Origin of the sequence: Rhodococcus oxybenzonivorans (assembly GCF_003130705.1) — a bacterium.
In the GTDB taxonomy this organism is placed as follows: domain Bacteria; phylum Actinomycetota; class Actinomycetes; order Mycobacteriales; family Mycobacteriaceae; genus Rhodococcus_F; species Rhodococcus_F oxybenzonivorans.
Genome location: NZ_CP021354.1, coordinates 855,658 through 910,721, shown reverse-complemented (window position 1 = coordinate 910,721; position 55,064 = coordinate 855,658). Strand labels below are relative to the sequence as shown.

General features: G+C 65.5%; 60 protein-coding genes (2 of these 60 only partly in view). 23 read left to right on the top strand and 37 right to left on the bottom strand.

All coding sequences use genetic code 11. The features are described from left to right. The 4 genes from CBI38_RS04425 to treS form a co-directional block, all read left to right on the top strand. A protein-coding gene (locus tag CBI38_RS04425) for a URC4/urg3 family protein (RefSeq protein WP_109326733.1) crosses the window boundary here: on the top strand, positions 1-651 show its 3' portion. Its footprint begins 615 nt before the window's first position; only the last 651 of its 1,266 coding nucleotides appear in the window; its start codon lies off the left edge, out of view; it ends in the stop codon at positions 649-651. A gap of 20 nt (positions 652-671) precedes the next feature. Beyond that, positions 672-1,301 carry a uracil phosphoribosyltransferase gene (gene upp, locus CBI38_RS04420; protein WP_109326726.1) on the top strand — a complete coding sequence of 210 codons (630 nt, stop codon included), beginning with the start codon at positions 672-674 and terminating at the stop codon, positions 1,299-1,301. 239 nt (positions 1,302-1,540) lie between these two features. Further along, complete coding sequence (locus CBI38_RS04415) at positions 1,541-1,852, top strand: hypothetical protein (protein WP_109326725.1); 312 nt, start codon at positions 1,541-1,543, stop codon at positions 1,850-1,852. Positions 1,853-1,966: 114 nt separating this feature from the next. Beyond that, positions 1,967-4,171, top strand: coding sequence for a maltose alpha-D-glucosyltransferase (treS, locus tag CBI38_RS04410; RefSeq protein ID WP_109326724.1), 2,205 nt, complete (start codon positions 1,967-1,969; stop codon positions 4,169-4,171). Positions 4,172-4,190: 19 nt separating this feature from the next. Here treS and CBI38_RS04405 read toward each other — a convergent pair whose 3' ends face one another. The 15 genes from CBI38_RS04405 to CBI38_RS04340 form a co-directional block, all read right to left on the bottom strand. Then, complete coding sequence (locus CBI38_RS04405) at positions 4,191-4,451, bottom strand: HypC/HybG/HupF family hydrogenase formation chaperone (RefSeq protein ID WP_109326721.1); 261 nt, start codon at positions 4,449-4,451, stop codon at positions 4,191-4,193. Positions 4,452-4,454: 3 nt separating this feature from the next. Continuing rightward, the gene (locus CBI38_RS04400) at positions 4,455-4,961 is read right to left on the bottom strand and encodes a hydrogenase maturation protease (protein WP_109326720.1); all 507 of its coding nucleotides are present in this window, start codon (positions 4,959-4,961) and stop codon (positions 4,455-4,457) included. Positions 4,962-4,968: 7 nt separating this feature from the next. Continuing rightward, complete coding sequence (locus CBI38_RS40525) at positions 4,969-5,088, bottom strand: DUF6893 family small protein (protein WP_397517656.1); 120 nt, start codon at positions 5,086-5,088, stop codon at positions 4,969-4,971. Beyond that, a complete protein-coding gene (locus CBI38_RS04395; protein WP_109326716.1) occupies positions 5,085-6,464 on the bottom strand; it encodes a hypothetical protein in 1,380 nt (459 codons plus the stop codon). Before CBI38_RS04395 ends, CBI38_RS40525 begins: the two co-directional genes overlap by 4 nt. Further along, complete coding sequence (locus CBI38_RS04390) at positions 6,461-7,108, bottom strand: DUF6084 family protein (protein ID WP_109326715.1); 648 nt, start codon at positions 7,106-7,108, stop codon at positions 6,461-6,463. The genes CBI38_RS04395 and CBI38_RS04390 overlap by 4 nt, the downstream gene beginning before the upstream one ends. Beyond that, positions 7,105-7,746, bottom strand: a complete 642-nt coding sequence (locus tag CBI38_RS04385; protein WP_109326714.1) for a DUF5947 family protein — start codon at positions 7,744-7,746, stop codon at positions 7,105-7,107. The genes CBI38_RS04390 and CBI38_RS04385 overlap by 4 nt, the downstream gene beginning before the upstream one ends. Further along, complete coding sequence (locus CBI38_RS04380; protein WP_109326712.1) at positions 7,746-8,663, bottom strand: NifU family protein; 918 nt, start codon at positions 8,661-8,663, stop codon at positions 7,746-7,748. Before CBI38_RS04380 ends, CBI38_RS04385 begins: the two co-directional genes overlap by 1 nt. Before the next feature lie 10 nt (positions 8,664-8,673). Next, complete coding sequence (locus CBI38_RS04375; protein WP_109326710.1) at positions 8,674-10,467, bottom strand: nickel-dependent hydrogenase large subunit; 1,794 nt, start codon at positions 10,465-10,467, stop codon at positions 8,674-8,676. Between the two features lie 29 nt (positions 10,468-10,496). After that, positions 10,497-11,552, bottom strand: coding sequence for an NADH-quinone oxidoreductase subunit B family protein (locus tag CBI38_RS04370; protein WP_109326709.1), 1,056 nt, complete (start codon positions 11,550-11,552; stop codon positions 10,497-10,499). A 150-nt stretch (positions 11,553-11,702) separates the two neighbouring features. Beyond that, positions 11,703-12,500 carry a hydrogenase nickel incorporation protein HypB gene (gene hypB, locus CBI38_RS04365; RefSeq protein WP_109326708.1) on the bottom strand — a complete coding sequence of 266 codons (798 nt, stop codon included), beginning with the start codon at positions 12,498-12,500 and terminating at the stop codon, positions 11,703-11,705. 5 nt (positions 12,501-12,505) lie between these two features. After that, the gene (gene hypA / locus CBI38_RS04360; RefSeq protein ID WP_109326702.1) at positions 12,506-12,835 is read right to left on the bottom strand and encodes a hydrogenase maturation nickel metallochaperone HypA; all 330 of its coding nucleotides are present in this window, start codon (positions 12,833-12,835) and stop codon (positions 12,506-12,508) included. Positions 12,836-12,926: 91 nt separating this feature from the next. Beyond that, complete coding sequence (locus CBI38_RS04355; protein ID WP_109326701.1) at positions 12,927-14,075, bottom strand: acetyl-CoA C-acetyltransferase; 1,149 nt, start codon at positions 14,073-14,075, stop codon at positions 12,927-12,929. A 13-nt stretch (positions 14,076-14,088) separates the two neighbouring features. Continuing rightward, on the bottom strand, positions 14,089-14,703 hold the full coding sequence (locus tag CBI38_RS04350) for a TetR/AcrR family transcriptional regulator (RefSeq protein ID WP_109326700.1): 615 nt from the start codon (positions 14,701-14,703) through the stop codon (positions 14,089-14,091). Positions 14,704-14,802: 99 nt separating this feature from the next. Next, the gene (locus CBI38_RS04345) at positions 14,803-15,603 is read right to left on the bottom strand and encodes an SDR family oxidoreductase (protein WP_109326699.1); all 801 of its coding nucleotides are present in this window, start codon (positions 15,601-15,603) and stop codon (positions 14,803-14,805) included. Further along, entirely contained in the window at positions 15,600-16,820 is a 1,221-nt protein-coding gene (locus CBI38_RS04340; protein ID WP_109326698.1) for an acyl-CoA dehydrogenase family protein, read from the bottom strand. Before CBI38_RS04340 ends, CBI38_RS04345 begins: the two co-directional genes overlap by 4 nt. A 48-nt stretch (positions 16,821-16,868) precedes the next feature. Here CBI38_RS04340 and fadD3 point away from each other — a divergent pair, with 48 nt between their 5' ends. Genes fadD3 through CBI38_RS04315 form a run of 5 tightly spaced genes read left to right on the top strand, consistent with a single transcriptional unit; the run spans position 16,869 to position 22,460 of the window. Then, positions 16,869-18,419 (top strand): 3-[(3aS,4S,7aS)-7a-methyl-1,5-dioxo-octahydro-1H-inden-4-yl]propanoyl:CoA ligase, encoded by a 1,551-nt coding sequence (gene fadD3, locus CBI38_RS04335; protein WP_109326697.1) that lies wholly within the window; start codon positions 16,869-16,871, stop codon positions 18,417-18,419. Further along, entirely contained in the window at positions 18,416-19,288 is an 873-nt protein-coding gene (locus tag CBI38_RS04330; protein ID WP_109326696.1) for an enoyl-CoA hydratase, read from the top strand. Before fadD3 ends, CBI38_RS04330 begins: the two co-directional genes overlap by 4 nt. Further along, a complete protein-coding gene (locus tag CBI38_RS04325; RefSeq protein ID WP_109326695.1) occupies positions 19,289-20,449 on the top strand; it encodes an acyl-CoA dehydrogenase family protein in 1,161 nt (386 codons plus the stop codon). After that, complete coding sequence (locus CBI38_RS04320; protein ID WP_109326694.1) at positions 20,446-21,414, top strand: acyl-CoA dehydrogenase family protein; 969 nt, start codon at positions 20,446-20,448, stop codon at positions 21,412-21,414. The genes CBI38_RS04325 and CBI38_RS04320 overlap by 4 nt, the downstream gene beginning before the upstream one ends. Further along, on the top strand, positions 21,411-22,460 hold the full coding sequence (locus CBI38_RS04315; protein ID WP_109326693.1) for an acyl-CoA dehydrogenase family protein: 1,050 nt from the start codon (positions 21,411-21,413) through the stop codon (positions 22,458-22,460). Before CBI38_RS04320 ends, CBI38_RS04315 begins: the two co-directional genes overlap by 4 nt. An 18-nt stretch (positions 22,461-22,478) precedes the next feature. Here the strand turns inward: CBI38_RS04315 and CBI38_RS04310 are convergent, their stop codons facing one another. Continuing rightward, on the bottom strand, positions 22,479-22,664 hold the full coding sequence (locus CBI38_RS04310) for a cold-shock protein (RefSeq protein WP_109326692.1): 186 nt from the start codon (positions 22,662-22,664) through the stop codon (positions 22,479-22,481). A 126-nt stretch (positions 22,665-22,790) separates the two neighbouring features. Here CBI38_RS04310 and CBI38_RS04305 point away from each other — a divergent pair, with 126 nt between their 5' ends. Then, positions 22,791-24,107 carry an HNH endonuclease signature motif containing protein gene (locus CBI38_RS04305; protein ID WP_109326691.1) on the top strand — a complete coding sequence of 439 codons (1,317 nt, stop codon included), beginning with the start codon at positions 22,791-22,793 and terminating at the stop codon, positions 24,105-24,107. Positions 24,108-24,435: 328 nt separating this feature from the next. Here the strand turns inward: CBI38_RS04305 and CBI38_RS04300 are convergent, their stop codons facing one another. Next, positions 24,436-25,260 carry an HAD family hydrolase gene (locus CBI38_RS04300; RefSeq protein WP_109326690.1) on the bottom strand — a complete coding sequence of 275 codons (825 nt, stop codon included), beginning with the start codon at positions 25,258-25,260 and terminating at the stop codon, positions 24,436-24,438. Positions 25,261-25,326: 66 nt separating this feature from the next. On the opposite strand from CBI38_RS04300, the gene CBI38_RS04295 reads away from it, so the two are divergent. Next, positions 25,327-26,208 carry an aldo/keto reductase gene (locus CBI38_RS04295; protein ID WP_109326687.1) on the top strand — a complete coding sequence of 294 codons (882 nt, stop codon included), beginning with the start codon at positions 25,327-25,329 and terminating at the stop codon, positions 26,206-26,208. 69 nt (positions 26,209-26,277) lie between these two features. Here the strand turns inward: CBI38_RS04295 and CBI38_RS04290 are convergent, their stop codons facing one another. Then, positions 26,278-27,453: a cytochrome P450 gene (locus CBI38_RS04290; protein ID WP_109326686.1), complete on the bottom strand. Its 1,176-nt coding sequence runs from the start codon at positions 27,451-27,453 to the stop codon at positions 26,278-26,280. Between the two features lie 179 nt (positions 27,454-27,632). On the opposite strand from CBI38_RS04290, the gene CBI38_RS04285 reads away from it, so the two are divergent. From CBI38_RS04285 to CBI38_RS04275, 3 genes are all read left to right on the top strand, one after another. Beyond that, on the top strand, positions 27,633-28,448 hold the full coding sequence (locus tag CBI38_RS04285; RefSeq protein ID WP_230990202.1) for an SDR family oxidoreductase: 816 nt from the start codon (positions 27,633-27,635) through the stop codon (positions 28,446-28,448). After that, positions 28,445-29,173 (top strand): acetoacetate decarboxylase family protein, encoded by a 729-nt coding sequence (locus CBI38_RS04280; protein WP_109326684.1) that lies wholly within the window; start codon positions 28,445-28,447, stop codon positions 29,171-29,173. Before CBI38_RS04285 ends, CBI38_RS04280 begins: the two co-directional genes overlap by 4 nt. A gap of 148 nt (positions 29,174-29,321) precedes the next feature. Beyond that, positions 29,322-30,164: an amino acid-binding protein gene (locus tag CBI38_RS04275; protein ID WP_109326682.1), complete on the top strand. Its 843-nt coding sequence runs from the start codon at positions 29,322-29,324 to the stop codon at positions 30,162-30,164. A 13-nt stretch (positions 30,165-30,177) separates the two neighbouring features. On the opposite strand, the gene CBI38_RS04270 is transcribed toward CBI38_RS04275, so the two are convergent. Beyond that, on the bottom strand, positions 30,178-31,371 hold the full coding sequence (locus CBI38_RS04270) for an MFS transporter (protein ID WP_109326681.1): 1,194 nt from the start codon (positions 31,369-31,371) through the stop codon (positions 30,178-30,180). 155 nt (positions 31,372-31,526) lie between these two features. On the opposite strand from CBI38_RS04270, the gene CBI38_RS04265 reads away from it, so the two are divergent. Continuing rightward, a complete protein-coding gene (locus tag CBI38_RS04265) occupies positions 31,527-31,970 on the top strand; it encodes a MarR family winged helix-turn-helix transcriptional regulator (RefSeq protein WP_109326680.1) in 444 nt (147 codons plus the stop codon). A 42-nt stretch (positions 31,971-32,012) separates the two neighbouring features. On the opposite strand, the gene thpD is transcribed toward CBI38_RS04265, so the two are convergent. The 4 genes from thpD to CBI38_RS04245 are packed head-to-tail and all read right to left on the bottom strand — an operon-like array spanning position 32,013 to position 35,140. Continuing rightward, positions 32,013-32,927, bottom strand: coding sequence for an ectoine hydroxylase (gene thpD, locus CBI38_RS04260; RefSeq protein WP_109326679.1), 915 nt, complete (start codon positions 32,925-32,927; stop codon positions 32,013-32,015). Between the two features lie 35 nt (positions 32,928-32,962). Further along, positions 32,963-33,640 (bottom strand): GntR family transcriptional regulator, encoded by a 678-nt coding sequence (locus CBI38_RS04255; RefSeq protein WP_109334848.1) that lies wholly within the window; start codon positions 33,638-33,640, stop codon positions 32,963-32,965. Further along, the gene (locus tag CBI38_RS04250) at positions 33,627-34,367 is read right to left on the bottom strand and encodes a maleate cis-trans isomerase family protein (RefSeq protein WP_109326678.1); all 741 of its coding nucleotides are present in this window, start codon (positions 34,365-34,367) and stop codon (positions 33,627-33,629) included. Before CBI38_RS04250 ends, CBI38_RS04255 begins: the two co-directional genes overlap by 14 nt. Positions 34,368-34,399: 32 nt before the next feature. Continuing rightward, positions 34,400-35,140, bottom strand: a complete 741-nt coding sequence (locus tag CBI38_RS04245; protein ID WP_109326677.1) for a maleate cis-trans isomerase family protein — start codon at positions 35,138-35,140, stop codon at positions 34,400-34,402. Positions 35,141-35,223: 83 nt separating this feature from the next. Here CBI38_RS04245 and CBI38_RS04240 point away from each other — a divergent pair, with 83 nt between their 5' ends. Further along, positions 35,224-36,198: a D-2-hydroxyacid dehydrogenase gene (locus CBI38_RS04240; protein WP_109326676.1), complete on the top strand. Its 975-nt coding sequence runs from the start codon at positions 35,224-35,226 to the stop codon at positions 36,196-36,198. Between the two features lie 35 nt (positions 36,199-36,233). Then, on the top strand, positions 36,234-37,604 hold the full coding sequence (locus CBI38_RS04235; RefSeq protein ID WP_109326675.1) for an amidase: 1,371 nt from the start codon (positions 36,234-36,236) through the stop codon (positions 37,602-37,604). Positions 37,605-37,692: 88 nt separating this feature from the next. On the opposite strand, the gene CBI38_RS04230 is transcribed toward CBI38_RS04235, so the two are convergent. Together CBI38_RS04230 and CBI38_RS04225 are read right to left on the bottom strand one after the other, a co-directional pair. After that, positions 37,693-38,187 (bottom strand): DUF3830 family protein, encoded by a 495-nt coding sequence (locus tag CBI38_RS04230; protein ID WP_109326674.1) that lies wholly within the window; start codon positions 38,185-38,187, stop codon positions 37,693-37,695. Positions 38,188-38,254: 67 nt separating this feature from the next. Next, the gene (locus CBI38_RS04225; protein ID WP_109326668.1) at positions 38,255-39,496 is read right to left on the bottom strand and encodes an aspartate aminotransferase family protein; all 1,242 of its coding nucleotides are present in this window, start codon (positions 39,494-39,496) and stop codon (positions 38,255-38,257) included. A gap of 119 nt (positions 39,497-39,615) precedes the next feature. Here CBI38_RS04225 and CBI38_RS04220 point away from each other — a divergent pair, with 119 nt between their 5' ends. Beyond that, a complete protein-coding gene (locus CBI38_RS04220) occupies positions 39,616-41,064 on the top strand; it encodes an NAD-dependent succinate-semialdehyde dehydrogenase (RefSeq protein WP_109326667.1) in 1,449 nt (482 codons plus the stop codon). Positions 41,065-41,088: 24 nt separating this feature from the next. Here the strand turns inward: CBI38_RS04220 and hsaB are convergent, their stop codons facing one another. The 4 genes from hsaB to hsaA are packed head-to-tail and all read right to left on the bottom strand — an operon-like array spanning position 41,089 to position 44,609. After that, positions 41,089-41,676 carry a 3-hydroxy-9,10-secoandrosta-1,3,5(10)-triene-9,17-dione monooxygenase reductase subunit gene (gene hsaB, locus CBI38_RS04215; protein WP_109326665.1) on the bottom strand — a complete coding sequence of 196 codons (588 nt, stop codon included), beginning with the start codon at positions 41,674-41,676 and terminating at the stop codon, positions 41,089-41,091. Further along, positions 41,673-42,575: an iron-dependent extradiol dioxygenase HsaC gene (gene hsaC / locus CBI38_RS04210; RefSeq protein ID WP_109326664.1), complete on the bottom strand. Its 903-nt coding sequence runs from the start codon at positions 42,573-42,575 to the stop codon at positions 41,673-41,675. Before hsaC ends, hsaB begins: the two co-directional genes overlap by 4 nt. Beyond that, positions 42,575-43,453, bottom strand: coding sequence for a 4,5:9,10-diseco-3-hydroxy-5,9,17-trioxoandrosta-1(10),2-diene-4-oate hydrolase (gene hsaD, locus CBI38_RS04205; RefSeq protein WP_109326656.1), 879 nt, complete (start codon positions 43,451-43,453; stop codon positions 42,575-42,577). The genes hsaC and hsaD overlap by 1 nt, the downstream gene beginning before the upstream one ends. Before the next feature lie 7 nt (positions 43,454-43,460). Further along, positions 43,461-44,609, bottom strand: coding sequence for a 3-hydroxy-9,10-secoandrosta-1,3,5(10)-triene-9,17-dione monooxygenase oxygenase subunit (gene hsaA / locus CBI38_RS04200; RefSeq protein ID WP_201453588.1), 1,149 nt, complete (start codon positions 44,607-44,609; stop codon positions 43,461-43,463). A gap of 216 nt (positions 44,610-44,825) precedes the next feature. On the opposite strand from hsaA, the gene CBI38_RS04195 reads away from it, so the two are divergent. The 3 genes from CBI38_RS04195 to CBI38_RS04185 all read left to right on the top strand — a co-directional run bounded on the left by CBI38_RS04195 (position 44,826) and on the right by CBI38_RS04185 (position 46,898). Beyond that, positions 44,826-46,001: a Rieske 2Fe-2S domain-containing protein gene (locus tag CBI38_RS04195; RefSeq protein ID WP_109334847.1), complete on the top strand. Its 1,176-nt coding sequence runs from the start codon at positions 44,826-44,828 to the stop codon at positions 45,999-46,001. 2 nt (positions 46,002-46,003) lie between these two features. Beyond that, entirely contained in the window at positions 46,004-46,351 is a 348-nt protein-coding gene (locus CBI38_RS04190; RefSeq protein WP_109326653.1) for a hypothetical protein, read from the top strand. Between the two features lie 169 nt (positions 46,352-46,520). After that, positions 46,521-46,898, top strand: a complete 378-nt coding sequence (locus tag CBI38_RS04185) for a VOC family protein (RefSeq protein WP_109326652.1) — start codon at positions 46,521-46,523, stop codon at positions 46,896-46,898. A 60-nt stretch (positions 46,899-46,958) separates the two neighbouring features. On the opposite strand, the gene dmpG is transcribed toward CBI38_RS04185, so the two are convergent. Genes dmpG through CBI38_RS04170 form a run of 3 tightly spaced genes read right to left on the bottom strand, consistent with a single transcriptional unit; the run spans position 46,959 to position 49,692 of the window. Next, positions 46,959-47,987 (bottom strand): 4-hydroxy-2-oxovalerate aldolase, encoded by a 1,029-nt coding sequence (gene dmpG, locus CBI38_RS04180; RefSeq protein ID WP_109334846.1) that lies wholly within the window; start codon positions 47,985-47,987, stop codon positions 46,959-46,961. 5 nt (positions 47,988-47,992) lie between these two features. After that, positions 47,993-48,895: an acetaldehyde dehydrogenase (acetylating) gene (locus tag CBI38_RS04175; RefSeq protein WP_109326651.1), complete on the bottom strand. Its 903-nt coding sequence runs from the start codon at positions 48,893-48,895 to the stop codon at positions 47,993-47,995. 11 nt (positions 48,896-48,906) lie between these two features. Continuing rightward, the gene (locus tag CBI38_RS04170) at positions 48,907-49,692 is read right to left on the bottom strand and encodes a 2-keto-4-pentenoate hydratase (protein ID WP_109334845.1); all 786 of its coding nucleotides are present in this window, start codon (positions 49,690-49,692) and stop codon (positions 48,907-48,909) included. A 215-nt stretch (positions 49,693-49,907) separates the two neighbouring features. On the opposite strand from CBI38_RS04170, the gene CBI38_RS04165 reads away from it, so the two are divergent. Further along, positions 49,908-50,774 carry a MaoC/PaaZ C-terminal domain-containing protein gene (locus tag CBI38_RS04165; RefSeq protein ID WP_109326650.1) on the top strand — a complete coding sequence of 289 codons (867 nt, stop codon included), beginning with the start codon at positions 49,908-49,910 and terminating at the stop codon, positions 50,772-50,774. Between the two features lie 161 nt (positions 50,775-50,935). Beyond that, positions 50,936-51,460: a C40 family peptidase gene (locus tag CBI38_RS04160; RefSeq protein ID WP_109326649.1), complete on the top strand. Its 525-nt coding sequence runs from the start codon at positions 50,936-50,938 to the stop codon at positions 51,458-51,460. On the opposite strand, the gene CBI38_RS04155 is transcribed toward CBI38_RS04160, so the two are convergent. The 5 genes in view from CBI38_RS04155 to CBI38_RS04135 are tightly spaced (each overlapping or abutting the next) and all read right to left on the bottom strand, a layout consistent with a single transcriptional unit that may run on beyond the window. Then, positions 51,439-51,762: a hypothetical protein gene (locus tag CBI38_RS04155; protein ID WP_109326648.1), complete on the bottom strand. Its 324-nt coding sequence runs from the start codon at positions 51,760-51,762 to the stop codon at positions 51,439-51,441. The genes CBI38_RS04160 and CBI38_RS04155 overlap by 22 nt on opposite strands. Beyond that, positions 51,759-52,991, bottom strand: coding sequence for a DUF58 domain-containing protein (locus CBI38_RS04150; RefSeq protein ID WP_109326647.1), 1,233 nt, complete (start codon positions 52,989-52,991; stop codon positions 51,759-51,761). Before CBI38_RS04150 ends, CBI38_RS04155 begins: the two co-directional genes overlap by 4 nt. Beyond that, positions 52,988-53,944: an AAA family ATPase gene (locus CBI38_RS04145; protein WP_109326646.1), complete on the bottom strand. Its 957-nt coding sequence runs from the start codon at positions 53,942-53,944 to the stop codon at positions 52,988-52,990. The genes CBI38_RS04150 and CBI38_RS04145 overlap by 4 nt, the downstream gene beginning before the upstream one ends. Further along, on the bottom strand, positions 53,941-54,423 hold the full coding sequence (locus CBI38_RS04140; protein WP_109326645.1) for a hypothetical protein: 483 nt from the start codon (positions 54,421-54,423) through the stop codon (positions 53,941-53,943). Before CBI38_RS04140 ends, CBI38_RS04145 begins: the two co-directional genes overlap by 4 nt. Continuing rightward, positions 54,405-55,064: the 3' portion of a DUF4129 domain-containing protein gene (locus CBI38_RS04135; protein ID WP_109326644.1), read on the bottom strand. It continues 339 nt past the right edge of the window; only the last 660 of its 999 coding nucleotides appear in the window; its start codon lies off the right edge, out of view; its stop codon occupies positions 54,405-54,407. Before CBI38_RS04135 ends, CBI38_RS04140 begins: the two co-directional genes overlap by 19 nt.

Below are 55,064 nucleotides of genomic sequence, written 5' to 3'. Positions count from 1 at the left end.
CTGGGCGACGCACTCGCCGCACAACCCGCGGTGTTCGGCCCGCACGGACGGCCGGGTGGCCTGTTCGACCTGCTGACAGAGCCGCACGGCTCGGCCACGTCGTCAGTGGCCGCCCACGACATTCTTTCCCACGTTCTGGCGTCGCTGTCGGGCATCTGGCCGGCAGACAACGCCATCGGCGGTCAGCCCCTGGGCGACTGCTGGCGCCACGAGGCGGTGGTCGGGCCGGGCCTGACCCGAGGCTGGATTCCGTTCCACAAGCTGTCGCAGTGGCTGACCTACTCGCTGCTGGAGCCCTTCGAGTGGGCAGGCGTGCGGGTGGTCGGGCTGGACGCCCTGACCGGCCTGCCCGAATACCGCAACGGCGGTCTCCTACTGGACACCGGGGTACTACGCCTGCACGACCCGACCTGGGCCGCACACCGCTGGACGGCCGGTGACGAAGTGGTGGTCGAGTGGCGCGCGCTGACGGTCGCGCTCCTCGACGAACTGGCCCCGCTGGTGCGCGGACGGCTCGGCGTGGACGCCGCACGGCTTCCGCTGGCCTGCGTCCTGGAGGGCGGCACCTGGGCCGCAGGCCGCACCCTGTCTCAGCGGGCGAGAGGCGGGCTGCCACCGCTGTCCATCGTCAGCGACGGCACGGTCTTCTAGAGCGAAACGGGGACGGATACATGGGAACAGTGCACGTGATCGATCACCCTCTGGTACAGCACAAGCTCACGATGATGCGCCGTAAGGATGCCTCCACCAACAGCTTTCGACGACTGGCCAACGAGATCTCCGCGTTGATGACCTACGAGGTCCTGCGTGACATTCCGATGCAGGACATCGACATCGAGACGCCGATGGAAGTCACCACCGGCAAGGTCATCGACGGCAAGAAGCTGGTGTTCGTCTCCATCCTCCGCGCAGGCACCGGAATCCTCGACGGGATGCTGACGATTGTGCCGGGCGCGCGCGTCGGCCATATCGGTCTGTACCGCGATCCCAAGACACTCGTGGCAGTGGAGTACTACTTCAAGATGCCCGGCGATCTTCACGAGCGCGACGTGGTGATCGTCGACCCGTTGCTGGCCACCGGCAACTCCGCGGTGGCGGCGGTGGAGCGGCTGAAGGAATGCAGCCCCAAGAGCATCAAGTTCGTCTGCCTGGTCACCTGTCCCGAAGGCATCGCCGTCCTGCAGAATGCCCATCCCGACATCCCGATCTACACCGCCGCCGTCGACCGGCAGCTCGACGAGCACGGCTACATCCTGCCCGGCATCGGAGACGCGGGCGACCGGATCTTCGGCACCAAGTAACCGACTTGTGGCACCACTCGGTGACGTGACCCATTACGCCGAAGTGTGCCGATCGGCCGTGCCGCTTGCACAGACGAGTTCGAATCCAGCCTCAGCTTTCGTGCTGATGGGCGGATGATTCCGGGCGCGTTTCGGATGATGATTGTTCTATCGGAAACGAAACACTGAGCGGGGGAGCCCAGCATCGTCGAACCGGTCAGGGGAAGCCGGCCACAATTGGACCAGAGGTGAAGCTAGAGATGAACGGTTTTGTACTGCGCACGGTTATTGCGACGGCGGCGATCACGGTCGCGCTCGGCACCGGTGTCGCATCGGCGGGACCTACCCTTCACGGAGACCCTGCCACTCCCGGCACGCAACTGAATGTCCGCTCGCACGATCAGCACAGTTACTCCTGCGGGACCATCGGGGTCACCGGCGGCGGAGTGGGAACGGCTCCCCCGAACAGCATCGGCCAGTCCAACAGTGTCTTCTTCGGCAGCGGCCCGGTCCAGGGAGGTTGCGTAGGTAGTGACGGGTCGGTCCACTTCCCCTCCGGACACGCCCACTGATATCGAGGCAATACCGGGTCAGGGCTTCTGTCCTCAATCGTGACTCGGACCGCGAACGTCGATTGTGCGTCACTATCGACGGGTACCCGGTTACCGAGAAACAGACGGAGGAACATGAACCCTGAGGTCCATCACGAGCCCAGTGAAGTCAGTTACGACGAGCAGTTCTATCCAGCACGACCACGACCTCTACGTCCGTCCGTCCGGCGTAGCCCGCGGGTGGACACCCAGTCCGGTGACGCGCACCCGTCGAATCCCGCCTACGTGGATTGGCTCATCAAGCAGTCCATCCTCCATGACGCAACTCAGATTGCCGAGCAGCTGTCCGGCAAGGGCAGCATGTGGCAGAACCCGTACGCAGACCCGAACCCGCGCGCGGCTGTCGAGCGTGCGCCCGTCTGGTTCACCGCATACCCCATATCGATCATCACGGCTGACGGTGCCAGTTTCCTGGCCTCACTCGGCGACGAGGCCCTGTGGCAGGCCTTTTCACAGATCGGCGTGACCGCAGTTCATACCGGGCCCGTCAAGCAGGCCGGCGGCATCAACGGCTGGCAGTCCACCCCGTCGGTGGACGGTCACTTCGACAGAATCAGTATGCAGATCGATGCCGCCTTCGGCACCGAGGAAGAGTTCCGTCGCCTCTGCGTCGTCGCCGCAGCGTATGACGGCACCGTCATCGACGACATCGTCCCGGGCCACACCGGCAAGGGCGCGGATTTCCGTCTGGCGGAGATGGCGTACGCGGACTATCCGGGGATCTACCACATGATCGAGATCGAACCCCCGGACTGGCACCTACTCCCCCGCGTGCCGGAGGGCCGGGACTCGGTCAACATCGACGCCGAGACCGAGGCCCAGTTGGCGCGTGCGGGCTACATCATCGGCCAACTCCAGCGTGTGATCTTCTACGAACTCGGTGTCAAGGAGACCAACTGGAGCGTCACGCCCGTCGTCACGGGAGTAGACGGCGTCGACCGGCGCTGGGTCTACCTGCACTATTTCAAGGCGGGTCAGCCCTCCATCAACTGGCTCGATCCATCGTTCGCGGGTATGCGGCTGGTCATCGGAGATGCGTGCCATTCACTGGCCGACCTCGGGGCAGGGGCCCTGCGACTCGACGCCAACGGCTTCCTAGGTGTCGAACGGCGAACGGAAGGACCGGGGTGGTCGGAAGGACATCCACTGTCGGAAGCGGCCAACCACCTGATCGCGAGCATCGTCCGCAAGATGGGCGGATTCACCTTCCAGGAGTTGAACCTCACCATCGACGACATCAAGGAGATGGGCACCAGCGGCGCGGACCTGTCGTACGACTTCATCAACCGGCCCGCCTATCACCATGCCCTGGTGATGGGCAACACCGAATTTCTTCGCTTGACCATGAATCTGGCGCGCGATCACGGCGTCGATACCGCATCCCTCGTCCATGCTCTGCAGAACCACGACGAGTTGACGTTCGAGCTGGTGCACTTCGCCACCCTCCACAAAGACGACGAATTCGTCTACGGCGGCGAGCCGATCAAGGGTTCTCAGCTCGGTGACCGCATCCGTAAGGACTTGTGCGAACGTCTCACCGGGCGATGGGCGCCGTACAATCGCACCTTCACCACCAACGGAATCGCCTGCACCACAGCCAGTGTCATCACGGCGACGTTCGGAATCCGGGACCTCGACCGGATGACGGCCGACGACGTCGCCATGGTCGAACGCGCGCATCTTCTCCTCGCGATGTACAACGCACTTCAGCCCGGGGTGTTCGCGTTGTCCGGCTGGGATCTGTGCGGGCTGCTCCCGGTACCCGTCGACGACGTAGCCGACCTCGTCCGCGAGGGCGACACGAGGTGGATCAACCGCGGCGCCCACGACCTCATGGGCGTCAACCCGGAGGCCACCCGATCGGAGTCCGGTATTCCGCGGGCCACCAGCCTCTACGGCACCCTGCCCGAGCAGTTACGGAATCCGGAGTCGTTCGCCTGCAAGCTGTCCCGGATCATCGAGGTTCGAAATCGCTTCGGAATTGCGACAGGCGTGCAGATCGATGTCCCGACGGTCTCACACAAGGGATTGCTGGTCATGGTGCACCAACTCGCTGACATGAGCACTCAGGTGACAGTCTTGAACTTCACCTCCGAGGAAATCACCGCAACGGTCCAATCGCAGCATCTACCCGCCGGTGCGGCCGCATACGACCTCTTCACCGACGAACTCGTCGGGACCGTCGACGAACTCCACAGCTTCCCGGTGACACTGCACGCGTACGAGGGCGTCCCCGTCATCCTGAAGGGCCCGCGCAGCGACGAGACACTGATCACGTGACCGAACCAGAGGACCCTGTTCACGCCTGGTCGTCGTCTGCCGTCCGCGATCGCCCCATCATCTCCAGTCCGGCCATCGCCCTCTCGGCGCCGGCTTCGTCGACCTTCTCCATGGCGAACCCCATGTGGATCACGATCCAGTCGCCGGGCTCCAGGTGCACGTCGTCGTCGAGCATGCCAATGTTGACGCGCCGCTCCTCGCCGACCACATCGACGAGGGCCAACTGGTTGCCGTAACCCTCGAGCATGCGCACTACGCGGCCGGGAATACCGAGACACATGATTCAGCTCTCCTTTCCCTCCGCTTGCAGAGCGGCACCGGCATCGAGCAGCTGCTGCACCACGTCCAGCACCGCCTCGACGGCCGGCTCCACGGCGGCCTGGACAGGTACCGACAGTCCGATGCCCTCCTCCGTGTTTTCCACCTGACACCCGAGCACCACGGTCCGCGGCAGGGTTCCGCCCAACGCCTGCAGGCTGGCGAAGACGGCAGCCGGGTCCATGCTGTGCGCGTCGAGAGGGGCGTCCGGAATCGAGTCGGGCTGCACTTCGACGGCACTGAGCGCGCCGGGGGCACCTCGGTTCGGAACCGCGTCGACAAGGAGGAGCGCGCCCCACCCGTCGAGCAGTTCGTACGCGAGATGGGTTCCCCGGATGCCGAAATCGACAGCGCGGACACCCGGCGGCAACGGCCTGGACGCGACTGCGCGCAGCACTTCGGGGCCGAACCCGTCGTCTCCGAAAAAGATATTGCCCACCCCGGCAACAAGAACTCGCCTGTCCACCGTCATGGAGCACTCACATCTGCCGGATACGCATATACCGCTTGATGTCGGGTAGCGAGACGACCGCTGCCACCACTCCGGCAACCGCCAGAATGGCCAACGCCGCCGTGGTGACCTCTCCGAGAACCTTCATGACTGTTCATCCTTTCCGGTGTCCGTCGATATGGGCTCCACCTCATCGGGGGCGAAGTACAGATACCGTCCGTACCACTCGTGCATGTCCGACGCCGGGTCGTCCTGCAACACGACGCCGATGTGTGTGTCACCGTCCACGTCGGCGTGGACGGTGACGACCCGGGCGAGTTGCCCGGCGAAGAACAAATCCTGGGCGTCCGCGCGACGCGACGGGTGGAGCCGCACCACGCTGCCGTTGGCGACCCGCACGCCGTCGACGAGCACACCGTCGACGTCGGGCCGAACCGCCTTGTCCGCCTCCGGGTCCCACCACGGGACGTCGTCGGTCAGTTCCGGGACGAGTCCCATGTCCGGAAGGTGTGGATCCCGCAGGATGCCGTGCATCTGCGCGAGCGTCGACGGCGACATCTCGTCGCAGCGGTCGATGATCCGTGCCGCGAGCGGGTCGGTGGCCCGGGCCTGACGCTTCTCGTCCTCGGTGAGAGTCATGACGCGGAGAGTGAGGATTTCATCGATCTCGGTGGCATCGAACAGGGCACCGTCGCTCTGCTCCGCAATCTCCGGGTGGTCGTACAAGATGATCGGTGACGCCAGCACGAGGTCGGTTTCCCCCGGCAACCCGGCGAGGACGGGATAGCACCGGTGCTGCGTGCACGCGGACGCCAGGTGTTCGGCCTCGGCCGGGGGTTCGAGTAGCGACACGAAGTCCGTGCCCTCTGCCGCGAGGATCAAATGCGCGCCAATCAGCGACTGCCGGATGGCGCCGTCCCGGTCCAGGCCGGAGTCGCCGGTAGTGACGTTCTCCACCTCGAGCCGAAGCCGGGTGAATCCGTCACTGTTCTCGCAGTCCGCCGTCACGACGGCGTCTGCAGGCCACCGGGTACGCACCACTCGACCGGCGAGAGACCCATCCGCTCTCCGCAGCTCCTCTACCTCGGAACCCCCGTCGATGTGGACGTCGAGACGTCGACCATCACCGCATTCTGCGAGCCTCGGTGCACCCAAGTCGAACTCACGTTCCACCGCCTCGTCCCAGCTGAGCCAGCTGGTCCCGTCGACGGTCAATTCGTCGACGCCGGCGAATTCGGTGCCCGCCTCATCGGTTGCCCGCTCGACACACCGCACCTGCAGCTGCAGGAATCGGAGGGTGATGCCGACCGCCGCGTTGTCGTCCGCCCGCAACAACGTCGAGCAGGACATCGTCGATTCCTCGCCGACACCTGCATCCGCTGCGCCCGGTGGCCCCACGACACCGAACTGCCATCGTGACTGGTTCTTCGACGAACTCGCACGATACGGATAGAGCAGGTAACCCTCGTAGAGCACCGCATCGGCGACGGCGCGCACGCGCTGCAGGGACGCCGGGGAGATCATGCGATCACCTCCCCGGCTCCCTGCAGCAGATCCGAGACGGCAACATCCAACCCGATCAGGCCGTGCGACGATTTGTACCGCGCGAGTGCCGCGAGCGTGTCCTGGTCGAGGCGCAGCCAGCCCGTGTTCGGATAATGCGCCGACACCAGGTCCCGCCAGACGGTCACCGGCAGTTCGTAGGTGGCCTCCCGGTCCCAGGGAATTCGTTCGACACCGAACCCGGCAACACCCCGGGTGAAGACGGTGCCACTGAACAGGAACATCAACGGGATCGGTGAATCTGCGGCTTCGAGGGCGTGCAGATACTTCGACGCCGTCACCTCGAAGTCGTAGGTACACGGAAGCGGAAGGTCCACCACGGTCGACCCGGTGAAACCCTGGGCGACAGTGCTGGTCTCCATCCACTGGAAAGGCTTCAACGTTGCTGTCCACCGCGCACGCGGGCCGAACAAGTCGAGCAGCCCTTCGGCCTCCCGGTCGGTGTAACGACGGCGCTGTGGGTCGAGCCGCACTTGACACCGGAGGGCCATGGCATGCACCACGGCACCCGTCGTCTCCGCCACCCGAAGGCGGGCAGTGAGATTGGGGACGACGGCATACGGTTCGGGAAGAACCTCTTCGACGTCGAACGACAGCTCCGTCACGACGGCTCCTTCGCGACGCGGCTGCGGGACCGTACCGTGTCGAAGAAAGTGTCGATGGCGCGGCGGGCATCCTGGCCGCCGTCGAATCCTCGCCACAGCCGGCGAAGCTCACCCACCAATTGGTAGCAGGCGTCGATCGGGACGAGAAAACACTCGGGTTCGCCACCGTGTTCGGGCACCCGCAACAACAGCGCTTCGGTATCGGCCGACAGCTGGGTGAGCGCCGGGTTGGCGGCGAGCACGTCGTCCCAGGCGGCGAGTGGAAGTTCCGATTCGGTGGCGCCGGCCGGCCCGGGATAGAACGCGATCGTCCTGCCCAGGGCGGAGTTCCGGAACACGAACGCGAGCCCTACGGGAATCTCGAGTTCGTCCCAGCGCCCCGGTGCCAGCGCGAAGTTCGGGAACGACAGGTAGCGGTCGGGTACCGCGCGGAAACGCAGCTCCGCCGTGTCGTCGGTGAACAGCAGATAACATCCGCGGCACACGCACATCAGGTGTCTCTCCGACACGTTCACTACGTGCTGGTGGGCGTCGGCGATCGGGACGGCACACATGTCGCACCGTTCGCCTTCCACGGTTTGCGGACGTTGGGAGGCGATTCGCTGCAGAATCCTCAATCCTTTTCCGGACGCGCCCATCACGCCACCTCCGCGGCCGGTACCGCCACGGAGATCACGCCGTCACGGACCAGAACCGGCAGTGGAGCCAGTGGTTCGGCCTCGGGATCACCGTCGAGCCGTTTTCCTGCGCCCCGGGGATCGAAATGCGCGCGGCACGTGGGACACCGGAGCACGGCGTCGCCGACCTTGCCGCCTGCTCGCCGCTGCAGGGTGGCCCCGGCCAGTGAGTTGGTGCACGCCGCGCAGCGGTCGCGGAACGCGAACAGCTGCTCCCCGATCCGGCACACCAGCACCGGCAACCCCGCGAGCGAGAAACCGCCGACCTCCCCCGACGCGAGGTCCGCGATGTCGGGCGCCGATACCCACGTTCCGGTTCCCGACTCGTGAGCATGAACGTGCGAGAACAACGACTCCGTGGCGATCAACCCGGACCCGGCCTCCGGTTTCGCGCCGACCACTTCGATGTCGACCGTCTCGGGTGCGGCGGAATACACGGCGTCCTTGACAGCGAGTTCCAAGGTCACCGCCGAAGACGGGCAGCTCTGACAACTGCCCGTGAGGCGCAGTTGTACCACTCCGTCTGTGACACCGAGCAATTCGACGTCACCGCCGTGTGAACCCAGATACGGACGCACACTGTCCAGCGCGGTGGCCACCCTCGTCTCGACGTCGTGGGGATGCAGACCGTTGACCAACAGCAAACTGGCGACGAGTTCGTCGGCGGCGAGCCGGTCGACCAGTGCGCGGTCCTGCTCACCGACGATCTCGAGCACCCGCTCCAGGCCCGCACCGTACAGTTCGACGACCTCCCGGACAAGTTGCTCGGCGCGTTCGCGGGCAACCGCGCCGCCCGCCGAACTGGCGTCCAGGAGGGCGTCGATCCTTTCACCGGCGGTCCGCCAGCGATCGGGGCCGTCTACTCCAGCCTCCTCCATGCCTGCCTCGTCACTCGCCGGTCACGGACTGGGTGGGCGAATGCAGCTTCTCCAGTGTCTTTCCCTCTCCCAGATACATGTGGACACCACAGGGCAGGCACGGATCGAAACTGCGGACGGTCCGCATGATGTCGATGCCTTTGAAGTGGTCCCGGTCGTTCTCCTCGAAGATGGGCGACTTCTGCACTGCATCCTCGTAGGGGCCGGGTGTTCCGTAACTGTCCCGGGGATTCGCGTTCCACGGTGTCGGGGGGTACGGATGGTAGTTCGCGATCTTACCGTCCCGAATTACCATGTGGTGCGACAGAACTCCGCGCACAGCCTCCGTGAAGCCGCATCCGATTCCCTCGTCGGGGACGTCGAACTTCTCCCACGTCTTGGTGTGCCCGGCCCGGATCTCGGCCAGCGCCTTCTCGGCGAAATGCAGGGCACATGCCGCCGCATACGCCTGGAAGTAGGTCCTCGCACGATTGCGTTCGAGGGTGTTACTGCCGTGCCGCGGAATGTTCCACTCCAGCTCGACCGGGCCCTTCAGCGCCGTCTTCGGCAGGTTGATCTTCACACTGTGGCCCGTCGACTGCACGTAACCGATATCCACCAACTGCGCGAGGGCCGTACTCCAGAGTCGGGCGAGCGGACCACCACCGGTATCGAGGGCGAGATAGTCCTTGCCGTCGTACCATCGCGGCGACATCACCCAGCTGTACTTCTCGTCCATGTCCCGCTTCTGCGGATGCGGGTTGGTGTGCTGGTTCCAGGGATGCCGGCGATCGACTGTGTTACCCAGCGGGTCCTTCTCGACGAACATCTCCTGGTCGGTCCAGTCGTCGTAGTACGAGCTGCCCAGAAGGATGCGGATACCGAGGTTGATGTCCACGAGGGAAGTCGTCACGAGTTTGCCGTCCACGATGACACCGGGAGTGACGAACATGGACCGGCCCCAGTTCTCCATGTCCTTGTACTCGAAGTTGCACACCGCCGGATCCTGGAACGACCCCCAGCAGCCGAGCAGAGTGCGACGGAGTCCGACGTTCTCATACCCCGGAATGGCCTCGTAGAAGAAGTCGAACAGGTCGTCGTGCATGGGGACGACCTTCTTCATGAATTCGACGTAGCGCATCAGGCGGGACACGTAGTCGGTCATCAACTGGACGGTCGCCGACGTGCCCACACCTCCCGGATACAGCGTCGACGGATGGACGTGCCGTCCTTCCATGAGGCAGAACATTTCCCGCGTCCAACGGCTGACCTGCAGCGCCTCGCGGTAGAACTCGCCGGTGAACGGGTTGAGCGATCGCATGATGTCGGCGATGGTCCGGTAACCGTGGTCCCCGGCGTGCGGCGCCGGAGTGTTCTCCGCCTGCGCGAGCACCCCGGGGTTCGTCTCCGAGACCATCTTCTCGCAGAAGTCCACACCGACCAGATTTTCCTGGAAGATGTTGTGGTCGAACATGTATTCAGCGGCTTCACCGAGATTGACGATCCATTCGCCGATATGCGGCGGCTGCACGCCGTACGCCATGTTCTGGCAATAACACGAACAGGTGGCGTGGTTGTCGCCGCAGATACCGCAGATGCGGCTTGTGATGAAGTGGGCGTCGCGCGGATCCTTTCCTTTCATGAAGATCGAATAGCCGCGGAAAATCGAGGACGTGCTGTGGCACTCCACGACTTCCTTCTGCTTGAAGTCGATCTTCGTGTAGATACCGAGGCTGCCGACGATGCGTGTGATCGGATCCCACGCCATCTCCACCAAGCCATCGGTTTCCGTCTTGTGCGAAGGATCCGGAATGATCGTTGTCATCGACGTACCTCTCAGAGGCCCGAGCTGGGCTACCAGGTGCGAGTGGCGCCTGTGGTCAGTTTCGTGCCGCGGCTACGCCACTGCGGCTCTTTGTCCAAGGTGTTCTTGGTGATTCTGCGCAGACTGCGGATCGCGGAGCCGTACAGACCGGATGCGGTCGTGGACAGCCTTCCGCCGGGCGGCTCGTCCATGAAAGGCATGAACTTGTCCGGGAATCCCGGCATCGTGCAACCGATGCAGATTCCGCCCACGTTCGGGCAACCGCCCACACCGTTGATCCACCCACGCTTGGGGACGTTGCATTTGACGACGGGCCCCCAGCAGCCGAGCTTGACGATGCACTTGGGTGAGCCGTACTCGGTGGCGAAGTCGCCCTGCTCGTAGTACCCGGCCCGGTCACAGCCCTCGTGAACTGTGCTTCCGAACAGCCACTGCGGACGCAGCGCGTCGTCGAGCGGAATCATCGGCGCCTGTTCGGTGGCCATGTACAGCAGATAGGTCAACGTCTCGGACAGATTGTCCGGCTGGATCGGGCAACCCGGTACACACACGATCGGAATGCCCGCCTTCGATTTCCAATCCCAGCCGAGGTAATCAGGGACGCCCATCGCTCCCGTCGGGTTGCCGGCCATCGCGTGGATACCGCCGTACGTCGCGCACGTACCGGCCGCCACGATTGCCGTCGCTTTGGGAGCCAGCTTGTCGAGCCACTCACTCGTCGTGACGGGCTGACCGGTCTCCGGGTTGTTGCCGAAACCGCACCAGTACCCCTCGTCGTGAAGTTGCTCATTGGGGATCGACCCCTCGACGACCAGTACGAAAGGTTCCAGTTCGCCGCGGTCGGCCTTCCAGAACCACTCGATGAAGTCGTCGGCGCCGCCCTCGGGCCCACATTCGAAGTCGATCAGCGGCCAGTGCACGGCCACCTTCGGCAGGCCCGGCAGAGCGCCGAGAGCGATTTCCTCGACACTGGGCTGAGTGGCAGCGGTCAAGGCCACCGAATCCCCGTCGCAGCTGAGTCCCGCGTTGATCCACAGGACGTGGATCAGGGTTTCCTCGGCTTTGATTGCTTCCTGTGTCGGCATAGCAGGTCGCTTTCCGGAGCCGAACACGGCTCCTGTCGCCACCGGGGTCGACCGTCGGCCCACCTGTGTGACGCTATTCCCTATTTAGCTCCTCACGGTGTTCGCGTGTCAACGGCCCTCAGGTACATCGGGCCAGTTCAGCCATGACCGTTACTGCGCCGCGATCCAGTCGTACCACTGCTGCATGCCCTGTCCCGTGGTCGCGGACAAGGTGATCGCCTCGAGATGGGGATTCACCGACCGGGCATACTTCGTGCAGAGATCCACGTCGAAGTCGACGTACGGCAACAGGTCCGACTTGTTGACCACCACCAGATTCGCCGCAGCGAACATGTGCGGATATTTCAGCGGCTTGTCGGTGCCCTCGGTCACGGAGATCACCACCACCCGGGACCGCTCCCCGAGGTCGAACAGCGCCGGGCACACCAGGTTTCCCACGTTCTCGATGAACAACAACGAGTTCGGGCCGGGATCGAGCGCCGTCAGCGCATCGCGCATCATCTCCGCGTCCAGGTGACACCCCGCGCCCGTGTTCACCTGCACGACAGCGCAACCCGTCGCCTCGATCCGGTTGGCGTCGAGCATCGTCTCCTGATCTCCCTCGATCACCGAGACCGGACGGTGTCCGCCGATGTCGGCGATGGTCCGCTCGAGCAAGGTGGTCTTCCCGGACCCGGGGGAACTCATCATGTTCAGCGCGAGCACGCCCCGTTCGGCCAGCCAGGCCCGGTTGCGCTCGGCCGTCAGGTCGTTCTTGGCCAGCACCTTCTGCTCGAGGGTGACCGTCTCATGCTCGTGCTCGTGCTCGTGCGGGTGCTCGTGGTCGTGCGGGTGGTCGTGCGGGTGCTCGTGGTCGTGCGGGTGCTCGTGGTCGTGCGGGTGCTCGTGGGTGTGGGGGCGGCTGACCCTGGTACCGGTGTCGTCGCCGCATCCGCAGGTGGCGCACATACGCCTCAGCTCACTTCCATCGAGAGGATTCGTAATTCCCGGCCCGAGGTGACCTCGACATCGGCACTTCCACACGGACACAGCAACACCAGGTCGGTGAGCGAGAAAGTGGTGCCGCACTCGCGGCACTGCGCGCTGCCCGGCGAGTGGTCGATGTCGAGTCGGGCCCCATGCGCCACAGTCCCTTCCGTGACCAACTCGAAACAGAACTGCATCGAATCGGCGACCACCGCGGTCAGGGCGCCCACCTGGACCCGCACACTGTGAACGGTCCGTCCGGCGGCTTTCTCGCAGACGGCATCGACGACGCTCTGGGTGATTGCCAGTTCGTGCATCACGACCCCGCTTACGGACTCGTCACCTCTCCATCGAGCGTAGCGCTTCGCGCCCGTGAGTACTTATTAACCATGGGAGGTTAATAAGTACTCACAGTCGTTCGATGATGGTGGCGTTGGCGGTGCCGCCGCCCTCGCAGATGGTCTGCAGACCGTACCGGCCGCCGGTGCGCTCGAGTTCGTTGAGCAGTGTTGCCATCAGTTTGGTGCCGGTCGCGCCCAGCGGATGTCCCAGGGCGATCGCGCCGCCGTTCACGTTGACCTTCGCCGGGTCGGCCCCGATCTCCTTGATCCATGCGAGCACCACCGGGGCGAAGGCCTCGTTGATTTCGACGAGATCGATGTCGTCGATGCTCAGGCCCGTCTTCTCCAACGCGTAGCGCGTAGCCGGAATCGGTGCACTCAACATGAAGATCGGGTCCGCGCCGCGGGCACTGAGGTGATGGATGCGGGCACGTGGGGTCAATCCGTATCGCTCGACGGCCTCAGCGGACGCGAGAAGCACCGTGCTCGCGCCGTCGGAGATCTGGCTCGCGACTGCGGCCGTCAACCGGCCACCCTCCGTGAGGGTCTTCAACGACGCCATCTTCTCGAGGCTCGTCTCACGCGGACCCTCGTCCGTCGTCACCTCCCCGAACGGCACGATCTCGCGGTCGAAGCGGCCCTCCGCGATCGCCGTCCGCGCGCGCTCGTGGCTCTGCAACGCCCAGCGCTCGAGTTCCTCCCGGCTGATGTCCCACTTGTCCGCGATCAACTCCGCGCCGCGGAACTGCGACACCTCCTGGTCGCCGTAGCGCTCCACCCACCCCGTCGACCCGCCGAACGGGGTGTCGAATCCGTACTGCTGCCCCACCATCATCGCCGACGCGATCGGGATCTGGCTCATGTTCTGCACGCCGCCGGCGAGAATGAGGTCGGCGGTGCCGCTGAGGATCGCCTGTGCGCCGAAGTGCACGGCCTGCTGACTCGACCCGCACTGACGGTCGACGGTGACACCCGGAACCTCCTCCGGATATCCGGCCGCCAGCCACGCCGTCCGTGCGATGTTGCCCGCCTGGCCGCCGATCGCGTCGACGCACCCGAAGACGACGTCGTCGACGCCGGCGGGGTCGATGCCGGTGCGGTTGACGATCGCCTTGATGACGTGCGCACCCAGGTCTGCGGGGTGCACGCCGGACAGGCCACCGTTCTTCTTGCCGATCGGGGTCCGGACGGCGTCGACGATGTATGCCTCGGTCATGGAGAACTCCTAGTCAGATGGTTCTGGGGCTCGCGAGTCCGTCGAGGACTATCGAGAGGTACTGCTTGGCGACCGTGTCGACGGTCAGGGAGCCGCCGGGCCGGTACCAGCGCACGGCGACCCAGGCGGTGTCGCGCATGAAGCGGAAGGCGAGTTCGACGTCGATGTCGGGGCGGAAGCTGCCGTCCCGCACACCGGCCTCGAGCACACCGACCCACAGCTCGCGGAATTCGGTGTTCAGTTCCGCCAGATAGGCGAAGCGTTCGTTGGCGACGAGGTGCTTGACCTCGTCCTGATAGATCGCCACCGCGGAATGCGACGTGTCGATCGCCTCGTACGAAGTGGTGACCAAGGCTTCGAGGGTCGCGCGGCTATTGCGCCCGGACGCCACGATCTCGCGGTATTTGCCGAACAGGTCGTCCAGGAAGTCTCGCAGTATCTCGTCGACCATCGATTCCTTGGAGTCGAAGTGGTGGTAGAGGCTGCCCGACAAGATGCCGGCTGCGTCGGCGATATCACGGACGGTGGTGGCCCGCAGACCACGCTCCGCGAACAGCTGGGCCGCGATCTCGAGCAGCTCGGCCCGGCGTCCGGTCTTGGACGTCTCGTCGATTCGGGGTGCAGTCATCATTCCATCCTATCAACCAAGCGCTTGCTAGGGCCTTCGGCCCCGTGAGTGGTTAACGAGTCCAGGCACTCGTCAACCCCTCACGGGCGGCGGAGCCGCCTACGCCCGCTGCGACGACACCGACACGACCTCACCGGTGAGATATGTGGTGTAGTCGCTGGCGAGCATCGCGATGGTCGCGGCGATCTCCCACACCTCGGCGGCGCGTCCGAACGCTTCCCCTGACGCCAGCCGGTCGAGTAGTTCCTCGCTGGTGACCTTGGCGAGGAAGGCATGACGGGCGATGGACGGCGCGACAGCGTTGATCCGCACCCCGTACTCGGCGGCCTCGATGGCGCTGCACCGGGTCAGGGCCATGACCCCTGCCTTCGCGGCCGCATAGTGCGCCTGCGAGTGCTGCGCCCGCCAACCGAGGACGGACGCGTTGTTGACGAGCACTCCGTTGTGCTCGACCGCCTTGAAGTAGCGCAGCGCCGCGCGGGTGGCCCGAAATGTTCCGTTCAGGGTGATGTCGAGGACGCGGTCCCACTCCTCGTCCGTCATGTCGACGAGAGGCGTCTCACCGCCGAGCCCGGCGTTGTTGACGAGGACATCGATCCGGCCCAGAGCGTCGGCGGCCCCGGAGATCAGCGCGTCCACCTGTTCCGTGCTCGACACGTCACAGGCGAGCGCCTTCACCGTGCGTTCGGGAAATTCGGCGGCAAGCTTCTCCTGTGTCTCGCCCAGCCGGCGTTCGTGCCAGTCGGACACCAGCACGTCGGCACCCTCGAGGAGGGCGCGGCGGGCGGATGCGAACCCGATGCCGGTGCCGGCCGCGGCGGTCACGACGACCTTCTTGCCCTTCAGCAGGTCGTGTCCGGGGGTCTCGACGGGCGCGGTGGCGAGTGGAGCAGTAGTCACGGTCGTGCCTCTCGGGGAAGTCCGAGCACGCGCTCGGAGATGATGTTGCGCTGGATCTCGTTGGATCCGCCGTAGATCGTGTCGGCGCGGGTGAACAGGAACAGCCGCTGCCATTCGTCCAGTTCGAGATGTTCGGGGTCGGCGATGTCCGACGACGGTCCCGTGGGCGCCAGCAGTGATGCCGCACCCTGCACGTCCATCGCCAACTGGCCGAGGTCGCGATGCCAGTTGGCCCACAACAACTTTGCGACCGACGCTTCGGGACCGGACGTGCCGGCGTCCACCGCGTCGAGGGTGCGCATCGCGTGCGCCCGCATCACTCGAAGCCCGACCCACGCCCGCGCAATCTTCTCCCGGATATGCGGATCGGAGGCCGCGCCGTTGGCACGCGCGAGGTCGACGATTCCCTGCAGTTCACGGGCGAAGCCGATCTGCTGACCGAGGGTGGAGACCCCGCGTTCGAAGGTGAGCAGGCCCATCGCGACCCGCCAGCCGTCACCCGGTTCGCCCACCACGAGATCCACGTCGGTCACGGCGTCGTCGAAGAACACCTCGTTGAACTCGGACGTGCCGGTGAGTTGCTGAATCGGGCGCACGGTGACGCCTGGCTGATCGAGGGGGACGAGGAGGAAGCTGAGTCCGTGGTGTCGCTTCGACCCTGGCTCGGTGCGGCACAGCACGAACGCCCACTGCGCCACGTGAGCGAGCGAGGTCCACACCTTCTGCCCGTTGATCACCCATCTGCCGCCCTCGAGCCGGGCCGTCGTCGCGACGTTGGCGAGGTCGGATCCGGCGCCCGGCTCGGAGTATCCCTGCGCCCACAGTTCGGTGACCGTCTTGATCCCGGGCAGGAAACGACGCTTCTGCTCCTCGGTGCCGAACGCGATCAGCGTCGGCCCGAGCAGTTCCTCGCCCACATGACTGACCCTCGCCGGGGCCCCCGACTTCGCGTACTCCTGGTGGAACGTGACCTGCTGGGCCAGGGTGGCCCCGCGTCCCCCGTACTCCGCAGGCCAGCCGAGGCAGGTCCACCCCGCGGCCGCGAGGTGGCGGTCCCAGGCGAGTCGTTCTTCGAAGAACTCGTGCTCGCTGCCGGGTCCACCCTTGCCTTCGAGGCGTGCGAAGTCGCCGGTCAGGTTCTCCGCCAGCCAGGTTCTCACGGTCTGGGCGAAGTCGTCGTCGGTGATCAGCCCGTCCGGGCTCTCGCTCTGGTCCACGTCTGTAAGATAACCTACCAAGCACTTGCTAGGTAGGTAGGGAGCGAAGTGACCGCACAACCGACAACCACTCCGGCCGCCGTGATCGCGGCCGCACACGACTTCGGCGAACGCGAAGCCGTGGCGGACGGCGACGTCCGTCTGACCTTCACACAGCTCCACGACCGTGTCCGCGATTTCGCCGCAGCGCTCTGCGCGCGCGGCGTACAGCCAGGTGAGCACGTCGCGATCTGGTCTCCCAATACGTTTCACTGGGTGATCGCGGCACTGGGGGTGCACTACGCGAGGGCGACGCTGGTCCCGATCAACACCCGCTACACCGCGACCGAGGCCCTCGACATCGTGGAGCGCACGAAGGCCGCCGTGCTGGTGGTCGCAGGCATGTTCCTCGGCACCGACCGGTACGCGACCCTGCGAGACGAGTCGAGCACCCTCGACCTGCCGACCGTGGTCCGCGTGCCCGTCGACGGGGGCGACGTCGAAAGACCCGGAGTCCTCGACTTCGACGACTTCCTCGCCCTCGCCACGGACGACACCCGGGCGGCGGCAGACAGGCGGGCCCGGGCCGTCGACGCCGAGGACATCGCAGATGTGATGTTCACGTCCGGGACTACGGGACGGAGCAAGGGTGTGCTGAGCGCACACCGGCAGGTGGTGGGGATCGCGCGGGCCTGGGCCGACTGTGCCGAGGTGACCGCCGACGACAACTACCTCGTCATCAACCCGTTCTTCCACACGTTCGGATACAAGGCGGGCATTCTCGTCTGCCTCCTCACCGGGGCGACCGTCGTGCCGATGGCCGTGTTCGACGTGCCCAAGGTGATGGCCACCGTGCACGACGAACACATCACCGTGTTGCCCGGTGCCCCCACGATCTTCCAGTCGATCCTCGACCACCCCGACCGCTCCCGCTACGACCTGTCGAGTCTGCGCATCGCGGTGACGGGCGCGGCAGCGGTCCCGGTGGCGCTCGTCGAACGCATGCAGTCCGAGTTGAGCTTCGAAGCAGTCCTCACGGCGTACGGCCAGACCGAGGCGGTGGTGATCACCATGTGCCGCACCGACGACGATCCCGTGACCGTCTCGACCACGTCCGGTCGGGCCATTCCCGGTATGGAGGTGCGGATCGGTGAGCGAGGCGAAATTCTCGTGCGCGGGGAGAACGTCATGCTCGGTTACCTCGACGACCCGGAGGCAACGGCCCGCACCATCGAATCGGACGGCTGGTTGCACACCGGTGACGTCGGGGTTCTCGACGAACGCGGGTACCTGGACATCACCGACCGCCTGAAGGACATGTACATCTCGGGCGGGTTCAATGTGTACCCGGCCGAGGTGGAGAACGCTCTGGCGCGCCTGGACGGCGTTGCCGAATCCGCCGTCATCGGTGTACCGGACGAGCGCATGGGCGAGGTCGGCCGGGCGTACGTCGTGGCGAAACCGGGCACCTCCCTGACCGAGGACGACGTGATCGCCTTCGGCAAGAAGCACCTCGCGGGATTCAAGGTCCCGCGCACGGTGCGATTCGTCGACTCCCTGCCCCGGAACCCGTCCGGGAAAGTAATGAAGAACATCTTGCGTGAGGAGAAATCATCATGACGGTCCCCGACGAGGGTGACGTCGTCACCTACGACGTGCGCGACGGTGTGGCATTCGTGACGCTCAACCGTCCCGATTACCGGAACGCCCAGAATTCGGTGATGACGTACGCACTCGATGCCGCGTTCGAGCGGGCAGTCGAGGACGACGAGGTGAAGGTGATCGTCCTGGCCGGCAACGGAAAACACTTCAGCGCCGGACACGACATCGGCACACCGGGTCGCGACCATCACGTCCACTACGACAACAAGGCCGTGATGTGGTGGGACCACGTCGACAAGCCTGGTGGCGACCAGCGGTTCGCCCGGGAGATGGAGGTCTATCTCGGGATGTGCCGCCGGTGGCGCGAGATCCCCAAACCCACCATCGCGATGGTGCAGGGGGCCTGCATCGCGGGCGGTTTGATGCTGGCGTGGGTGTGTGACTTGATCGTGGCGTCCGACGATGCGTTCTTCTCCGATCCGGTCGTACGTATGGGCATTCCCGGTGTCGAGTACTTCGCCCATCCGTGGATGATGAATCCGCGGTTCGCGAAGGAAATTCTCTACACCGGTGATCGATTCCCCGCACAACGCGCCTACGAGGTCGGCATGATCAACCGCGTGGTTCCGCGAGAGGACCTCGAGAAGGAAACCCTCGCGATCGCCGGACGGATCGCTGCCATGCCGCGATTCGGGCTCGCGCTCACCAAGAAGGCCGTCAACCAGTGCGAGGACCAGATGGGCATGCGGAACGGCATGGACTCCGTCTTCGGATTGCACCATTTCGCGCACGCGCACAATGCCGAGATCGACACGGATCCGCTCGGCGGAATGAACGCCAAGTCGATGGCGGAAAGCGCACGTAACTCGGAGAACGGGGCCAAGTAAGTGGATCTGGAGTACGACGACACCACTCTCGCGTTCCGCGACGAGGTACGAGCGTTCCTGAAGGACAACGTGCCGTCGCGCCCCCTGCCGTCGATGGACACGGCCGAGGGATTCGAGGCCCACCGGCAGTGGGAACGCACGCTCGCCGACGCCCGCCTGTCGGTGGTGTCGTGGCCGGAAGAGCTCGGCGGCCGCGACGCCTCACTGCTGGAGTGGGTGGTCTTCGAGGAGGAGTACTACCGCTCCGGCGCGCCCGGGCGGGTCAGCCAGAACGGCATCTTCCTGTTGGCGCCCACACTGTTCGAGCATGCCAACGCGGAGCAGCTGGCACGCATCATGCCGCGCATGGCCCGGGCCGACGACATCTGGGCCCAGGCCTGGTCGGAACCGGAGTCGGGCAGTGACCTCGCCTCACTACGTTCCACCGCTCGCCGCGTCGACGGCGGTTGGGTGCTGAACGGACAGAAGACGTGGAGTTCCCGAGCCACCTTTGCGGACTGGGGGTTCGGTCTGTTCCGATCCGACCCCGACGCGCAGCGGCACAAGGGCATCACCTACTTCATGTTCGACCTCCGCTCCCCGGGTGTCACCGTGCGCCCGATCGACCAGCTCGACGGTGAACCCGGTTTCGCCGAGATCTTCCTCGAGGACGTCTTCGTCCCCGACGACCCGGCCCACCCGGGCGAGTCGGGCGTGATCGGCGGCGTCAACGAGGGCTGGCGCGTCGCGATGAGCACCGCGTCCAACGAGCGCGGTCTGTCCCTGCGCAGCCCCGGCCGGTTCCTTGCCACCGTCGACCGGCTGATCGAGCTGTTCGAGTCGACGGGCCGCACCGACGACACCGCGTTGCGTAACCGCGTCGCGGACGCCTGGATCGGGGCCCGCGCCTATCAGCTCAACACCTTCGGCACGGTGACTCGTCTCGCCGAAGGCGGGCAACTGGGCGCCGAGTCGTCGATCAACAAGGTGTTCTGGTCGGAGTGGGACATCGCCACCCACGAGACCGCCCTCGAATTGCAGGGGGCCTCGGCCGAGCTCGCCGACAACTGGATGGACGGTTACCTGTTCTCCCTGTCGGGCCCGATCTACGCCGGCACCAACGAGATTCAGAAGAACGTCATCGCCGAGCGGCTGCTCGGCCTACCCAAGGCGGATAAATGAGATTCGCGCTCGACTCCTCCCAGCAGGACTTCGCATCCAGTATCGATGCGCTGCTGTCGAAGTCCGATATGCCGGCGGTGATCCGGTCCTGGAACCGTGGTGACACAGAACCCGGCCGGAAGGTGTGGCAGCGTCTGGCCGAGACCGGGATCAACGGGTTGCTGATCGGTGAGGAGCACGACGGTCTGGGCGCAGACGCCGTCGATCTCGTCGTCGCCGTGGAGCAGCTGGGGCGCCACGCCGTGCCCGGCCCGGTGGCCGAGACCATCGCTGTGGCACCGCACTTACTCGCACAGGCCGCACCGGGGCGCCTGTCCGCCCTCGCCGAAGGCTCACTGGCTACCGTGGCCACTCCCCCACACGTGCCGTCCGCCGTCGATGCGGACACCGCGGATCTCGTGCTCCTCGTCGAAAACTCGTCACTTCACCTCGGCGATCCGGGAGTGGTGCAGGACTCTGTCGACCAATCCCGCCGCCTCTTCCCCGTGACCGCCGGACAACGCCTGGGCGCGGTCGAGTGTGCGCCCGCCTTCGATCTGGGTGCGCTCGCCACCGCGGCGCAGCTGCAGGGACTCGGACACACCCTGCTCGAGATGACCACCGATTACGCCAAGCAGCGCAAGCAGTTCGGCAAGGTGATCGGGCAGTTCCAGGCCATCAAACATCACCTCGCGGAGGTGGCCGTCGGGCTCGAGATGTCCCGGCCGCTGCTGCACGGCGCGGCGCTGTCGGTTCGGGACGGCTCCCCGAACGCCCCTCGCGACGTCTCCGCGGCCAAGGTGGCCTGCGGTGACGCCGCCTACCGGGCGGCGCGCGTGGCGCTGCAGGTGCACGGCGCCATCGGTTATACCCAGGAACACGATCTGTCGCTGTGGCTTACCAAAGTCCGGGCACTCGTCACCGCTTGGGGCACACCATCTTTCCACCGCGGTCGCGTGGTCGATTCCCTCGTGGGTGCGTCATGAGCTTCGACAACGACGAGCGGGCCGACCTCCGCGCGTCCGTACGCAACCTGCTGTCCAAGCATTCCGACTCCGGTGCCGTCCGCCGCGCTATCACTACCGAACACGGCTACGACGAAGCCCTCTGGGCACGGCTGTGCGAGCAGATCGGCGTCGCGGCACTGGCCACCCCGGAGAAGTACGACGGCGTCGGCGCCTCCCTACTCGAAGTGCATGTGGTGCAGGAAGAACTGGGGCGGACGCTCACACCGTCACCGATGCTGGGCAGTGCCGTCCTCGCCGCGCAGACCCTACTGCTGTCGGGCGACGACGACGCCTGCGCCCGGCTACTCCCGACTATTGCCGCGGGTTCGGTGACCGCATTGTGCTGGGCAGGTTCCGAAGGCTGGTTCCGTTTCGGGGTCACCGCGGCGGGCGAGACCCTGTCGGGCACGGCGCAGTACGTCCTCGGCGGCGACGTCGCCGACGTGCTGCTAGTCCTCACGGACGACGGCCTGTTCGAAGTTTCGGCGACGGCGGACGGCGTGACCCGACGACGGGTACCCACGATGGATCCGACGCGGACGCTGGCCGAGGTGACCTTCGACGACGTGGCCGCACGCCGGCTGGTGTCGTCACCCGACCTCGTCGACAGCATCCGTACCGTCGCGTTGATCGCCCTGTCGGCGGAACAGGTCGGCGCGGCGTCCGCGGTGTTGGAACAGACGGTCGAATATACGAAGTCACGCAAGCAGTTCGGACGGGCCATCGGGTCGTTCCAGGCGCTCAAGCACCGCATGGCCGACATGTACGCGTTGGTCGAGACGGCCCGCTCGATGTCGTACGCCGCGGCGCTGTCGGGCACGTACGAGGACGCCGTCATCGCCAAGGTGTACTGCTCCGAGGCGCTGCAGTCGGTGGCAGCCGAGGCCATCCAACTCCACGGGGGCATCGCGATCACCTGGGAGCACGACACCCAGCTCTACTTCAAACGCGCCCACGGCAGCGCCCAGCTCTTCGGGCAGCCGCGGGACTATCTGCCGCTTTTGAATTCGGAGGCTTGGCGATGAGGGAAGTAGCGAGCAGATCTACTCTGCTTTCCGAACGTCCAGAGCACGATGGTGGTAGCCGTCCTGCGTCCCGCTGACCACTCTCTCGGGCTCGAAGGTGACGTGCTGTCCTGGCGTCAGCGAACGGAAACCTGGGCCGGCGACGTCGCTGAAATGCGTCCACGCGCCACCGGGGGTGGCGTCGGAATCGATGATGCCCTGCATCCCCCGATGTTCCAGCTACGGACCACCCCGGTAGCTGCCATGCCGCCATGTCCTCTTGACGATGATGCGGTTGGGCGGGATTGGCAAGCCATTGACTCGAACAAACGTTCGAGCTAGAATTGAATCATGGGGATCGGGGAGGATATCCAGGGGGCGTTGCCGGACGAGATTCTGGCGACTGCGGTCGGTGATGCGTGGCATCTGGCCGAGGCCGAGTTGCTCGAATCGGTGGTTGCTGTGTCGGAGGAGATTCAGCGACTCGAGGCTTTGCGCGTCAGGCTCGTCGGTGCCGTCGACCACCGCTGCAATGTCGATGTGCTCGGCTTTCCGAACACCAAGATGTGGCTGGCCTCCACAACATTGCTCGAGGTCGGGGCGGCGGGACGAATCGTGATGTTGGGACGAGGGTTACGTTCCCAACCGGAAATCGCGGACGCATACTTCGACACCACGATGTCGGCGGAGCACACCGCACTGATCATGAAATTCTGCGAGAGACCGCCCCAAGGCATGCCACTCGAAGCGATGGACGACTGCCGAACCGCATTGCTGTACGCGGCGAGCGGTCCTACCGCCAACACCGACGCCGTGCGGGCCGTCATCGCTCGACTCGAACGCGCCTTCGAATCCGACGACCCGCCGCCCGCCGAAGACACCGAACTCAACGAATTCCACGCCTCCCGAACACTCAACGGACGCGTCGCCGTCAAAGGCGACCTCGACGCCGTCACCGGCGAAATGCTGCTCTCCGCGCTCTCCGGACTCTCCAAGCCGCGACCCGCGCAGGACGGAACCACAGACAACCGCACCCCCGGCCAGCGCAGGGCCGCCGGGTTCACCGAACTGCTGCGCCGGTACCTCAACTCCGCAATCGCCGGCGAAGAAGGCGGAGAACGACCCCACGTCTCCCTCCACATCAACATCAAAGACCTCGCCGACCACGCCGGCGGCAGCGCAGAGGATCAGCGCGGCGTCTGCGCGACCGACGCGTCGCTGTTCGCGGTCGATGGGGTCGCGTGGACCGAATGGATGGGACCGCTGAGCCTGCGAGCGGCTCGGCTCCTCAGCTGTGACTCGATCTTCACGCCGATCGTGCTCGACGACCACGGGGCGCCACTCGACCTCGGCACCACCACCCGGACCGTGACCAAACGGCAACGAAAAGCACTGGTCGCGAGAGATCGAGGATGCGCATTCCCCGGATGCGGTGCGCCACCGTCATGGTGCGAGGGCCATCACATCATTCCCTGGTCTGCAGGTGGGCCATCCGACATGGACAACCTCGTGCTGCTCTGCGGGTTCCATCACCGACTGCTCCACCACAGCGACTGGGAAATCGAAATCGGAGCAGACCGGCACCCCGCCTTCATCCCGCCCCGGCAACTCGACCGGGAACGCACACCCATACCCGCGCACAACCAGGCCCGGCCCCGAGCGGCCTGACCCCCGAGGCGCGACACACACTTGCCGACTCTGCAACAGGACCACTCCTGTTGCCCGAGCCGGCATGCGTTCATCCCGATCGCCCAGGCCAGAGGTCAGCGAACCGCGTTGTGGTTCCCTTCGATACAGCCGATTTTCCAAGTGGAATTCGGTGCGGTTTCGACCAGGAGTCCAACCACGATTTACGGGTCGACTCGAGCTCTCTCGAGTAGCCGACCTTGCGCAGATCGTCTTTCTTCTCGGCTTCGACTAGAAGGTGTTGACGTCGTAGAGCCCCAGGAAACAAATAGCCAGTCCATCCATCGAAGACGGTGGACTCGTTAACCACTCACGGGGGCGAAGCGCCTACCAGCTCCTCCAGGTACGTGGCGACCGCGTCCTCGTCGTTGCTCGGCAGCACACGGTCGGCCAGCGCCTGAACCTCGGCTATGGCGTTCGACGGGCACAGTGCCGTCCCTGCCCAGGCCAGCATGGGCAGGTCGTTGATCGCATCACCCACGACGGCCACCTCGGACGCTCCGATTCCGTCGACTGCGCACAGTTCGGCGAGTGCACTGGCCTTCGACACACCCGATGCGGCCATTTCGACGTACGGCGCGCCGGAATGTGTCAGCTCGACACCGTCGACGCCGGCGGACAGCGCCTTCCGGTACACGTCCGAACTCGACACCTCCGGGTGTCGGGCGACGATCTTCACCATCGGCTCGTCCAGGTCGGGCAGCAGCTCGGACAGCGACATGTCGTGGGGGTGCCGATGGTGGTCGGCGAAGTCGCACAGCGCGGCGTACGCCGGCTCGGCGACGAAGCGGGTGGGTCCCACGTTCGCGAACACGACACCCGGGAGCAGCGTCCGCACCCTGCTCATTGCGGCCGACGCGGAGGCCATCGCGATCGACGTCGTGGCCGTCACCACGGGGGTGCCGTCGGCGAGATCGAGGACCACTGCCCCGTTGGCACAGATAGCCCGGCCGCGAAACCCGCACGACTGCGCCAGTTCGTGCACCGAGTGGCGGGCCCGGGCGGTTGCCCAGACGATCTCGATTCCGGACTGCTGCGCCGTCGCCATCGCGTGTGCAGTGCGGGACGAGATCACGCGGTCCGAGCGCAACAGGGTGCCGTCGAGGTCGGTCGCGAGAAGCCGGATCTGCGTCACCCCCGCATGATGCCAGGCCGGGCTTGCCGCGCGCCGGACACCAGCACAGTCGATAGCCTGGACACCATGAGTCCTCGAGTACCGCACATCGTGCTGAATTCCGGAACCACCATCCCGCAGCTCGGCCTGGGAGTATGGCAGGCCACCAACGACGAGACCGAACACGCTGTCCGGTTCGCCATCGACGAGGCGGGCTACCGACACATCGATACCGCCGCCGCATACGGCAACGAGGAGGGGGTCGGGCGCGGCATCTCCGGCTCGGGCGTCGACCGGGAAGATATTTTCCTCACCACCAAGCTGTGGAATTCCGACCAGGGCTACGAGCCGGCGCTGAAGGCTTTCGACGCCAGCCTCGCCCGGCTCGGCCTCGACTACGTCGACCTCTACCTCATCCACTGGCCGCTCCAGGACGACGACCGCATCCTGCGCACCTGGGATGCGATGGAGAAGATCGCCGAATCGGGGAAGGCCAAGGCAATCGGGGTGTGCAACTTCGAGCCACGACATCTGCAGCTGCTGGTCGATCGGGGTGGTGTCGTACCCGCCGTCGACCAGGTGGAGCTGCATCCCCATCTCGCGCAGCTCGACATCCGCAAGTACGGCGCCGAGCACGGCATCGCGGTGGAGTCGTGGAGCCCGCTGGGCGGCACCAGCAACTCCGGTTGGGGTAGCGACTCGAAGCCCAACACGCTCCTCACCGACCCGATCATCACTCGCATCGGCGACCGGCACAGCAAGACTGCGGCGCAGGTCCTGATCCGCTGGCATCTGCAGAACGGGCTGATCGTCATCCCGAAGTCGGTGCACGACGCACGCATCGCCGAGAACATCGACGTCTTCGACTTCGAGCTCACCGATCAGGACCTCAGCGAGATCGAGACGATGGATGACGGCACACGCGTCGGCGCCCACCCGGACGAGCTGAACATCGGCGCCCCGGAGTAGGCGGCTCCGCCGCCCGTGAGTGGTTAACGAGTCCTGAGACTCGCTAACCACTCACGGGCGCGAAGCGCCTCACCACTTCACCGGCATCTCCTCCAGCCCGGACACGAAGTTGGCGGGGCGGCGGCGCAATGGGCCGTCGTCGACGAGCGTCATGTCCGGCAACCTCGACAGCAGCTGTTCGAACATGATCCTGGCTTCGAGGCGGGCCAACTGGTTGCCGAGGCAGAAGTGGGTGCCGAAACCGAAGGCGACGTGCGGGTTCGGTGACCGTGCGATGTCGAAGCGGTTCGGGTCGTCGAACACGGCGTCGTCGAAGTTCGCCGATTCGAACAGCAACATCATCTTCTCGCCGCGCCGCAGCTGTGTGCCGAAGAAGTCGGCGTCGCGGGTCACCGTGCGGCACATGTTCTTGATAGGCGAGGACCAGCGGAGCATTTCTTCGATGGCCGCCGGAATACCGTCCGGGTCGCGCACCAGACTCGCCTGCTGATCGGGGTGACGCATCAACTGCTCCATCCCGCCACTCAGGACGTGCCGCGTGGTTTCGTCGCCGCCGATCAATATGAGCAGGGTCTCTCCGACGATGTCCTCGTCGCTGAGGCGGTGTCCGTCGATTTCGCTGTGCACCAGAATGCTGGTGAGATCGTCCGTCGGATTCTTCCGGCGGTCGGCGATCGTGCGGTGCGTGAATTCGGTGAATGCCAGGTAGGCGTTCAGCTGGGCCTGCAGGCTTTCTTCGGTGACGTTGCTGCCGAGTGCATTCATGAGATCGTCGGACCATTGCAGGAAGGTGTCGCGTTCTTCGGGGCGCACACCGAGCATGTCACCGACCACGGCCATGGGTAGCGGGGCCGCCAGATCACGGACGAAGTCCGCCTCGCCCTTGTCGCACACCGCATCGATCAACTGGTCGCAGATCTCGCGAATCCGGTCGATCTTGGCTTCTACCTTCTTGCGGGTGAAGCCCGCGTTGACCAGGCGACGATGTTGCAGGTGCTGTGGGTCGTCCATGTCGATCATTTGTGGCAGCGGACCGACTCCGGGCCTGATCCCGCCCGCGTTGGAGAACAACTCCGGATCGCGCTCCGCGGTGAGCACCGCTTCGTAGCTGGCCGCCCCGAGGATGCCGTCCGCGCGGTACACCGGTTCGTAGGCGCGCATCCAGGCGTATGCCTCCCGCGGATCTCCGAGTTCGCCCGAGTAGAACCGCCCGTCGATCAGATCGAATTCCGGCCTGTTCCCCATCGACGTGCTCCTCAGCATTGAATCCTGCGAACCGTGCCCCGATAATAGAACGTGTTCTTACTATGACACAGGGGTATAGCGGCAAGTTTTCGCTGATCGGCGCCTCGGAATTGACACGAGTTCTCACAACTGGAGGTCGGCACGTGGGTAACAACGACGGCGACAGCGGACTCGCCAAGATGTCGGTGCTCGTCACCGGCGGCGGAAGCGGCATCGGGTTGGGCATCGCCACGGCGCTGGTGGCGGCAGGAGCGCACATCACGATTTGTGGACGCAATGAGGAAAAGCTGTCCTCCGCGGCGGCCGGGATCGAGGCCGACAACCCGCCCGGGACCGTCGACACGGTCGTCGCCGACGTCACCGCCGAGGACGACGTCGTCCGCGCGGTCGCGAAGGCGAGCGAGCGCACCGGACAGCTGGACGGGGTCGTTGCCTGCGCCGGCGGAAACGAAACCGTGGGACCGGTGACGCAGCTCGACGTCGACGCGTGGCGACGGACGGTGGATCTGAACGTCACCGGCACGATGCTGACGATCAAACATTCCGCACGTGCCCTCGTCGCCGCGGGTGGTGGATCCATCGTGACCATCTCCTCGATCGCCAGCAGCAACACGCACCGATGGTTCGGCGCCTACGGCCCGTCCAAGGCCGGCGTCGACCACCTCACCCGACTCGCCGCGGACGAACTGGGTGCGTCCCACGTGCGCGTCAACTGCATCCGGCCCGGACTGACCCGCACTGATCTCGTCGCGCTCATCACCGACGGCGGCCCCGTTCTCGACGACTACATGGCCAACACACCCATTGCCCGAGTCGGTGAAGTCACCGATATCGCCGCCCTCGCCAAGTTCCTGCTCGGACCCGAATCCACGTGGATCACCGGGCAGATCATCAACGTCGATGGTGGTCAGATGCTGCGGCGTGGACCCGATTTCCGCTCGATGTTCGAGCCCATGTTCGGTGCGGACGCACTGCGCGGAGTGGTCGCGCCGTGAACTCACATCAGGTGCTGGGCAAGCAAGTCGACATGCCGGTGGAGATTCGGCAGGCGTCGGCATTCACGGCGATGTACTCGGTGCCGACCGGTGCCGCGCAGGAACTGATCGACTACACCGGCCTCGAGATACTGCAGTTCCGGCCCGGACGCGGCATCTGCGCGCTGGTGTTCGTCGACTACGTGGACGGAGATTTGGGCCCCTACAACGAATTCGGCGTGACCTTTCTCGTCCGCGACCACCGAACCGACAGCACTTCGGTCGCACAGGATGTGAAGGCTCTGGCCAAGGGCCGGGCAGGTGCCTTGATCCATCGGCTGCCCGTCGACGGCGAGTTCACCCTCGCAGCCGGTAGGGGAATTTGGGGTTTCCCGAAGGTGTTGGCCGATTTCGACGTCGATCACGTCAGCTCCGTCAAGCGGGCGTCGGTCAGCCAGGATGGCCGGCTGATCGCTCAGCTGAGCGTTGCCAAAGGCATATCGCTTCCCGGTTCCGGTGCCGGTGCCTCCCTCGCGGCGTACTCACACCTCGATGGGATCACCCGGTTCACCACTTGGGACATGAACCCGAGTGGTGTCCGGTCCCGGCCAGGTGGCGCGGAGCTCAAACTGGGCACCCACCCGATTGCCGAAGAACTGCGGTCGCTCGGCCTCCCGAAACGGGCGTTGGTCACGTCTTCCATCCCCAACCTCCGAATGACCTTCGGTGACGCGCAACGAGTCTGACCGGGAACCCCGTGCTCCAGCTCACGACAACGGAGTTCTGTATCGACAGCCACGTCGGCCCTGTGACCCAACGTATTTCACGCCCCTCTGTCACATCACCGACGTGCGGTGAAATGGCGTCGCAACACGGTGCGCCGACAGTGTGTGTATGAACGATGCCGCGAGAGAACCCGGAGTTCATGTCAACGCGTGCGAGGCGTGCGGTCGGCTCCCGCACCCCCGCCGCGTCCGCCTGGCGCTTGCCAAACTGTGCGCTGTCTTTCCCGTCGAACTAGTGCTCCATGCCTTGGTCATCCATGTCCACGTGTCCTACCTCGTCACCGTCGCAGTGCTCACCGTCAGCACGACGGTGTTGGTGATCTGGGTCGTCGAGCCGTCCGCGATGAGACTGCTCAGCGGGTGGTTGCACGGCCCGCCCGAGGGGAAGCACAGCCATTTCGCGACCGGACAGTCGCTCTGGCGCATCCGCGTCCGGGTGAGCGACCGCCCGGGACAGCTTGAATCGCTTGCCCACAACCTTGCGAAGCTCGACGCGAACATCCTCACGGTGCATGTCCATCACCTCGAGGGCGGGTCGCTCGACGAGTTGATTGTCGGCGCGTGCCGGGACACGTCACCGGACGCACTGTCGACTGCCGTCGAGTCCGCGGGCGGCCTCGGTGTCGGCGTCTGGCCCGCTTCGGCGCTCGCGTTGATCGACGGCCAGACCAAGGCGTTGACGTTGGCGGCGCGGGTGGCGGCCGATCCGTCCGAACTTCCCCTGTCTATCGCAGAACTCCTCGGCGCGCAGTACGTCGACACGTTCAGCGACCGGACCCGGTCGAACGAGTACCCCGCCAACACGGCGTTCCTCGAAATCCCGGCCCGTGACGGTGACATGCTCGTCTTCACACGGGCTGTCGACGAGCCGTTCACGCCAGCCGAGGTTGCCCGTGCGCAGCGCCTGAGTGAGCTTGCGCGACAGACGAATTCTGTTCCACCGCTCGGCTGACCGAAGTGTGTCGTTATACCGACACCGTCGACACTGTCTCATCTTCCGACCGCACCGGACGCCGATCGAGCACGGTGGCAAGACCGAGAACAGCGAGAGCACCCACCGTGAGTGCGGCGCCCATCCAGATCGGCGAGGTGAATCCGAGTCCCGCTGCGATGGTCATGCCACCGAGCCACGCGCCGAGTGCGTTCCCCACGTTGAAGGCCGCGATATTCGCGCCGGACGCCATAGTGGGAGCTTCCTTCGCATAGTTCATGATGCGCATCTGCAGTCCCGGGACGGTCGCAAATCCGAATGCGCCCATCAGAAACAGTGCGGCGACGGTCATGGGCTTGTTATCGGCGGTGAGAGCGAAAACGACGAGGACCACGGTCAGCACCGCAAGAATGGTGATCAGCGTGCGGGTCAGTGCCTTGTCCGCGGCACGCCCACCGAGGAAGTTGCCGACGAACAAACCGCCACCGAAGAGGACGAGTAGCCACGGAACACTGGTGGAGGCGAATCCACCGACCTCGGTGAGGGTGAAGGCGATGTATGTGAAGGCACCGAACATGCCGCCGAACCCGAGGATCGTGACGGCGATCGAAACCCACACCTGGGGTGTGCGGAAGGCGCGCAGTTCGCCGCGAAGTCCGGCTGAGGCAGGATCGCTCGGACGATCCACCGCCGGCACCAGTGTCGCGATCCCGATCAGCGCGATCACACCGATGACGGTGATGGCCCAGAAGGTCGAACGCCATCCGAACTGCTGACCGAGAAAGGTACCGAAGGGGACTCCGAGAACGTTGGCAACGGTGAGTCCGGCGAACATCGTCGCAATGGCGCCCGCCTTCTTGCTCGCGGGTACCAGATCTGCCGCGAGCACGGAGCCGATGCCGAAGAACGCGCCGTGACACAGGGCGGCGAGCACCCGCCCGGCCATCATGACCTCGTAGGTCGGGGCCAGCGCCGACAGCAGATTTCCGCCGATGAACAGCACCATCAGTAGTTGGAGGACACGCTTGCGGTCGAAGCGTGTGACGGCCGCGGTGATGACGATGGCTCCGACTGCCACCGACATGGCATAGCCGGAGATGAGGTAACCGGCCACCGATTCGCTGACCTGGAAGTCAGCCGACACTTCCGGCAGCAGTCCCATGATGACGAACTCGGTGAGTCCGATACCGAAACCGCCCATGGCGAGGGCGAGTAGGCCCAGTGGCATCGCAGCCACCCCTTTCGTACAGACTCGGAGAATCGAGCGAGCGCTCTAATCACGCGCCTGCAGTAGTTGCAGACGCGTGGTAAATAGTTGCATACGCGCTCTATCTGCGCAAGCTGGTATTCTCGGTCTGGAGCCGAATATCAGGAGGTTGGTCAGTGGCAGTCGCCGATGATGCCGTCGAGATCCGGTCGCAAGGCTGGCGCACACTCGCCGCCCTGCACGGACTGCTCGAGTCGGAGCTCGAACGTGCACTGCAGCGCGACCACGACCTCTCCGTGGTCGAATACACGGTGCTCGACGCGCTGAACCGCCAGGACGGCTGGCATATGCGGATGGCGCAGCTCGCGCGGGCCGCGGCGCTCAGCAGCAGTGCCACCACCAGGTTGGTGAATCGATTGGAGAACCGGGGCCTACTCACCCGCATTCTGTGCGACGACGACCGTCGCGGTATCTATACCGAGCTCACACCTGCGGGCCGAGCAGCCTTGGACGCGGCGCGCCCCACTCACGATGCCACGCTGGAAGCGGCGCTCGATCAGGCTGCCGAGGTTCCCGAGCTCGCCCACCTCGCCCGTGTCCTGCACGAGCTGCCCGGGTGAGCGGCGACGCGCGCACCGGCACGCGTCGCCGCCCACCCGACGTCAGCCGAGCGGCGTGAAGTCGCGCGACGCGATGTAGTCGGGCCGGGGACGCGCAGCGGCGAACGGCTCGACGAGAGTGTTCTCGACGCTGTTGAACACAAGGAAGATGTTCGACCGCGGGAACGGCGTGATGTTGTTGCCCGACCCGTGCATCACGTTCGAGTCGAACCACAGCGCGGTGCCCGCAGCGCCGGTGAACTGCTCGATCCCGTACTCCGCGGCCATGTCGGTCACATCCTCCCGCCGAGGAACCCCAACTTCCTGCGAGACCAGCGAGGACGCGTAGTTGTTCTCAGGTGTGGCGCCTACACACTGGACGAAACTCTTGTGCGATCCGGGCATCACCATCAGCGAGCCGTTGAACGGGAAGTTTTCGGTGAGCGTGATCGAACAGCTGACCGTCCGGGGAATCGGGAGGCCGTCCTCGGCGTGCCAGGTCTCGAAGTCGGAATGCCAGTAGAAACCCGTGCCCTTGAAACCGGGCATCGAGTTGATCCGGCTTTGGTGGATGTAGACGTCGGAGCCGAGGAGTTGCCGCGCGCGATCGAGGATTCTGCCGTCGCGAACGAGTTCGGCGACCATCGCACTGCACCGGTGGACGTCGAAAACGGAACGGACCTCGTCCGTGCCGCGTTCGGTGATGACCCGCCCGCTCTCGCGCATCTGCGCGTCGTGGGACAGCCGGACGAGCTCCTCACGGTAGACGGCGACCTCGTCCGCACCCAGCAGGTTCTCGACGATGGTGAAACCTCGGGCCTCGTGACGCTCGAGCGCGGCGGCGTCGAAGGGGCCGTCGGAGGGCGTTCCCCATACAGCAGGTTCACTGCGCGCGATCATGGACGGCTCGGTGCTGATCCGGGTCGGGTAATGGTCGCGGCTGTTCGTCTGTTCCTGGATCTCAGCTACCTGAGTCATATGCCCTCCTCGGCGCGTTCCTCTACTTCGGTGTTCTACGAGGACAAAGTCCTCTGATCGGCGCGCAGGCGCTGAACGGCATCGTCGAGATGCTCGGCCAGTAATTCCTGCACCTCTTCACGTGTACCCGTTCTGATCGCTTCTCGCAGCTCGTCGTGTTCTTGGGCCTGCTCCCGAATGTCCTCATAGGTGGTCTGCAGGGCGCCTAGGCACATCCGCGTCTCGATCAGCAAGGTCCGGGCCGCACGGACCAGCCGGGGACTCGATGCGCTTTCCACCAGAACCTGATGAAACAGCTGGTCGGCGTCCGATACGGCGGCCGCGTCACCCCGCTCGGCGGCGGCCTTCATCGCGATGACAGGTGCTTCGAGAGCGCGATAGACGTCCTCCCTCGGCCCGTCGTCGAAAATCATCTCGAGCGCACCCCGCTCGATCACCGATCGGCTCCGATAGACGTCGACGACGTCGTCGAGGGTCAGCTCCGTCACGAAGATGCCCCGGTGACGGATGCTGTGAAGGATTCCCTCGGACACCAGCCTCTGCATGGCCTCGCGTAGCGGCCCGCGCGACACCTGGAAGTGCGCGGCCAGATCCGCCTCCCCCAGCTGCGTGCCGGGCTCGAGTGCGCCCTTCATGATGGCGTCACGCAGTCGATCCGCGATGAACTCGGCAGTCGATTGACGACTGACGGGTTCCAAGTCAGTCAGAGCCATGACTGTGGCCTTTCTCGAACAAGGTTCCTAACGACGGATGCACCGCCGTGTGGCCCGCGAGGCGCAGGCCTTCCCAGATGGTCACCTGGTTTGCCGTGAGGACCGGCTTGCCGAGGCGCTGCTCGAGAGTACTCAGCGCGCCCAGCGTCCTCATCGCCGTATCGGGGATGAGGAGTGCTTCCGAATCCGGGTGATCGTTTCCGACCGCCAACTCGACCACTTCCTCCGGGCTCAACAATCCGACTTCGGCGGCGGTATCGATGCCGGCGCTCGACATGGACAGCACCTCGACGCCGGCAGCGGCGAGGAAGTCGACGAACAACTTCGCAACGTCCTCCGGGTAGCTCGCGGCCACCGCGACGCGGGTGATCCCGAGGGCAGCCAGCGCGTGGACGAACGCGAAACTGGTGCTGGACGTGGGCACACCGGTGGCCGCGGCGAGGGCATCGGCCTGCTGCTTCGCGCCGTCGGGTCCGTAGACGAAGCTGCCCGATGTGCAGGCCCACACGACGGCGTCCGGCTTCTGCTCAGCAAGGAGGGCGGCGCCGCCGGCGAGCTTCTCGGGACTGCCGAGGTCCAGCAGTTCGGGCACGGCGTGCAGGTCGGTGCCGTAGATGTGCACGACCGGCAGGTCCACCCCGAGCATGTCCGCGGCAAACGGGTAGTCGTCCTCGGCCGCGTGGTCGGGGTAGATGAATCCCACGGTGGGGGCCTGGGAGCGGGTCATGCGTTCTCCTCTATGGGGGTCGGGGGGTCGGATCAGAAGACGTTGCGGAGCCACTTGCCGGGTCCGGACATCGGGAGCTTCATCCGACCGAGGCATGCCCAGATCGTGAGCTGATTGGCGGTGAGGACGGGTTTACCGAGCTCCGCCTCGAGCGGGGCGATCACGTCGTAGGTGGGAAGATTGGTGCAGCTGACGAAGATGGCTTCCGATTTCGGGTCGTCGGCGGCGATGATGCGTTCGGCGATCGTCCGGTAGTTGACCTTCCAGATTCCGCCGCCGAGCCCGAGGTGATCGGACCGCACCACGTCGGTTCCCGCCTCGTGCAGAAAACTGTGCAGCCGCTCGGTCAGCGCCGCGTCGTAGGGGGTGATCACCGAGACCTTGCTCAGCTCGAGGTGTTCGATCGCCTCGAGGAGGGCGCCCGACGTCGTGATCGCGTGCTGGGCGCCTGCCTGACAGATGGCGTCGCACAGCTTCCGTTCGTGTGCAATGCCCTTGATGAAACTCCCGGACGTGCAGAGGTAGGCGACGACTTCGGGTTCCACGTGCATCACGTCACGGGTTGCCGTCATGAGATGCCGGCGCTCGGACACCAGTTCTGCCATCTCCAGGCTCACCGGAACCGGTTCGTAAGGGGTGCGCGCGAGGTGCAGGCTCACCTCGAGCGGCGCCCATCGCCACAGCTCGCGTTCGAGCGCCAGGTCGAACGGGGCGATGATGCCGATTCCTCGCTGCGCAATTGGCCCTTCGAATTCGGGAATGTTCAGTTCCAATACCGGGCCTCACCTTCGCTTCGGCAACGCCTGAGCCTTTTCGGATTGTTGACAATCATACGAGCTACTCTTACGGTGTCAACGTGAGTCGAAAACCGATCGTCGCGGTGCTCCATGCGCAGGTCCTGCCGCGGAACGACCTTATGGCGCCGGTCGACTCGCGTGCCGAGGTTCGCTACACGGACGAGGCTGGGTTGGCTCGCGCGCTCGACGGTGCCGACGTCTTGTTCCTCTACGACTTCCTGAGCGGCGCCGTCCCGGCAGCCTGGCACGCGGCCGACTCGCTGCAGTGGCTCCACATCGCCGCCGCCGGGGTAGACCCGGTGATGTTTCCCGAGGCCCGCGACAGCGACGTCACCATCACCAATTCACGGGGCGTGTTCGACGGCGCCATCGCCGAGTACGTACTGGCGCAGATTCTTTCGTTCGCCAAGGACCTTCCGGGATCGTTACGGTTGCAGCAGTCCCACACCTGGAAACACCGGGAGTCCGAACGGATCGCGGGGCGCACCGCGTTGATCGTCGGCACCGGTCCCATCGGACGTGCCGTGGCCCGGCTGCTCCGCGCTGCCGGAATGACAGTCCGCGGATCGGGGCGCCGGGGGCGCGAATCCGATCCCGACTTCGGCGTCGTTCTGCCGGCGGACGACCTGCCCGCACAGCTCGCCGACGCAGACTACGTCGTCGCAGTGGCGCCGCTCACCGAACAGACACGGCACATGTTCTGCGCCGAGACTTTCGCGGCGATGAAGCCGGGGGCACGGTTCGTCAACGTCGGCCGCGGCGAGCTCGTCCGCACCGACGACCTGGTCGAGGCGCTGCGGTCGGGGACGATTGCCGGCGCCGCACTCGACGTGTTCGACTCCGAACCGTTGCCGGCGGACCACCCTTTGTGGGACATGCCGAATGTCTCGATCACGCCACACAATTCGGGTGATTTCGCCGGGTGGCGCGATGCGCTGGTTACCGTGTTCACCGACAACTTCGAACGATGGGTCGCGGGGCACCCCCTCGAGAACGTCGTAGACAAGCAACTCGGGTACGTCCCGAGCCGCTGAAGCAGGGGCCGACCGTCCAGGATGAAGGAGTCTCCATGAATCCCACCGACATGACCGCCGTCGAACTGGTCACGGCCTACTCGTCCGGAGAGCTGTCGCCCGTAGAGGCAACGCAGGCGATTCTCGACGCCATCACCGAGCGTGACCGTGACATCAATTCGTACTGCCTCGTCGACGCGGAACGAGCTCTCGCCCAGGCGAAGCAGTCGGAGGAGCGCTGGACCACCGGCTACTCCAAGGGCCTGCTCGACGGCGTACCGATCTCGATCAAGGACATCTTCCTCACCGACGGATGGCCGACGCTCCGCGGTTCCCAGGCGATCGACGAGGATCAGCCGTGGAACGTGGACAGTCCTGTCGCCGCCCGGCTCCGCGAAGACGGGATGGTCTTTCTCGGCAAGACCACCACTCCCGAGATCGCGTGGAAAGCTGTCACCGACAGCGCCCTGTGCGGTATCACCCGCAACCCCGCCGATCCGACCAAGACGGCCGGTGGTTCCTCCGGCGGCAGCGCGGCAGCAGTGGCAGCCGGTCTCGGCCCCTGCTCGGTAGGCACCGACGGCGGCGGCAGCGTGCGCATTCCGGCGTCGTTCTGCGGGGTCGTCGGGTTCAAACCCACACACGGGCGGATTCCGCTGTTCCCGGCGAGCCCGTTCGGGCCGCTGGCACACGCCGGTCCCCTCACCCGCACCGTGGAGGACGCCGCCCTGCTGATGGACATCATGTCGCTGCCCGACCCCCGCGACCCCACGTCACTCGCCCCCTTCCCCACCACTTTTCGCGGTGAGATCGGCCGCGACGTCGTCGGACTCGGTGTCGCCTACTCGCCGACACTCGGCTACGTCACCGTCGATCCGGAAGTGCGGGCGATCGTCGATCGGGCGGTCCGGTATCTCGACTCGGCCGGTCTTCCGGTCACCGCAGCCGATCCGGGATTCACCGACCCCCTCGACGCTTTCGAGCTCCTCTGGGCGGCCGGTGCGGCCGCGATGTTGAAGAACTTCCCCGAAGGCGCGCGGGACAAGGTCGATCCCGGGCTGGCACGGGTGTGGGAGCGCGGCGAGACGTTCAGCGCCGTCGACTATCTCGACGCACGGGCGGTTGCCGCGGACGTCGGCATCACGATGGGCAAGTTCCACCTCACGCACAACGTGCTGCTCACGCCCACCGTCCCCATCCCCGCATTCGAGGCCGGACACGACGTTCCGCCGGGCAGCGACCTCACCAGCTGGCCCCAATGGACCCCGTTCTCCTACCCGTTCAACCTGACGCAGCAGCCGGCGATCAGCATCCCCGTGGGCAAGACCGCCGCGGGACTACCTGTCGGGCTGCAGATCGTCGGCCCGCGGCACTCGGACGACCTGGTACTCGCAGTCGCGCGGTTCGCCGAGCACGTGCTGGGCTGAATTCGATCCGCGGACCTTCACAGCGCGTCGCACCCTTCTGACCCGGCGCGATGCGTACGGAAGGTCCGCGGATCGGGTTCCCGCGACGTCAGGCCCGGGCAAAGCTCATCGTTTCGCCTTCGACTCCGCGCATCCACAGGTCGTTGCACGCCGCCGCCAATTCGGGGAGGCCGTCCTCGATGGCGGCGAACACATTGCCCGGCACCCATCCGACGTCACCGTTGAGCAATAGGTTGTTGCGGCCGTAGAAGATCGCCAAGTCGGTGGCACCCTGTTCGGCGTGTGCCTCGGAGCCGGGCTCGTACCCGTAGGCGGAGTTCCCGATCTCCCAGGGCTCGAAGTCGAAGAGGCACACGTCGCCGGGAATCGGTGTGACGGTGGGGTTCTCGCGGTGCGGCGCCGCGGTGATGCGCGGGATCAGGGTGTACACCTCGTTCCGCGCGTACTTGGCATGGTAGGCGTCCCCACTCTGCGGAAGCGCGTTCCACACCGCGTCGCAGGTGCGCGGGGCGTCGTCGTCGAGAAGTCGGGCGCGACACGTCACGCCGCGCTTGTCCAAAGTGATGGTGATGTAGCGAGCCACGTTTCCTCCTTCGTAGCCCCTGTGAGTACTTATTAACCGCGGGCGGTTAATAAGTACTCACAGGGGGTTACATCTCGTCGAGCACCTCGGACCAGATCGCGAGCGCGTCCTCGACCTGCTGCTCGGACACGATGAGCGGTGGGACCATGCGTACCACGTTCATGTGGGCGCCGCAGGTCAGCAGGAGCAGGCCCTTCCGAGCGGCCAATTGCTGGGCTGCGGTCGCCGTCGCACGGTCCGGTGTTCCGTCGGGCGCGGTGAATTCACTACCGACGAGCAGTCCCAGTCCCCGAATGTCCCCGACGCCCGCACCGGCGGTGCGGCGAGCACCCTCGAGGAGCTGCGCCCCGCGCTCCGCAGCGTTGGTGACAAGACCCTCCTTCTCGATCACCTCGAGCGTCGCGACCGCGGCAGCGCAGGACACGGCGTTGCCGCCGTACGTTCCGCCCTGCGAACCCGGCCATCCCTTGGCCATGAGTTCGGCCGACGCCGCGATCCCCGACAACGGGAACCCACTGGCGAGGCCCTTGGCGATGGTGATGATGTCAGGCTGGACGTCGAAATGCTGGTGTCCGAAGAACTTGCCGGTGCGGCCGAATCCGGTCTGAATTTCGTCGATGACGAGGAGGATTCCGTATCGGTCGGCGCGCTCGCGCAGTCCGTGGAAGAACGTCGTGTTGCCGGGCACGTATCCGCCCTCGCCGAGTACCGGCTCGACCACGAATGCCGCGGTCTCGTTCGGCGCGGTGAGCGTGGCGAAGATGTAGTCCAGTTCCTTCAGCGCGAAGGCCGTGGCTTCTTCCTCCGACCAGCCGTAGCGGTAGGCGTTGGGGAACGGGGCAACGTGCACACCGCCCATCAGCGGACTGAACCCGGCCGAGAACCGGGTACCCGAGGTGGTCATCGTCGCCGTCGCCACAGTGCGGCCGTGGAAGCCACCGTGAAAGACGATCACGTTCGGCCGGCCGGTCGACTGACGGGCGAGGCGCAGCGACGCTTCCACTGCCTCACTTCCCGAGTTCGCGAAGAACAACGAGTCGAGGTTTTCGGGCAGCACCGCCCCGAGCCGCTCCGTGAGTTCAAGTAACGGCTGGTGCATGACCGTCGTGTACTGCCCGTGGATGAGCGAGCCGACCTGCCGGCGGGCAGCCTCGACCACGTGGGGGTGGCAGTGGCCGGTGCTGGTTACCCCGATTCCCGCGGTGAAGTCGAGGTAACGGCGGCCGTCCGTGCCGTAGAGGTAGCACCCCTCGCCGTGGTCGACCGTCACAGGTGTGGCTTGTGCAAGCAGCGGAGATAACCGAGTCACGAGAACCCTCCCACGCGTAGATGCCGCCGATCGTGCCGCAGCAGTTTGCATTGTCAGATTGTTGACAATCTGTATATCATGGGCGGCATCACTTCGGCAACGGAGAATGGGGAAGAAACATGCTCGAGGAAGTAGCAATTCGTTCGGTGCAGACCGGTCTCTTCATCGGCGGGAAGTGGCGTGACAGCGCCCGCACCATGCCGGTCCACGACCCGTCGACCGGACAGATCCTGTGCACGGTCGCCGACGCCGACGCCGCGGAGGCCCGCGAGGCGCTCGACGCAGCGGTGGCGGCGCAACCGTCGTGGGCCGCCACCACTCCCCGCGAACGCAGCACCATCCTCATGAACGCGCACCGCCTGCTGCTCGACAACACCGATCGGCTCGCCCTCGTCATGACCCTCGAGATGGGTAAGCCGCTCACCGAGGCGCGCGGCGAAATCGCCTACGCCGCCGAGTTCTTCCGGTGGTTCGCCGAGGAAGCAGTCCGTATCGACGGCGGTTACATGACCGCACCCGGAGGTGGGTCGCGATTCGTGGTGACCAGGCAGCCCGTCGGACCGAGCCTGCTCATCACTCCGTGGAACTTCCCCATGGCGATGGGGACCCGCAAGATCGGGCCGGCCATTGCTGCCGGATGCACGTCGGTGATCAAGCCCGCCGCGCAGACTCCACTCTCCATCCTCGCCCTCGCCGACATCCTCACCGAAGCCGGACTGCCCGATGGTGTGGTCAACGTGGTGACCACCTCTCGACCGGACGAGGTGATCAGTCCGCTGATCCTCGACGGCCGCGCCCGCAAACTGTCGTTCACGGGATCGACCGCGGTGGGCAAGCACCTCCTCGAACTGTGCGCGCGCACGGTGATGCGCACTTCGATGGAACTCGGCGGGAACGCGCCGTTCCTCGTCTTCGACGACGCAAATCTCGACGATGCCGTCGACGGTGCCATGGCGGCGAAGATGCGCAACATCGGCCAAGCCTGCACGGCCGCGAACCGAATCCTCGTGCACAGTTCGGTAGCCGAGGAGTTCACGCGCAAGCTCACACAGCGGATGGAGGCACTGCCCGTCGGGCGCGGCACCGAGGACGGCGTCGTGGTCGGACCGCTCATCGACGAGGCGGCGGTCGCGAAGGTGAGCACTCTTGTCGCGGACGCGGTCGGGCGCGGCGCCTCCGTTCTGACCGGTGGCGAACCACTAGACCGCCCCGGCAACTTCTACCCGGCAACCGTCTTGACGGGCGTGCCGGACGACGCCGAGATGTGCCACAACGAAATCTTCGGACCCGTGGCCGCGATCAGCACCTTCGACACCGAGGCGGAGGCGATCGAGCGGGCCAACGACACCCCGTACGGGCTGGTGGCCTACGTCTACACCGAGAACCTGAAACGCGGTCTGCGAGTAAGCGAAGCCCTCGAAACGGGAATGGTGGGCCTCAACCAGGGAGTCGTGTCCAACCCGGCGGCACCGTTCGGCGGGGTGAAGGAATCCGGGCTGGGCCGCGAAGGTGGGCTCACCGGCATCGACGAGTTCCTCGAAACCAAATACATCGGAGTCGCGATGTGAATGTGACCCGGGAAGGCAAGTGCCCTACAGCCAGGTGTCTTCCGACGACGTGGTGAGAAAAGCCTCGAGGTCGTCACGCCACGGCGCGGGCACGGTCTTGTCGGGTTCGATGCCCGTGTACTGCCCGCGGTAGAACAGCAGGGGTCGCTCCTCCCTGATTTCGCTGAGCGACGCCACGCGGCCGAACACCACCCAGTGATCGCCACCGTCGTGCACGGTCTCGAGTGTGCAGTCGATGTGGGCGAGCGAACCGGTGAGAATGGGTGAGCCCAGCGGCGACTCCGTCCAGTCGATCCCGGCGAACTTGTCCGGGTCGCGGGACCCGAATCGCGCACACGTCGACTGCTGCTCCTCGGCGAGCACGTTCACGCAGAAGACACCACTGCGTTCGATGGCCGCCCACGACCTCGACGTCTTGGTGGGACAGAACAACACGAGCGGAGGCTCGAGGGACAGCGCGGCGAAGGACTGGCACGCGAACCCCACGGGCACGCCGTCGTCGATCGTCGTGATGATGGTGACGCCGGTGCAGAACTGGCCGAGCACCGTGCGGAACCGTCGCGGGTCGATCGCCTCGGCCGCGACGGCCCCGTCCCCGGTCACCTCGCTCACGACTGCATCCCGACACCGAAGTCGTGGCCCCACAGACTGACCGCCGTGCTCTCCCTCGCGACCCAGCTCTCGTCTTCGACCTGCCTTCCCTCGCAGCCGAATTCGATGTCGAAGCCGCCCGGGGTCTTCATGTAGAACGAGAGCATGAGGTCGTTGACGTGGCGGCCGAGGGTCGCCGACATCTTGACCTTCTTCCGCAGTGCTCGATCCAGGCACAGACCGACATCGTCGGAGTTCTCCACCTCGATCATGAGGTGCACGATCCCGCTGGGCGTGGGCATCGGTAGAAACGCGAGACTGTGATGCCGCGGATTGCAGCCGAAGAAACGCAGCCACGCGGGTTTCCCGTCGGCCGGCCGCCCGACCATCTGCGGCGGCAACCGCATGGAGTCGCGCAGACGGAACCCGAGAACGTCACGATAGAAGCGCAGCGAGGCGTCGTCGTCGGTGGTGGAAAGCACGACGTGGCCGAGTCCCTGTTCGCCGGTCACGAATTTGTGCCCGTAGGGGCTGACCACGCGGCGGTGCTCCAGCGCCGCACCGTGAAACGCCTCCAGTGTGTTGCCCGACGGGTCCTCGAAGGTGATCAGCTCGTCGACTCGGCGGTCCTGCAGCTGCTCGACGGTCCCCTCCTTGAACGCGACGCCGGCAACCGACAAGCTGTCGCGGACCTCTTGCAGCTCCGCGGCATTGGCCGTCTCCCAGCCCGACACCGACAGTCGGTCGTGGTCGCCGGGGAAGATGACGAGCCGAGCCGGAAAGTCGTCCATCCGTAGATACAGGGCATCGGGGTCGCTGCCCTTCCCCTCGACCATGCCCAGAACTTTGAGTCCGTACTCACGCCACGCGGCCATGTCGGTGGCTTCGATACGCATGTACGCCAGTGACCGAATACCCATCACTTGCCCCCGTCCAGGAGGAAATCGGCTGCCAATCGGTTGAATTCGTCGAACTTCTCGAGCTGCGCCCAGTGCCCGCACCCACCGAAGACGTGCAGTTGCGCACGCGGAATCAGCTTGAGTGCCACCAGCGCCCCGTCGAGCGGATTGACCCGGTCCTCTCGTCCCCAGATCAACAGGACCCGCTGACGGAGCTTGTACGCGTCCCGCCACAGCATGCCCTGCTCGAAGCCCGCGGAGGAGAACGACTTCCCCATCGCCTTCGCCGCCGCGAGCGACTCCGGGGTACTCGCTGCGGCGAAACGTTCCTCGATCAATTCGGGGGTGATCAATTTCTGATCGAACACCATGATGCGCAGGAAGGCCTCGAGGTTTTCCCGGGTCGGCTCGTAGCTGAACTTACCGAGGTTTTTGACGCCCTCGGTCGGGTCGGGGGCGAACAGGTTGACACTCAACCCGCCCGGGCCCATCAGGACGAGACGTCCTGCGCGATCGGGATAGTCGAGAGCGAACCGCACGGCGGCACCGCCACCGAGGGAATTACCGAGCAGGTGGACCCGCCCGCTGATGTCGAGGGTGTCGAGCAGATCGTTCAGCGCCGAGGCGCTGTGCCCGAAATACTGCGGGTGCTCGGTGGGCTTGTCAGACAACCCGTAACCCGGTTGATCGACCGCCAAGACGTGGAACTTCTCGGCAAGAACCGGAATGTTTCTCGCAAAGTTCGACCACGACGACGCGCCGGGTCCGCCGCCGTGCAGCAGCACGATTGTGGGGCCGTTGCCGACACCTGCCTCGTGATAGTGCAGTCTCAGGTCGGGTCGTACCTGCGCGAACTTGGACGTGGACTCGAATGTGAGAGCTTCCTCGGTCGTCGTCACAACTCTCCTAAACCATCGTGTCCGTGATCGGCAAACCGAATTCACCGGTGCCGTACATCACGTACGCCCGCTCGGGATCATTTGCCGCGTGCACGCGTCCGGCATGAGCGTCCCGCCAGAAGCGTTGCAATGGTGTGCCGTTGGCCAGCGCCGTGGCACCGGAACTCTCGAACAGCTTGTCGATCGACGAAATGGCCCGGCCCGTGGCGCGTACCTGGTCACGTCGCGCGCGGAGACGGAGTTCGAAGGGCACGTCGCGCCCGGCGAGAAGACACGCGTACTCGTCGGCCACGTTGCCCGACAGCTGCCGCCAGGCGGCGTCGATGTCGCTGGACGCCTCGGCGATCCGGACCTTGGCGAACGGATCGTCCTTTGCCTTCTCACCGGCGAATGCTGCGCGGACACGCTTGCCCTGATGCTCGACGTGTGCGTCGTACGCGCCGTAGGCCATACCGACGATCGGAGCGGAAATCGTGGTCGGATGAATCGTCCCCCACGGCATTTTGTACACCGGGGCGGTGTTCTGCTCGAGCCCGGGGGCTGTCAGGTTGCTCATCGCCTTGAAACTCAGGAAGCGGTGGCGGGGAACGAACACGTCCTTCACCACCACCGTGTTGCTGCCGGTTCCCCTCAGTCCCACCACGTTCCACACGTCGTCGATGCGATAGTCCTCGCGGGGAATGAGGAAGCTGCCGAAGTCGACCGGCCGCCCGTCCTTGATAACGGGACCACCGAGCACTGCCCAGCTGGCGTGATCACACCCGGACGACCATGCCCAGGCACCGTTCACCGTGTAACCACCGTCGACCACCTGGCCGGCGCCCATCGGGGCGTAGGAGGACGAGATGCGCACATCGGTGTCCTTGCCCCACACATCTTCCTGCGCCTGCTGGGTGAAGAGGCCGAGATGCCAGTTGTGAACTCCGATGATCGACGAGACCCATCCGGTGGAGCCGCAGGCACTCGCGATCTTCCGCACCGCGGAGTAGAACAGCACCGGATCGGCCTGGAAGCCGCCCCACTGCTCCGGCTGAAGCAGTTTGAAGAAGCCGGACTCCTGGAGTGCCTTGATCGATTCGTCGGGGATGCGACGTAGATCCTCGGTTTCCTGCGCACGCTCGCGCAGTGTCGGCAGTAGCGCCTCGAGCCGCTGCATCACCTCGTGACTGTCATGGTCACCCACAGGACGCTCCTGTCTCGTCGATGGTTCACTCACTCTCTGAGACTAGAACACGTTCCCATTTCTGTCGAGCCTCGGGCAAAGACGCAGTTCGACGCCTCAGCGCTCGAAGAAAGCCTCTCGAAATCTGGCGGATCGTGAGGAACTTCTATAACGTGTTCTACTGACAGCATGAAGGGATGTGAAGGCACAATGGCGCAGATTCGCGAGATCGATGTAGGCACTGTCCAGACCCGCTTCGCGCGTGGTTGGCACTGCCTCGGCTTGACCAAGACATTCAAGGACGGCAATCCGCATTCGGTCCTGGCTTTCGGCACCAAGCTCGTAGTCTTCGCCGACAGCAAAGGCGAACTGAAAGTTCTGGACGCCTACTGCCGCCACATGGGCGGTGACCTCTCCCAGGGTTCGGTCAAGGGCGATTCCGTGGCGTGCCCGTTCCACGACTGGCGCTGGGGCGGCAACGGCAAGTGCACGAGCATTCCCTACGCACGCCGGGTGCCGCCGATCGCGCGGACGCGGTCGTGGACCACGCTGGAGCGGAACGGGCAGCTCTTCGTCTGGAACGACCCCGAGGGCAATCCGCCGCCCGACGAGGTGACCATCCCCCGGATCGACGGCGCATACAGCGACGAATGGACCGACTGGACCTGGAACTCGATGCTGATCGAAGGCGCCAATTGCCGCGAAATCATCGACAACGTGGTCGACATGGCGCACTTCTTCTACATCCACTACGCATTTCCGACGTACTTCAAGAACGTCTTCGAAGGCCACATCGCGACCCAGTACCTCAACACGAAGGGTCGCCCCGACGTGGGGATGGCGACGCAGTACGGCATGGAGTCGCTGTTGCGCTCCGAGGCCGCGTACTACGGGCCGTCCTACATGATCAATCCGCTGTGGAACAGTTACGGCGGGTACGAGGTCGAGAGCGTCCTCATCAACTGCCACTATCCGGTGACGAACAATTCGTTCATGCTCCAGTACGGCGTCACCGTCAAGAAGCCGACCGGCATCGACGACGACACCGCCGACAAGTTGGCGGCCAAGTTCACCGAGGGCATCGCCGAGGGCTTCCTGCAGGACGTCGAAATCTGGAAGAACAAGACCAAGATCGACAATCCCCTGCTGTGCGAAGAGGACGGCCCGGTCTACCAGCTGCGACGGTGGTACGACCAGTTCTACGTCGATGTCGCCGACGTCACCGAGAAGATGACGCAGCGTTTCGAGTTCGAGGTCGACACCACCAAGGCCAACGAGGCCTGGCAGCACGAGGTGGAGGAGAACCTGGCCCGGCAGAAGGCCGAGCGAGAGGCCGCGGAGCAGACGGTGACCGCCGGCTCCGAGAACAAGGAAGCGCAGGTCTGATCATGAGTGCCTCGACCGAATGGGCCAAAGCTCCCGACTACGCCGGGCAACCTGCTCGGCTCGAGGCCATTCATGCGCAGACGATGGCCGACAAGGCCAACTACCTCGACGACGGAATGAACGAGGTCGAGTGCCGCACTTGCGGCACCTGCGTCCTGGTGCGCAAGAACAGTCTCAAACACACCAGCGTCCAATGGACGAGCGACCCGGCGAAGACGTGTCCGACGTTTCGCGACCGGGCCGCGGAGGGGCAGCCCACCGCCCTTCAGGACGGATGCCCGCGGCTGTGGGACAGCATCAACCACGCGGTGATGGAGGGGTTCATCGACGTGCGCGATCACCGCGAGTAGCGGTCCGGTTCCCACCCTGCTCTCGCCCGATGTGTCAGGGGTGCAGTTCGCCTGCGCCCGATGGCACATCGGGCGAAGCTATGTGGACCCCTTTCGCCTGCGAACCCGGCGACTTACGCTGAAAAGTGCCGTCGGACACGGCGGTTTTCCGCCAAGCCGGAGGCAACCCATGACAGGCAGAATCGTGCATTTCGAAATCCCCTTCGACGACGGCGAGCGCGCCCGCGCGTTCTACCGCGACGCGTTCGACTGGGCCATCGCCGAGATCCCGGAGATGGACTACAGCATGGTCACCACCGGACCGGTGGGCGAGAGCGGAATGCCCACCGAGCCCGGGTTCATCAACGGCGGCATGATGCAGCGCGACGAGGTGAAGTCCCCTGTCGTCGTCGTCGACGTCGAGAGCATCGACGCCGCACTGGAGAAGGTCGAATCGCTCGGCGGAAAGACGGTCACCGGCAAGACACCCGTCGGCACGATGGGGTTCGCCGCCTACTTCACCGATACCGAAGGCAACATGGTCGGGCTCTGGGAAACAGCCCGCTGACCTGTGAGTACTTATTAACCGCGGGAGGTTAGGAAGTACTCACAGGCGGCGTAGCCGCACTCACAGGCGCTCTTTTTGCAGCTCCAACGCGATGTCGATGAGCTGATCTTCCTGTCCACCGACGAGCTTGCGCTTGCCTGCGCGGACGAGGAGTTCGGCGGACGAGACGCCGTATCGCTCGGCTTGGCGTTCGGCGTGCTTGAGGAAGCTCGAGTACACGCCTGCGTACCCCATCATCAGAGCCTGGCGGTCGAGGAGACACTCGGCCGGCATCACCGGCCGTACCACGTCCTCGGCGGCGTCGGCGATCGCGAAGAAGTCGATTCCGGTCTTGACACCGATCTTGTCGCATACTCCCACGAACGCCTCGACGGGGGCGTTGCCGGCACCGGCACCGAACCGTCTTGTGCTGCCGTCGATCTGCTTAGCTCCCGCGCGGACCGCGGCGATCGAGTTGGCCACTCCTAGACCGAGGTTCTCGTGGCCGTGGAACCCTACCTGCGCGTCCGACCCCAGTTCCTGCACCAGCGCTTCGACCCGGTCGGACACCTGCTCGAGGACGAGGGCACCGGCCGAGTCGACGACGTAGACGCACTGGCATCCGGCGTCCGCCATGATCCGGGCCTGCTTGGCGAGCTTCTCCGGCGCAATGGAGTGAGCCATCATGAGGAAGCCGACGGTTTCGAGGCCGCGCTCGCGGGCCAGTCCGAAGTGCTGGATCGAGACGTCCGCCTCGGTGCAATGGGTCGCGATCCGGCAGATCGACGCGCCGTTGTCCTGAGCGACGATGATGTCGTCCTTGATACCCAGGCCGGGCAGCATCAGGAAGGCGATTTTCGCGTTCTTCGCCGTGTCGACGGCGATGGAGATGAGTTCCTGCTCGGGCACCTTGGAGAAGCCGTAGTTGAACGACGAACCGCCCAATCCGTCACCGTGAGTGACCTCGATGACGGGGACTCCCGCATTGTCGAGGGCGCCGACGATCGCCCGCACCTCGTCACCGGTGAACTGATGGCGCTTGTGGTGGGAGCCGTCCCGCAACGACGTGTCGGTGACGCGAATGTCCCAGCTGGGGTCGAAATGAACCATCGTGCTCACGCCTCCACGCTCAGGAGCTTCTGGGCGATCTCTTCGCCCACCTTGGTTGCCGCTGCGGTCATGATGTCGAGGTTGCCCGCGTACGGGGGCAGGAAGTCGCCTGCCCCCTCGACCTCGACGAAGGTGGTGACCGTGGCCTGTCCGCCGGACACGACGCTGGGGTCGTCGAACTGCGGTTCGTTGAGCAGCCGGTAACCGGGGACGTACTGCTGGATGTCCGCCACCACCCGGTGGATGGAATCAGTGATGGCGGCACGGTCGGCATCCTCGGGGATCGCGCAGAAGATCGTGTCGCGCATGATCATCGGCGGGTCGGCCGGGTTGAGGATGATGATGGCCTTGCCGCGCTGCGCCCCGCCGATGGTCTCGATGCCACGGCTGGTGGTCTTGGTGAACTCGTCGATGTTGGCGCGGGTGCCGGGGCCGGCGGAGACCGATGCGACCGAGGCGACGATCTCGGCGTAGGGCACGGACACGACCCGGGACACCGCGTACACGATCGGGATGGTGGCCTGCCCCCCGCAGGTGATCATGTTGACGTTGGGGGCGCCGAGGTGTTCACGCAGGTTGGCCGGCGGGACGACGGCGGGCCCGACCGCGGCCGGTGTCAGGTCGACAGCCCGGATGCCTGCTGCCTCGTATCGGGGCGCCGCCTCGCGGTGCACGTAGGCGGAGGTCGCCTCGAACACCAGGTCGGGCTTCTCCGGCTGGTTCAGCAACCAGTCGACGCCCTCGGCGGACGTCTCCAGACCCAGCTTGCGCGCGCGGGCGAGGCCCTCGCTGTCGGGATCGATGCCGATCATCCACCGCGGCTCGAGCCATTCGGATCGCTGCAGTTTGTAGAGCAGGTCGGTGCTGATGTTGCCTGAACCGACGATCGCCACACTTGCCTTGGTCATGAATACAACTCCTACTTGAACTGCAGAGAGACGGTTCCGAGTCCACTGAACTCGGCTCGAAAGTGATCGCCGGGACGAGCGTCGATGGCGCGGGTGCACGAACCGGGAAGCACGATGTCGCCGGCTCTCAACCGGACGCCGAAACTGTCGACCTTCCGCGCCAGCCAGGCGACGGCCGTCACCGGGTTGCCGAGCACCGCGTCGCTGCGGCCCTCGGCGATGAGCTCACCGTTGCGGGTCAGGACGGCGTCGATGGCCTTGATGTCGATGTCGGACGGGCGCACCCGGTCGGTGCCGAGCACGAACCCTGCGGAAGACGCGTTGTCGGCGATAGTGTCGGCCAGGCCGATCTTCCAGTCCTTGATGCGGCTGTCGATCAACTCGATGGACGGCGCGTACGCCACTGTGGCATCGAGGACGTCCTGCTCGGTGCAGTCCGCTCCCGGAAGATCGGCGCCGAGGACGAAAGCCACCTCAACCTCGACTCTCGGGTAGCAGAACCGAGCCGTGTCGACGGGTTGGTCCTCGAACACCTCCATGTCGGCGAGCAGATGCCCGTAGTCGGGTTCGTCGACACCCATCATCTGCTGCATGGCGAGAGACGACAGACCTACCTTGTGCCCGACAACCTTCGCGCCGTGCTGCAGCCGGCGGCGGATGTTGATCAACGCGATCTCGTATGCGTCGACGACGTCGATGTCCGGATGGGCGGCGGTCAGGGGCCCGACGGGAATGCGACTGCGCTCTGCGGCGTCGAGCTGATCGGCCAGCTCGGTGCGTAGTTGGTTCGAGAGCATGTTCTGTGTGCCTTCCCTGAAAACTGACGTGAGTGCGCACGCCCGGAACATTCGATGCCATGTGTTCTCGTCCGGTGCGCTGCCGTCCCCAACACTTCCTGGCAGTGAGAATGGACCGACAACCCCATCATTCTATAACGTGTTCTACATGGGCAAGCACGAATCCGACACGGTGGTCGCAGCCATCCCCCTCACACAGAAGAGGGACGCCTCGCATGCCCATTGACCCGAATATCGCCATCGGCGCCGAACTGCCCACGCTCGAGTTCGCCTGGACCGCGTCCGACGTGCAGCACTACCATCTCGCCCTCGGTGCGGGTTCCCGTCCGCTGGATGAGAAGGAGCTGCGCTACCTCACGGACCGCACCCCTCAGGTGCTACCCACTTTCGCGACGGTCGCGGCCAATTTTCATGCCACCGACGCTCCGCAGGTGTCCTTCCCCGGTGTCGACATCGATCTCGCGAAAGTGGTCCACGGCAGCCAAGAGGTGACCGTGCACCGGCCGCTTCCGCCGGAGGGTAAGGCTCGCACGACAACCCGCATCGCGGAGGTGTGGGACAAGGGAAAGGCCGCGGTCATCGTCCAGGAGTCGGCCACCACCGATATCGACGGCGCGCCGCTCTGGACCAGCCGCTCGTCCATTTTCGCCCGAGGCGAGGGTGGATTCGGCGGCGAGCGCGGGCCGTCGCAGTCCGTCGAGTTGCCGGACCGCCCGTCCGACGCCGAGGTCGACATTCCCGTGCTCCCGCAACAGGCGTTGATGTATCGAATGTGTGGTGACCGCAATCCTTTGCATTCCGATCCGCAGTTCGCGGCCGCCGCCGGTTTTCCGGCGCCGATTCTTCATGGGCTGTGCACCTACGGAATGGTGTGCAAGGCGGTGGTCGACACGATGCTGGACTCCGACGCGTCGCTGGTCGCGGGCTTCCGAGCGCGATTCGCAGGTGTGGTGTTTCCCGGCGAGACGTTGCACGCCCGCATCTGGAAAGAGGCCGGGCTCCTGCTGATCTCGGCCACCGTTCCCGAGCGTGATCACTCCCCTGCCCTGGCCGACGTGGTGCTGACCATCGCCGGGCGGTGACGGCCGGGACCGTACCGGCGCTTCGGCGCGGATATCAGCAAATGCCAAGCACACTCGCGCGACACTTTGTACGCTTCCCGTGACGCAACATGGGCGTGCACCGCCGGGGGAACAGGTGGTGCACGCCTTCCACGGAGCAGGAGCAAACGAAGGGGGACTCCGTGTCCCAGCGCAGGCATCTTCCCGTACGACGCGCAGTGGTAGCGGGAGCACTGACCTTCTGCGCGGCCGCCCTGACGGCGTTTCCCTCCCATGCGGCACCGGTCGCCGGCAGCGCCGACAGTGGAAGCACAGCGGGCAGTTCCAGCGGATCCGCAATTCTTCCCACACCGATCCCGACGCCCACCGGTCTCGCCGCGCTGGCGGCAGCGGTCACCCAGACCGGTAAGCCCTACCTGTGGGGCGGAACGGGCCCGGATGCCTGGGACTGTTCGGGACTCGTGCAGTGGGCATTCCGGCAAGCGGGGGTCAGGCTTCCGCGCACCACATGGGAGCAGGCCGAGGTGGGCGCCCGGATTCCGCTGTGGGCTCTGGCTCCCGGCGACATCGTGGTTCTCAATCCGGATGCGTCGCACATCGGTATCTATGCCGGCTTCGGCCAGGTCTTCAATGCCTACGGACGCGGAGTGCCTGTGGGCCTTGCCCCGCTGTCACAGTTCCACATCTACAGCATCCGCCGATTCTGAGCGGTGCTGCGTTTTCGAACGTAGGGAGCCGCGGCGATGCAGAACAACACCACGACGGCAACCGGTCCGAGTAACGACCACCATCGCGGACCCACCGGGACTGTGGTGACGAGGTAAGCAGTAGCACCCGCCACTGCCGCGCACACCATCAGCGTCCGGAATCCGGGTGCCGGTCCCGTAAATGCGACGAGAAGCAGCGCGGTTGCCGCGATACCCGCCGTCGCGGCTGCCAGAACGGATGCATCACCCAGGACGAGTGCGACCATCGCTCCCTGCACTGCCAGAACTGCGGCCCACTTCATCTGGCCACCCCCTGAGGGCGCTGGGCTCGATCCGCCAGAGTGAGGGCGAGATCTAATGCCGAGTCGTCTTCCCACGCGACCACGGGGACACCCAGAACGCTCATGTTCCGGTACATGTTCCGCCGTTCGAGCTTCCACATCCGGGCGGACATCTGATCGAGTTCGACCTCGAACGGCGGACCTCGCAGTACGTCGACGGCGACGACGACGTGGCCCCGGCGGCGCAGCTCGAGCAGCGACAGCGCGAAGTTGGTGTCGAGCATGGTGGAGAAGGCGATCACCACGGCAGTGGGTGGTAGCGCTGCCCGCGGAACAAGGGTGCCACCGGACGTGCCGCCGGCGTCCAGAACAGTGTCGAGGATGCGGTAGAACTGGCGACGGCCGATGTCGGCACCGAGCCATCGCAGGCGCGAGCCACTGACCACCACCCCGGCCCGATCTCCCCGTTGCAGTGCCGATTGCACCACCTGGGTGGCGCCACGGACGGTGCGCTGCAGGCTGTCCGCTGCGGGGCCGGGCGCCTGCGGCGTGGTGTCGAGTACTGCGACGACGTCGGCTGCGCGGTCCATGATGCGCTCCGTCACGTGCAGTCGCCCGCGTCGGGCACTGACCCGCCAATTGATGCTTCGCAGTGGATCTCCCGGTGCATGCGGCCGGATGTCACCGAATTCGACGCCGGACCCGTACCGGCGGGTGCGGTGCGCTCCGATTCGGTCGGGAAGCGCGCGATGGGGCAGCGGGGTCGGTAGCGGCGGCGCCAGCGGAAATACCCGGAGTTCGGTCACGGGTACCTCGAGTGCTGCGCTGAGCAAACCTCCGCACGCCTGCGCCGTGATGTGCAGTGCGGGTTCGTAGCGACCCCACCGGTGGGCGGTGATCCGATACCCGTCGCCGACGTCGTCGACCGTGTAGCCGTCGGAGCGCGCAGGCGACACGTCGAGCCGCGCGCCGCCGCCGACCGTCGTCACCTCGGCTGCACACTGCACCGATTCCGATTCGAAGCACCGCAACGCGGGAGTGTTCGATCGGACGCGGATTCCAGTTGCCCGCGGCGGCAACCACACCACCGCGCCGAGAGCACCGAGCATCGGTGCCGCGAATGCGATCAACTCCCACCAGCGGCCCACCACGGCGACCGTGAGCGCGACGGCCGCACAGGTCGCGAGGATGCGGGCGGCGGGCGACGCCCGCCACGTCAGGTCGTGCCGGGTGAGAACGTGCTCGGTCATCGTGCCCTCGGCACGGGCAACCGTCGGAGCAATTCGGTCAGGACATCCTCGCTGCGGACACGCCGCACCCACATTTCCGGTCGCAGACTGATCCGATGGGCGACCGCGGGGACTGCCAGCGCCTTGATGTCCTCCGGAATCACGAAATCGCGCCCCGCGAGGAGCGCCCGGGCCCGGGCCAACTGCACCAGGTCCAATTCGGCACGTGGGCTGGCCCCCACTTCTACCTGCGGATGCTGACGGGTGGCGTTCGCGAGAGCGACCACGTAGCCGAGGACGTCACGATGGACGCTGACCTCCTCGAGCGATTCGCGCATCGCCTGCAGATCCGCGGCGTCGACCACCTGCTGGACCACCACCGGAGCCGATCCCCGGTCGAGACGGCGTTGCAGCATCTCCTGCTCGTCCTTCTCGGTCAGGTACCCGAGCCGCAACCGCAGGGCGAAGCGATCGAGCTGGGCCTCGGGCAACGGATACGTGCCCTCGTACTCGATGGGATTGTCGGTGGCCAGCACGATGAACGGTCGCGGCAGGATCCGCGTCGTGCCGTCGACACTCACCTGCCCCTCTGCCATCGCCTCGAGTAGAGCAGCCTGGGTTTTCGGCGGGGTGCGGTTGATCTCGTCGGCCAGGAGAAGGTTGGTGAAGATGGGACCGGGACGGAACTCGAACCGCCCTGACGGCATGTCGTAGATGGTGGCGCCGAGCAGGTCGGCAGGCAGCAGGTCCGGGGTGAACTGCACGCGGGTGAAGTCCAGCCCGAGTGCGGCCGCGAACGACCGGGCAACCAGAGTTTTTCCCAGCCCCGGCAGATCCTCGATCAGTACGTGGCCACCCGAGAGGACCGCGAGCAGGATCGACGTCAGTTCGTCGTGTTTCCCCACCACGGCACGTTCGACTTCCGCCAGAACGGCCTGAGCGCGGGCGGTGGTCATCTGGGCGGGGAGGGTCACAGCAACTCCAACCGTTGAAGTATCCGGTCGAGCACGTCGCGACCGGGGCCGGGTTCGGTCCGGTCGGAACGGCGGACGTCGTCGGGATCCACCCACTGCCACAGGTCACCGAAGAACACTCGCCCGGCGGCGGTAGTCGCGGCCGGGTCGACGCCCTTTCGCTGCCCGGTGGACTGTTGGAATTCGCGGGCAAGCAGTGGACGCAGATGGTGGTCCCAGTCTCCGCGGGTGCCGTCCGCCCAGCTGATCAGCGACTCCGTGCGCGTCAGCCAGCGGCTCATCGCCTCGGCCCGATCGGCTTCCGGACCCGCCACCACATCGTCGTCGTCCTCCTGCGACATCCGCCGCCGAACCTCGAAGAGCACGAGGGCGGTCACGGCCCCCGCCACCACGACCGCAACGTTGTCCCGACCGGATACGACGAGCGGAATCTCCACGGCCAGTACTGCCGCGATCCCGATCACGGCAATGGCGAGCACGTGTTGCTCCCGAGGTCATTCGCACGGCGCTGCGCCCCGACATCGTCCAGCACACGCCTGAGCAGGTCGACCGCCTCAGCGCGATGACGTTCGTCCATCGGATGCCGGCTGAACCGGGCCTCGGCGAACAGACGAACCAACGGCGCTGCAGCCTCCGAGCGCAGCACACCGAGTTGCACCGCCCGGGCAAGCACTTCCGACGGCGTATCCGAATCTCGGGGTTCGGCGCCCGGCGCCCGCCGAAGGGCGTCTTCCATGGCGGCGTAGCTGGCGATGATGGCCTCCCGCGGCGGCATCTCCGTCGTGACGACCGCCGCGAGACCCTCCTCCGCGGCACGCACCAGTGACTGCGCCGCGGCCGAGGCGGTGTCGATATCGACCGGAGTCGGTACCTCACGGCCCACGACCACAGGGCGTCGGGCCGCCGCACCCAGTATGAGCAAGGTGACCAGCACGGGTCCGACTATGGCTGCGGCAGTCCATAGTTCGGCTTGATCGCTGCGGGCTTGTGCGCTGTCGGACGTGGGACGCAACGCCTCGGGCGGAGTGGCTTCGGACGGTGATTCGGAGTTGCCCCCGGACTCGGTGGCGGCCGGAGCCTCCCGGGCGGGGGGCTCGTTGCCACCGGCGGAGCCGAGGAG

What these genes read in the sequence shown, in the direction of transcription:
- upp (WP_109326726.1), top strand. Translation starts at nt 672, where the DNA reads ATGGGAACAGTGCACGTGATCGATCACCCTCTGGTACAGCACAAGCTC.
- dmpG (WP_109334846.1), bottom strand. Translation starts at nt 47,987, where the DNA reads ATGGTTCATTTCGACCCCAGCTGGGACATTCGCGTCACCGACACGTCG.
- CBI38_RS04370 (WP_109326709.1), bottom strand. Translation starts at nt 11,552, where the DNA reads ATGCCGACACAGGAAGCAATCAAAGCCGAGGAAACCCTGATCCACGTC.
- CBI38_RS04250 (WP_109326678.1), bottom strand. Translation starts at nt 34,367, where the DNA reads ATGACCCGCTCCCAGGCCCCCACCGTGGGATTCATCTACCCCGACCAC.
- CBI38_RS04395 (WP_109326716.1), bottom strand. Translation starts at nt 6,464, where the DNA reads ATGATCTCCCCGGCGTCCCTGCAGCGCGTGCGCGCCGTCGCCGATGCG.
- CBI38_RS04155 (WP_109326648.1), bottom strand. Translation starts at nt 51,762, where the DNA reads ATGAAGTGGGCCGCAGTTCTGGCAGTGCAGGGAGCGATGGTCGCACTC.
- CBI38_RS04190 (WP_109326653.1), top strand. Translation starts at nt 46,004, where the DNA reads ATGAGTGCCTCGACCGAATGGGCCAAAGCTCCCGACTACGCCGGGCAA.
- hypA (WP_109326702.1), bottom strand. Translation starts at nt 12,835, where the DNA reads ATGCACGAACTGGCAATCACCCAGAGCGTCGTCGATGCCGTCTGCGAG.
- CBI38_RS04270 (WP_109326681.1), bottom strand. Translation starts at nt 31,371, where the DNA reads ATGCCACTGGGCCTACTCGCCCTCGCCATGGGCGGTTTCGGTATCGGA.
- CBI38_RS04235 (WP_109326675.1), top strand. Translation starts at nt 36,234, where the DNA reads ATGAATCCCACCGACATGACCGCCGTCGAACTGGTCACGGCCTACTCG.
- CBI38_RS40525 (WP_397517656.1), bottom strand. Translation starts at nt 5,088, where the DNA reads ATGAAGGTTCTCGGAGAGGTCACCACGGCGGCGTTGGCCATTCTGGCG.
- CBI38_RS04305 (WP_109326691.1), top strand. Translation starts at nt 22,791, where the DNA reads ATGGGGATCGGGGAGGATATCCAGGGGGCGTTGCCGGACGAGATTCTG.
- treS (WP_109326724.1), top strand. Translation starts at nt 1,967, where the DNA reads ATGAACCCTGAGGTCCATCACGAGCCCAGTGAAGTCAGTTACGACGAG.
- thpD (WP_109326679.1), bottom strand. Translation starts at nt 32,927, where the DNA reads ATGACTCAGGTAGCTGAGATCCAGGAACAGACGAACAGCCGCGACCAT.
- CBI38_RS04355 (WP_109326701.1), bottom strand. Translation starts at nt 14,075, where the DNA reads ATGACCGAGGCATACATCGTCGACGCCGTCCGGACCCCGATCGGCAAG.
- CBI38_RS04350 (WP_109326700.1), bottom strand. Translation starts at nt 14,703, where the DNA reads ATGACTGCACCCCGAATCGACGAGACGTCCAAGACCGGACGCCGGGCC.
- CBI38_RS04290 (WP_109326686.1), bottom strand. Translation starts at nt 27,453, where the DNA reads ATGGGGAACAGGCCGGAATTCGATCTGATCGACGGGCGGTTCTACTCG.
- CBI38_RS04415 (WP_109326725.1), top strand. Translation starts at nt 1,541, where the DNA reads ATGAACGGTTTTGTACTGCGCACGGTTATTGCGACGGCGGCGATCACG.
- CBI38_RS04330 (WP_109326696.1), top strand. Translation starts at nt 18,416, where the DNA reads ATGACGGTCCCCGACGAGGGTGACGTCGTCACCTACGACGTGCGCGAC.
- CBI38_RS04385 (WP_109326714.1), bottom strand. Translation starts at nt 7,746, where the DNA reads ATGGGCGCGTCCGGAAAAGGATTGAGGATTCTGCAGCGAATCGCCTCC.
- hypB (WP_109326708.1), bottom strand. Translation starts at nt 12,500, where the DNA reads ATGTGCGCCACCTGCGGATGCGGCGACGACACCGGTACCAGGGTCAGC.
- CBI38_RS04375 (WP_109326710.1), bottom strand. Translation starts at nt 10,467, where the DNA reads ATGACAACGATCATTCCGGATCCTTCGCACAAGACGGAAACCGATGGC.
- CBI38_RS04320 (WP_109326694.1), top strand. Translation starts at nt 20,446, where the DNA reads ATGAGATTCGCGCTCGACTCCTCCCAGCAGGACTTCGCATCCAGTATC.
- CBI38_RS04310 (WP_109326692.1), bottom strand. Translation starts at nt 22,664, where the DNA reads ATGCAGGGCATCATCGATTCCGACGCCACCCCCGGTGGCGCGTGGACG.
- CBI38_RS04295 (WP_109326687.1), top strand. Translation starts at nt 25,327, where the DNA reads ATGAGTCCTCGAGTACCGCACATCGTGCTGAATTCCGGAACCACCATC.
- CBI38_RS04275 (WP_109326682.1), top strand. Translation starts at nt 29,322, where the DNA reads ATGAACGATGCCGCGAGAGAACCCGGAGTTCATGTCAACGCGTGCGAG.
- CBI38_RS04185 (WP_109326652.1), top strand. Translation starts at nt 46,521, where the DNA reads ATGACAGGCAGAATCGTGCATTTCGAAATCCCCTTCGACGACGGCGAG.
- CBI38_RS04150 (WP_109326647.1), bottom strand. Translation starts at nt 52,991, where the DNA reads ATGACCGAGCACGTTCTCACCCGGCACGACCTGACGTGGCGGGCGTCG.
- CBI38_RS04405 (WP_109326721.1), bottom strand. Translation starts at nt 4,451, where the DNA reads ATGTGTCTCGGTATTCCCGGCCGCGTAGTGCGCATGCTCGAGGGTTAC.
- CBI38_RS04315 (WP_109326693.1), top strand. Translation starts at nt 21,411, where the DNA reads ATGAGCTTCGACAACGACGAGCGGGCCGACCTCCGCGCGTCCGTACGC.
- hsaC (WP_109326664.1), bottom strand. Translation starts at nt 42,575, where the DNA reads ATGGGTATTCGGTCACTGGCGTACATGCGTATCGAAGCCACCGACATG.
- CBI38_RS04400 (WP_109326720.1), bottom strand. Translation starts at nt 4,961, where the DNA reads ATGACGGTGGACAGGCGAGTTCTTGTTGCCGGGGTGGGCAATATCTTT.
- CBI38_RS04170 (WP_109334845.1), bottom strand. Translation starts at nt 49,692, where the DNA reads ATGCTCTCGAACCAACTACGCACCGAGCTGGCCGATCAGCTCGACGCC.
- CBI38_RS04255 (WP_109334848.1), bottom strand. Translation starts at nt 33,640, where the DNA reads ATGGCTCTGACTGACTTGGAACCCGTCAGTCGTCAATCGACTGCCGAG.
- CBI38_RS04175 (WP_109326651.1), bottom strand. Translation starts at nt 48,895, where the DNA reads ATGACCAAGGCAAGTGTGGCGATCGTCGGTTCAGGCAACATCAGCACC.
- CBI38_RS04195 (WP_109334847.1), top strand. Translation starts at nt 44,826, where the DNA reads ATGGCGCAGATTCGCGAGATCGATGTAGGCACTGTCCAGACCCGCTTC.
- CBI38_RS04285 (WP_230990202.1), top strand. Translation starts at nt 27,633, where the DNA reads ATGTCGGTGCTCGTCACCGGCGGCGGAAGCGGCATCGGGTTGGGCATC.
- CBI38_RS04165 (WP_109326650.1), top strand. Translation starts at nt 49,908, where the DNA reads ATGCCCATTGACCCGAATATCGCCATCGGCGCCGAACTGCCCACGCTC.
- hsaA (WP_201453588.1), bottom strand. Translation starts at nt 44,609, where the DNA reads ATGCAGCGGCTCGAGGCGCTACTGCCGACACTGCGCGAGCGTGCGCAG.
- CBI38_RS04220 (WP_109326667.1), top strand. Translation starts at nt 39,616, where the DNA reads ATGCTCGAGGAAGTAGCAATTCGTTCGGTGCAGACCGGTCTCTTCATC.
- CBI38_RS04380 (WP_109326712.1), bottom strand. Translation starts at nt 8,663, where the DNA reads ATGGAGGAGGCTGGAGTAGACGGCCCCGATCGCTGGCGGACCGCCGGT.